This window comes from Bradyrhizobium huanghuaihaiense (genome assembly GCF_025200885.1).
Classification (GTDB): Bacteria; Pseudomonadota; Alphaproteobacteria; order Rhizobiales; family Xanthobacteraceae; genus Bradyrhizobium; species Bradyrhizobium huanghuaihaiense.
The window spans coordinates 6,638,529-6,693,655 of record NZ_CP104172.1 but is presented as its reverse complement, the minus strand read 5'-3'; the positions used below and the strand labels follow the sequence as shown (position 1 = coordinate 6,693,655).

Sequence of the window (55,127 nt, the reverse complement as noted above, 5' to 3'; positions counted from 1 at the left end):
GATAGACGTGCCCGAGATGGGCGTGGGTGGTGCTCTCGTTGAGCGTATAGGGATCGAGCGACTTCAGGTCACCCTGGTTGGCATAACGTAGCGTCTGGCTCGACGCCGGCGAGACCGCCAACGCAAGCGTACCGGCGAGCGTCGCCGCAAACAGACTTCGACCGACTGACATTCTTGACCCTCTCCACATGCCACGCCGGTGATTTTTGATTGTTCGGCGGGGCTGACTGATCCATGTTACCCAGAGTTCACGACCCGTGCAAGCGCCATTCCAGCAAGGAACGCGCCAAGTTGCACCGCTGTGCAGCAATGCTGCCCGGCAATCTAGGGGAGGCCGGTGCGCGAACGACATTCGACTTTCGACCTGTGAAGTCTCCGGAAGCAGGGACATGGGCCTGCCGGCCCCCGGCATTTCAGTCGTCCGCTGCGGTCGCGGCCGGGCGATTTGATTGACCATACCCGTCGATTGCGGAAGCCGGTCCTAGCCGCTTCCCCTCAGGTCGCTTGCGTTGCACACCGTGTCGCGGTGATACTGCCAGCAGGCCGCTCGAATCTCATCCGGAGGGGACATGAAGGTTAACATCGAAATCGACTGCACCCCCCTCGAGGCCCGCCAGTTCTTCGGATTGCCCGACGTGGCGCCGATGCAGACGGCGGTGATGGACAAGCTGCAGCAGCAGGTCCTGAGCAACATCGAGAAGGTCTCCCCGGAATCGCTGATCCAGAGCTGGTTCACCTTCGATCCCAAGATCGCCGAGCGGTTTCAGGACATGTTCGTCACCATGGCCGGTCTCGGCAGCCCGCGCAGCAGCGACAAGAAGAAATAGTGCAGTCCGGGCGGGACGGAGCGCAGGATCCAGGCCGGCTTCGTCCGCCGGCTCTCGGCCTGCTGCTGGCCGAAGCCCGTGGACTGTTCGAGTTCAACGCGAGCCTGCTGCTCTCGCCGCTCCTGATGCGTGCGCCCAAAGGCGACGGCCATCCGGTGCTGGCGCTGCCGGGCTTTCTCGCCAGCGATCTTTCGATGGCGCCGCTGCGGCGCTATCTCAGTGAGCTCGGCTACGAGGCACACGCCTGGAGGATGGGCCGCAATCTCGGCGGGCTGGAGCGGATGCGGGAGGTATTGCGCACGCGTCTCGCCGAAATCCATGCCGCGACCGGGCGCAAGGTCAGCCTGGTCGGATGGAGTCTCGGCGGCGTCTATGCCCGCGATCTCGCGCTTCGGGCGCCCGACATGGTTCGCTACGTCGTCACGCTCGGCAGCCCTTTTGCCAACGACGTGCGCGCGACCAACGCCACGCGACTCTACGAGGCGCTGTCCGGCGAGCGGGTCGAGGATTTCGCGGAAGCGCGCGAAGCGATCGCCGGCGAACTGCCGGTGCCGGCGACGTCGATCTATTCGCGCGCCGACGGTGTCGTGAACTGGCGGACGTGCCTGTTGCATCCCTCCGACCGCGCCGAGAACATCGAGGTGCACCTGGCGAGCCATATCGGGCTCGGCGTGAACCCCGCGGTGCTGTGGGCCGTGGCGGACCGCCTGGCGCAACCGGAGGGAGAGTTCTGGCCATTTGACCGGGCGGGGCCCTTTGCCATTGCATATGCCCCGCCGGAGCGGGCAGTATCGGCCTGACGAGAAGCGCCGCCAAGGCGCCCGTCGAATATTCGGGAGGGAACTATGGCTGACGGTAAGAAGCTGTCGTCGCTGGACGCGTCATTTCTGTATCTGGAAACGCCGGAGATGCCGATGCATGTCGGGAGCATGGCGATCTTCCGCCTGCCCGACGACTACAAGGGCGACTTCTTCGAAGACTTCAAGGCGATGATCGTCTCGCGCCTGCACATCGCTCCGATCCTGAAAGCACGCCTGGAGAAGGCGCCGCTCGACATCGACCATCCCTCCTGGGTCGAGGACGACCAGTTCGATATCGACCGTCACATCTTCCGCGCCAGCCTGCCGCAGCCGCGCGACCGCGCCACGCTGGAGCGCATCGTCGGCTGGATGCATGCCAAGCTCTTGAACCGCGCCCGCCCGCTCTGGGAGTTCTACGTGTTCGAGGGCATGAAGGACAACGAGGTCGGGCTCTATTCCAAGATGCACCATGCCGCGATCGACGGCGGCGCCGGTGCGGCGCTGACCAACATGATCTACGACATCTCGCCGATCCCGCGGAAGGTCGAGCCGCCGACGGGAGGCACCAAGCCCGGCCAGGAGCCGCGCGACATCGCCGCGAACCTGCTCGATTCCTACCAGCAGCTGTTCAGCCAGCCGCTCGATGCTTCGCAAGCGGCGAAGAACCTGCAGTTGCCGCGCACCGGCAAGAGCGATATCGGCTCGATCCTGTTCGACAACGCGATGTACCAGATCGAGAGCGCGGTGCGCTTCGCAGGCAACATCCCGACCGTGCTCAAGAGCGTGTCCGATGTGCTCGGCAAGGTCGCCGATCCGAAGTCGCGCGAGAGCCTCGCCAGCATGGTGTCGCCGCCGACCATGCTCAACAAGACGATCTCGTCGGAACGCAGCTTTGCCGGCGTGTCGATTTCGCTGTCGCGGGCGAAGGCGCTGGCCAAGCAGGCCGGCGGCAAGCTCAACGACGTCGTGCTGGCACTCGCCTCCGGCGTGGTCCGCCGCTATCTGCAGCAATATGGCACGTTGCCGGCGAAATCCCTGACCGCCGCGGTGCCGATCTCGCTGCGCGAGGAGGGCAACACCGAGGCCAACAACCAGGTGTTCGGCATGATCTGCGCGATCGCGACCAACATCGACGATCCCAAGGCGCGGCTGGAGGCGATCATCGCGCAATCGACCAAGTCCAAGGAGATGTCGCATCCGCTGCGCGCGCTGATGCCCCAGGTCTCCAACATCTCGATGCTGGGCGCGCCGATCATGGTGCAGATCCTGGCGCTGCTCTACAGCCGCTCGAATCTCTCCGACGTGCTGCCGCCAGCCGCCAACATCACCGTGTCCAACGTGCCCGGGCCGCGGCAGACGCTCTACGCAGCCGGCGCGGAGTTGCTGCACATCTTCCCGGTGTCGATCTCGACGCACGGGCAGGCGCTCAACATCACCGTGCAGAGCTATCGCGACCAGCTCGATTTCGGCTTCATCGTCGGTGCCAACATCATTCCGCACGTGCAGGTGATGTGCGACATGCTGCCCGAGGAGTTCGCCGCGCTGGAGGCGGCCTACATGCCGCCGTCGGCGGACATCAAGGGTGCTGCCGAGTAGGAGTGTTGCAATGATTGAAATGCCGCCGCTCAAGTTCGCGCAGACGAACGGAATCCGCATGGGCTATTACGAAGCGGGCCCGGCCGACGACAAGCCGCCGGTGGTTCTGTGCCACGGCTGGCCCGAGCTTGCCTTCTCCTGGCGTCATCAGATCAAGGCGCTCGGCGAAGCCGGTATCCGCGTGATCGCGCCCGACCAGCGCGGCTATGGCGCGAGCGACCGGCCCGAGCCGGTCGAGGACTACGACATGGAGCATCTGACCGGCGACCTCGTCGGGCTGCTCGATCACCTCGGAATCGACAAGGCGATCTTCGTCGGCCACGACTGGGGCGGCTTCGTGGTCTGGCAGATGCCGCTGCGGCATCCCACGCGCGTCGCCGGCGTCGTCGGCGTCAACACCCCGCACTGGGATCGCGCGCCGATCGACCCGATCGCGCTGTTCCGCCAGCGTTTTGGCGACCATATGTATATCGTCCAGTTCCAGGATCCCGCGCGCGGACCGGACAAGATCTTCAGCAGCCGTGTCGAGCAGACCTTCGATGCCTTCATGCGCAAGCCGGCCGCGCGCCCTCCGGGTGCGCCCGAGGAGCAGCCGATTGCCGGCATCGGTGCTTCGCCCCGCATCAACCTGGCGTTTCCGCAGATGATCGCGAATTACGACGCCAGACATGATCCGCGCACGCCGATCCTGTCGGCGGAGGAGAAGAAGGTGTTCGTCGACACGTTCTCGGAAACCGGCTTCACGGGCGGCATCAACTGGTATCGCAACTTCAGCCGCAATTGGGAGCGCGCGAAGGGGCTGGATCATCACATCCACGTGCCGTCATTGATGATCATGGCCGAGAACGACGCGGTGCTGCCGCCGTCTGCGGCCGACGGGATGGAAAAGCTGATCGCCGACCTCGAGAAGTACCTGGTGAAGGACAGCGGCCATTGGACGCAGCAGGAGAAGCCGGAAGAGGTCAGCGCCAAGCTGATCGAATGGCGTAGAAGGCGGTTTGGCTAGCTCGTCATTGCGAGCGAAGCGAAGCAATCCAGGAATGCGTCCGCGGAGACACTCTGGATTGCTTCGTCGCAAGGGCTCCTCGCAATGACGACGTTGAATATCGAGGCAGGGGGAAGCGCATTTAATGTCGTCATCCAAGAATCGACTGGACCCGATCCCGCAGCCGCCGACCAAGCCGGTGGTCGGCAATATGCTGTCGCTGGATTCGGCGGCGCCCGTGCAGCACCTGACGCGGCTCGCCAAGGAGCTCGGTCCGATCTTCTGGCTCGACATGATGGGCTCGCCGATCGTCGTCGTCTCCGGCCACGATCTCGTCGACGAGCTCTCTGACGAGAAGCGTTTCGACAAGACGGTGCGCGGCGCGCTCAGGCGCGTGCGTGCGGTCGGCGGCGACGGCCTGTTCACCGCGGATACCAGGGAGCCGAACTGGAGCAAGGCCCACAACATCCTGCTGCAGCCGTTCGGCAACCGCGCCATGCAGTCCTATCACCCGAGCATGGTCGACATCGCCGACCAACTCGTCCAGAAGTGGGAGCGGCTCAACGCCGATGACGAGATCGACGTCGTCCATGACATGACCGCGTTGACGCTGGATACGATCGGCCTGTGCGGCTTCGACTATCGCTTCAATTCGTTCTACCGGCGCGACTACCATCCCTTCGTCGAGTCCCTGGTGCGTTCGCTCGAAACCATCATGATGACGCGGGGCCTGCCGTTCGAGCAGCTCTGGATGCAGAAGCGGCGCAAGACGCTCGCGGAAGACGTCGCCTTCATGAACAAGATGGTCGACGAGATCATCGCCGAGCGCCGCAAGAGCGCGGAGGGGATCGACGACAAGAAGGACATGCTCGCTGCGATGATGACCGGCGTCGACCGCTCGACCGGCGAGCAGCTCGACGACGTCAACATCCGCTACCAGATCAACACCTTCCTGATTGCGGGGCACGAGACCACCAGCGGCCTGTTGTCCTACACGCTCTATGCACTGCTCAAGCATCCGGACATTCTCAAGAAGGCCTATGACGAGGTCGACCGCGTCTTCGGCCCTGACGTCAATGCGAAGCCGACCTACCAGCAGGTGACTCAGCTCACCTACATCACGCAGATCCTCAAAGAGGCGCTGCGGTTGTGGCCGCCCGCGCCGGCCTATGGCATCTCGCCGCTGCAGGACGAGACCATCGGCGGCGGCAAGTACATGCTCAGGAAGGGCACTTTCGTCACCATCCTGGTGACGGCGCTGCATCGTGATCCCAGCGTCTGGGGTCCAAATCCCGATGCCTTCGATCCCGAGAATTTCAGCCGCGAGGCGGAAGCAAAACGGCCGATCAATGCCTGGAAGCCGTTCGGCAACGGCCAGCGCGCCTGCATCGGCCGGGGCTTTGCCATGCACGAGGCCGCGCTTGCGCTCGGCATGATCCTGCAGCGCTTCAAGCTGATCGATCACCAGCGCTACCAGATGCACTTGAAGGAAACGCTGACGATGAAGCCGGAGGGCTTCAAGATCAAGGTGCGTCCGCGTGCCGACCGCGAGCGCGGCGCCTATGGCGGACCTGTCGCAGCGGCTGCGACGCCAAAGACGCAGCGCCAGCCCACCACGCGGCCCGGCCACAACACGCCGATGCTGGTGCTCTACGGCTCCAATCTTGGCACCGCCGAGGAGCTCGCGACGCGCATGGCGGACCTCGCGGAGATCAACGGCTTTGCCGTGCATCTCGGGCCGCTCGACGACTACGTTGGCAAGCTGCCGCAGGAGGGCGGCGTGCTGATCATCTGCGCCTCCTATAACGGCGCGCCGCCCGACAATGCGACGCAGTTCGTCAAATGGCTTGGCGACGACCTGCCGAAGGAGGCCTTTGCCGGCGTGCGCTACGCCGTGTTCGGCTGCGGCAACAGCGACTGGGCGGCGACCTATCAATCGGTGCCGCGCTTCATCGACGAGCAATTGTCGAAGCACGGCGCCCGCGCGGTGTATCCGCGCGGCGAGGGCGATGCGCGCAGCGATCTCGATGGACAGTTTCAGAAATGGTTCCCGGCGGCAGCCCAGGTCGCGACCAAGGAATTCGGCATCGACTGGAATTTCACCCGCACGGCGGAAGACGATCCGCTCTACGCGATCGAGCCGGTCGCGGTGACCGCCGTCAACACCATCGTCGCCCAGGGCGGCGCGGTGGCGATGAAGGTGTTCGTCAACGACGAGCTCCAGAACAAGAGCGGCCCCAATCCGTCGGAGCGTTCGACGCGCCACATCGAGGTGCAGCTGCCGTCCAAGATCACCTACCGCGTCGGCGATCATTTGAGCGTCGTCCCGCGCAACGATCCGACGCTGGTGGATTCGGTCGCCCGCCGTTTCGGCTTCCTGCCGGCCGACCAGATCAGGCTGCAGGTCGCCGAAGGGCGGCGCGCGCAATTGCCGGTGGGGGATGCCGTTTCGGTCGGACGCCTGCTCAGCGAGTTCGTCGAACTGCAGCAGGTCGCGACCCGCAAGCAGATCCAGATCATGGCCGATCACACCCGCTGCCCCGTCACCAAGCCGAAGCTGCTGGGCTTTGTCGGCGAGGAGCCTGAAACGCTCGAGCGGTATCGCACCGAGATTTTGTCCAGGCGCAAATCCGTGTTCGACCTGCTGCTGGAATATCCGGCCTGCGAATTGCCGTTCCACGCTTATCTGGAAATGCTCTCTCTGCTGGCGCCGCGCTATTACTCGATCTCGTCCTCGCCGTCGGTCGACCCGGTGCGATGCAGCGTCACGGTCGGCGTGGTCGCGGGGCCGGCCGCGTCCGGGCGCGGTGTCTACAAAGGCATCTGCTCGAACTATCTCGCCAATCGCCGCGCGGGCGATACGATCTATGCCACCGTGCGCGAGACCAAGGCGGGCTTCCGGCTGCCGGATGATTCCTCCGTGCCGATCATCATGATAGGCCCCGGCACCGGACTTGCGCCGTTCCGCGGCTTCCTCCAGGAGCGCGCGGCGCGCAAAGCGAAGGGGACCACGCTCGGTCCGGCCATGCTGTTCTTCGGCTGCCGCCATCCCGATCAGGATTTTCTCTACGCGGACGAGCTGAAAGCGCTGGCGGCAGCCGGCATTGCCGAGCTGTTCACCGCGTTCTCGCGCGCGGACGGACCGAAGACCTATGTGCAGCATGTGCTCGCCGCACAAAAGGACAAGGTCTGGCCGCTGATCGAGCGGGGCGCGATCATCTATGTCTGCGGCGATGGCGGGAAAATGGAGCCCGACGTGAAGGCCGCGCTGGTCGCGATCCATGGCGAGAAGAGCGGCAGCGATGCCGTCGCCGGCGCCCGGTGGATCGAGGAGATGGGCACGAAGAACCGCTATGTGCTCGACGTCTGGGCGGGTGGGTAGCCCAAGGCGCGTTCTTGTAGCCCGGATGGAGCGTAGCGAAATCCGGGGCGGTCTTTCCTCACGAGAGCGTTTCCCGGATTGCGCTTCGCTCCACCCGGGCTACGAGCCAAATCGTCCTAAAGCTCGCTCATGATTCCCTGGGAAAAGATCGACACCGCCAAGATCCCCGGCTCCGACGAAGAGCTCCGCCTGATGCGGCGGGGCAAGGAGTTCTCGATCAAGCTCGGCAGCAACGAGCTGATGAACAGCCGTTTGTCGGGCTCGGAAGCGGCGCTGGCGACGCTCGCGGCAAAGCAGATCGAGAAGGTCGCTAAGCCCGTCATCCTCATCGGCGGCCTCGGCATGGGCTTTACGCTGCGCGCGGCGCTGGCCGTGCTCGGGCCTAAGGCGAAGATCGTGGTCTCCGAGCTGGTCCCGTCGGTCGTCGCCTGGGCGCGAGGGCCGATGGCGGAAGTCTTCGGCGAGAGCCTCGATGATGCCAGGGTGAGCATCCGCGAAATCGATGTCGGCGAGATCATCCGGGCGCAGCGGTCGGCGTTCGACGCCATTCTGCTCGACGTCGACAACGGACCGGAGGGGCTGACCCGGAAGGGCAATGATACGCTCTATAATGCGAGCGGGTTGACGGCGGCCAAGACTGCGCTGCGGCCGGGCGGCGTGCTCGCTGTCTGGTCGTCAGGACCCAATCCGGCATTCACCAGGCGCCTTCGGACCGCCGGCTTCGATGTGAACGAAGTCAACGTCCGGGCCACCGGAAGGGGCGGCGGCGCGCGCCATGTGATCTGGATGGCAAGGAAGGGTTAGGCGGCTTCTGTAGCCCGGATGGAGCGCAGCGCAATCCGGGACAGTCGATCGGCGGAAGGTGGTCCCGGATTACGCTGCGCTCCATCCGGGCTACGTCTCCCGGCTAGAACATCGTGTTGCCGTTCGCCGAATTTTCAGGAATCTCCTGAACGACGTCCCAGTGCTCGACGATCTTGCCGTTCTCCAGCTTGAAGATGTCGACGATCGCGCGGCCCCTGGCGCCGGGCTCGCGAACGGAGTGGACGTGCAGGATGACGTAGTCGCCGTCCACGAAGCTGCGCTTGATCTCGCTGTGCGAGTTCGGAAACTTTTCACGGAGGAAGCCGATGAACTTGCGGAAGCCGTCCGGGCCATCGGCGGCATTTGGATTGTGCTGCACATAGCGGTTGCCGATATAGGCGATGGCTGCATCGGCGTCCTTCTGGTTGAGGCCCTTCTCGTAGAAGGCGAGCACAGCAGTGCGATTGGCTTCTTCCTGCGCGCTGCCGGCGATTGCGGCGCCGTTGCCGAGGAACAGCATGAGAATGGAAGCCGCAATCATGGCGACCGGGCGGACGATGAGATGCATGTGAGCTCCGAGAGGCCGTAGCCTCTTTTGTGATCGAGGGAGGCCTCTATAGCTTTCGTGCCGGCTTCCGTTAAGACAGTCACCGGCAGCTCACATGGTCACCGCGGAGAGACCGCCCGCGAGTCTACGCCGCCCGCGCCGCTGCGCCACGCGCGTGCTTGTCGATGGCGCCGATGATCTCCGGCCAGAAGCGCATCGGCAGCGCGTGGCCCATGCCCGCGATCATCAACAGCTTTGCGTTCGGAATTGACGCCGCCGTGTCCTTGCCGCCTTCGGGATGGACCAGCGGATCGACGGTGCCGTGAATGACGAGCGTGGGCGCCGTCACGGCGTGCAGCCGCTCCTTGCGGCTGCCGGAGGCAAGCACGGCGCGAAGCTGGCGGCCGACGCCGGCCGGATTGAGCCCGCGCGCGAACACGCGCTCGGCACGGTCAGGGTCGAGCGCTTCCTCTTCCGGAAAGGAGCCTGCGCGCAGCACCTTCCAGGTCTGGCCGAAGCGGACCATGAACTCCTCCTTGCTGCGCGGCGGCGGCGCCATCAGCATCGCCGCGGCTTCGCGGGTCGGCGGCGGTATGCGCGGGTTGCCCGTGGTCGACATGATCGAGGTCAACGAGCGCACGCGCTGCGGAAACGACAGCGTCACCTCCTGCGCGATCATGCCGCCCATGGATGCCCCGACCAGATGCGCCGACTTGATGCCGAGCGCATCCATCAGGCCGACCGTGTCCTTGGCCATGTCGATCAGCTTGTAGGTCGCGGCCACGGGAATCCGCAGGAAGCGCAGCTTCAGCAGCTCGAGCGGCGTCAGGCGCTTGCCGCCGGTGAGATGGCTCGACTTGCCGATGTCGCGATTATCGAAGCGGATCACTCGGAAGCCGTGCGTGGCGAGCTGCTCGCAGAACGCATCGTCCCAATGGATCATCTGCGCGCCCAGACCCATGATGAGCAGCAGCGGCTCGGCGTTGTCGTTCCCGAAGATCTCGTAACAGATGTCGATGCCGTTGGCGCGGACGGTCTGGGGCGGCTGATGGGCGGTCACGGGTCCCTCCTGCTGATCGCTGCTGTATCGCACGGTTTGCCGCCGCAAAGAAGCGCATGCGCGACGACGCGTCCGCCGCTTGCCGGTTGACCGGCCCCGCGCAACGGTGTGGTATGGCGAAAAAGAAGGGCGTCGCAGCTCTCGATACCAGGAGGACGCCGATGACCGACAAGACCAATGACCCCGTCGCCATGTGGCAGAAGATGATGGGTGAGATGGAGAAGGGGTTCAACTCCTTCGCCAACCAGGCCATGTCGTCGCCAGAGTTTTCTCAAGCGCTGAACCGGGCGGGCGGCGTTGCTGCAGGTGCTCAGAAGCAGCTCGGCGAGCTCATGGAGAAATATCTCGTCACGATGAATCTGCCGAGCCGCGAGCAGGTGACGGCGCTCGCGGAACGGCTGCAATCCATTGAAGGCCAGATCGGCGAGATGAAGTCGATGCTGAGCCAGATCGCGGCAAGTTCCGGAATCTCGCAAAGCTTCGATGCTGCGCCGCGGCCGCCGCGGACGAAACGTCCGCCCTCCGAAAACGGAGGACAGACATGAACGCGCCGGCGGCACTTGATTTCGCGTCCATCCCGGAGCGCATCCAGTCCGAGGTGCAGCGCGCAATCCAGCGCAGCATCAAGGGCGTCGAGTATTTCTCGAGCTCGGGCCCTTCGCTCGGCTCGACGCCGAAGGACGTGCTGCATTCGCGCGGCACCATGAGCCTCTACCACTATCGTCCGATGTCGGACGAGATCTACCGCGTGCCGGTGCTGATCGTGATGGCGACCACCAACCGCGGCTACATTCTCGACCTCGTGCCCGGCCAGAGCTTCATCGAGTTTCTGCTGAAGCGCGGCTACGACGTCTACATGCTCGATTGGAGCGCGCCGCGGCCGGAGGAGAAGAGCCTGCGGATGGAGGACTACGTCCTCGACTTCATCCCGGATTGCGTCCGCCGCGTGCAGCAGGATTCGGGCGAGAAGGACGTTTCCGTCATCGGCTATTGCTTCGGCGGCGTGCTGTCGCTGCTCTACGGCTCGATCCACCAGGACGGGCCGATGAAGAACCTGATCTGCTTCACCACGCCGATCGATTTCCGCGAGATGAAGCTGTTCTCGAATTTCTCCGACCGCCGCTATTTCGACGTCGACCACCTCGTCGACAGCGTCGGCAACGTGCCACCGGAGATGATCCTGTCCTCGTTCGAGATGCTGCGGCCGGCCTCGCGCACGGTGAGCCAGATCCAGCTCTGGGAGAACATCTGGAACGACGAATTCGTGAAGTCGTACCGGATGTTCGACCGCTGGGCGACCGACACGCTGCCGCTGGCCGGCGAGTATTTCCGCGCCATCACCAAGGACCTGATGTGGGACAACAAGCTGTTCAACGGCACCATGTCGGTCGGCGGCCGTGCGGCCAGGCTCGAGAACATCAAGGTGCCGATCTTGCACGCGGTCGCCGAGCACGACCACATCGTGCCCTATGACGCCGCAAAGCACCTGATCGCCAAGATCGGGTCGGCGGACAAGGAAGAGGTGATGTTGAAGGGCGGTCACGTCTCGCTTGTCGCCGGCGCCAATGCGGTAAAGCGGCTGTGGCCGAAACTGGATTCCTGGCTGGGGAAGAGATCGACATGAGCGAGCAGCGTTCCTATCCGCGCCACGTCAAGACCGACGCCGGCGATATCGAGATCCGTTTGATGTCGCCCGCGGACGAGGCCGCCGTGCTGGCGTTCGGCAAGGGCCTGCCGACCCATGACTTGTTGTTCCTGCCGCGCAACATCAGCGAGCCCAAGGTGCTGTCGGCCTGGGTCAAGGAGATCGAGCGGGGTGCGATCACGAGCCTGCTCGCGGTCAGGGACGGCAAGGTCGTCGGTTGCGGCACGCTGGTGCGCGATCCGCACTCCTGGTCGCCCCATGTCGGCGAGATCCGGATGGTCATTTCGCCTGAGGTCCGCGGCCAGGGCGTGGGCAAGGCGCTGTCGCAGGAGACCTTTGCCTTCGCGCTCGGGGCGGGCCTGGAAAAGCTCTCGGTTCAGATGACCGTCGACCAGCAGGCGGCCATCGCCCTGTTCGAGAGTCTCGGCTTCAAGGCCGAAGCGCTGCTGCGGGATCATGTCCGGGACGTCGACGGCAAGACCCACGACATCGTCGTGCTCGGCCACAACATCGCGCAGGTCCAGGCCCAGATGGAGGCCTACGGGCTGCCAGGCGCGGTCCAGCACTGAGGCGGCCGCCCAGCGTTAGGTCCAAATCGGGCCGATCGCGGGGCAATTGGCTAGGGAGGCATCACGATGCCTGCCGCTAAGGCTGTTCACGATTTCGTGATATCGCACTGCAATACGAATATTGCGTCGCACAATTAACCGTGCCATATAAGCCGTGCCCCGGGCCAATGCGGACGGGGTGAGCCCATAGCTCAACCCAATGAGGATGGAGAGAACCCCATGACCACTGAAACCAACACCGCTTTCGAGGGCTTCAAGGACGCTTTCAAGAACATCCAGAACCTGGAAGTTCCCGAGGCCGCCCGTGAGTTCGTCAAGAAGACCGCCAACACCGCCAAGGACCGTGCTGCCGAGGTGTTCGCTGGCTCCGAGCGCGTGACCGCCGCCGTCGAGAACGCGGTGACCGAGTCCGTTACCGAGGCCGGCAAGATCAGCCGCAACATCCAGCAGGCGATCTACGAGGACGCCGAGGCGTTCTTCTCGGGCATCGACAAGCTCGCGTCCGCCAAGTCGTTCAGCGAAGCCGTCGAGATCCAGTCGAGCCTGCTCCGCTCCCGCGGCGAAGCGTTCGTCTCGCGCGCCAAGGCGACCACCGACTATCTCGGCAAGCTCGCCGCCAACGGTGCGAAGTCCGCCCAGGACAACTTTGCCAAGGTCTACAACAAGACCGCCTGATTTGGCTGTCTGAGTAGCAACTGAATTTGAGGCCCGCTTCGGCGGGCCTTTTGTTTGGTTTGCGCTGCCGTCATCGTGACTGTCATTCCGGGGCGCCCTTGCGCACCTGAGAATCTCGAGCTTCCGGGTTCGATGCTTCGCATCGCCCCGGAATGACGTAGTCTCCCATTCGCCATGAACGCACCCGCCACCTTCTCCTTCGACACCCCCGGCGATGCCGAACGTGCGGCCGAGCTGCGCCGCGTGAAGGCGCTGGCGACGCTGGTCCTCGCCTCGACGCTTCTGCTCTTCATCGTCGCGAAATGGCTGCTGCCAGTGCATCCCGTGTTCGGCTTCATTGCCGCCTTCGCGGAAGCTGCGACCATCGGTGGCCTCGCCGACTGGTATGCGGTGGTCGCGCTGTTCAAGCGGCCGCTCGGCCTGCCGATCCCACACACCGCGATCATCCAGAGCAACCAGGCCCGCATCGCCGACAAGCTCGGCGAGTTCATCCAGGTGCATTTCCTCGAGGCCGGTCCCGTCGAGGCCAAACTGAATGAGATCGATTTCGGCTCCTTCGTCGCGGACTGGCTACGCGACCGCAAGCGCAGCGATGACCTCGCGCGCTTCGCGCTGCGCCTCTTGCCGGAGGCGGTGTCCGCGACGGAAAGCTCCGGCCTGATGACCTTCATCATCCGCCGCATGTCCTCGCAGCTCCAGGCGATCGACCTCGCCCCGCTCGCGGCCGGCACGCTGCGCGGCTTCGTTGCGGAGGGGCGGCACCAGATCCTGTTCGACGATCTCTTGCGCGTGATGCACGAGACCTTGAACCAGAACGAGACGATGGCGATGATCCGCGAGAAGGTGCGCGCGGAGTTGCCGACCCTGCTCAATCTCTATCGCGCCGACAAGTTTCTGGTGAACAAGATCGTCGCCTCCGCCACGGCTTTCTTCAACGAGGTGCGCAGCGATCCCAAGCATCCGTTCCGCGGCGAGTTCGACCGCATGGTGCTGAACTTCGTCGACCGTCTCGGCACCGATCAGGCTTATATCGACCGCATCGACGGCTTGAAGCGCGACCTGCTGGCGCGGCCGGAGCTTGCCGATCTCGCCCGCACCGTCTGGGCCAATACGCGCGCCTTCATCGAGCGCAGCGCGAGCGGCGAGACGCAGGTGCTGCAGCATCATCTCGCCGGCATGTTCGTCTCGGCAGGCGAGGCGCTCGCCGGCGATGCCGAGCTGCGGGGTGAGATCAACAAGGGCCTGGTGACCGTGCTGCGCAGCTTCGTCGCCGATCAGAAGAGCGGCGTCTCCACCTTCATCTCTGACCAGGTCAAGGCGTGGAATATGACGCAGCTGATTTCGCTGATCGAAATTAACATCGGCCGCGACCTGCAATACATCCGCTTCAACGGTTCGCTGATCGGCGGGCTCGCCGGGCTCGCGCTCTACTCCGTAGAATTCCTGCTCCGATGGCTGTGACTTTTGCGTCACGGCCGTTAGCATTAACGCGCGGGCCTATTGTCGGCCATCGTCTCTCCCGCTTGAATATGCGGAACCGGCCGCCTAGCTGATTCATGTTGCGCTGCGGAACGTTCGCGAAGCCGGCGTATTGGAATTCATGCCCATTTGCCGGCATCGCAGCCGGCGCCTTCTCAGGGGAAATCTTGATGACCGCTACTGCCCAGACGCTGCGTCCGCCGTCCCGTACCCTGATGTTTCTGGAAGGGCGCGCGATCCACGAGTTCGGCGCGTTCCTCGGCGCACTGCCGCTGCTGAGCCTCGCGCCGCGCGGGGACGGGCATCCGGTGCTGGTGCTGCCGGGCCTCGTGGCTTCCGATGCGTCCACGCGCGCGCTGCGCTCGTTCCTGACCAGCAAGGGCTACGCGGTGAGCGGCTGGCGCCAGGGCCGCAATTACGGCCTGCGCCCCGGCGTGCAGCACGCGATGGTCGATCTGGTCGAGGAGCTGAGCGACACGCACGGCCGCAAGATCAGCCTGGTCGGCTGGAGCCTCGGCGGCCTCTACGCGCGCCAGCTCGCCAAGATGATGCCCGAGCGTGTGCGCCAGGTCATCACGCTCGGCAGCCCGTTCGCGGGCGATCACCGTTCGACCAATGCCTGGCGGATCTATGAATGGGCGAGCGGCCGCAAGGCCGACGAGGTCGATCCCCGCTTCGGCGGTGAGCTCGCCGTGCCGCCGCCGGTGCCGACCACCGCCATCTTCAGCCGCACCGACGGCGTCTGCGCCTGGCAGGGCTGTATGGAAAAGTCGGGCGCGCAGACCGAGAGCATCGAAATCGAGAGCAGCCATTGCGGCATGGGCCATCATCCCGCCGCGGTCTACGCAGTCGCCGACCGGCTTGCGCAGAAGGAAGGCCAGTGGCGCCCGTTCGACCGCAGCGGCTGGCGCAGCTTGGCCTATCCCGATCCGCATCGATAGCGCTCCTCTTCACCTCGCCCCGCTTGCGGGGAGAGGTCGGATCGCATCGGAGATGCGATCCGGGTGAGGGGGACTCTCCGCGAGTCCAATTCTCACCGAACGCGCGGAGGCTCCCCCTCATCCCGACCTTCTCCCCGCAAGCGGGGAGAAGGAGAAGAGCGTCGCTCCCGTCCATTGTCGCAGCCGCACCAAACGCGCTATGCCTCGCGCATGGCGCATCCGCTCTCCCGCATCATCGACCAGCTCAAGCGCGAACCCTCGCGCACCGGCTCCATCGTCATCACCGTGTTTGGCGACGCCATCGTGCCGCGCGGTGGCTCCGTGTGGCTGGGGACGCTGCTGGAATTCTTCGAAAGCCTGGACATCGATAGCGGTGTCGTTCGCACCGCGATGTCGCGCCTTGCGGCCGATGGCTGGCTGACGCGCGAAAAGGTCGGTCGCAACAGTTTCTATCGCCTGGCCGACAAGGGCCGGCAGACGTTCGAAGCTGCCACGCGCCACATCTACGATCCGCCGCCATCGGACTGGACCGGGCGCTTCGAGCTGCTGTTGATCGGCAATGGCGAGGACCGCGACGCCTCGCGCGAGGCGCTGCGCAATGCCGGCTTCGGCAGTCCATTGCCGGGGGTCTGGGTCGCACCGTCAGGCGTGCCGGTGCCGGACGAGGCTGCGGGCGCGATCCGTCTCGAAGTCTCCGCGGAGGACGACAGCGGCCGCCGCCTGCTCAGCGCGAGCTGGCCGCTGGAGCGCACCGCAGACGCTTATCTGAAGTTCATGAAGACGTTCGAGCCGCTCCGTGCCGCTCTCGCGCGCGGCACGGATCTGTCCGAAGCCGACGCCTTCACCGCGCGCATCCTGCTGATCCACTACTATCGCCGCGTCGTGCTGCGCGATCCGCTGCTGCCCGAAAGCCTGCTGCCGGCGGATTGGCCGGGCAGGGCGGCCCGCGCGCTCTGCGGCGAAATCTATCGCGCGCTGCTTGCTCCGTCCGAGCAATGGCTTGACGGCCATGGAACCAATGAAAAGGGGGCGCTGCCGCCGGCGCGGAAGCTGTTGGAACGGAGGTTTGGCATCTGATTTTTATGTTACAGAAATATCTTGCATGATGTAATTCTTGTTATATATTGCCTCCCAATAAAACGGGAGGACGCGCATGTATACCCAGGCGCTGAACACGGCCGAGACCGATGATCGCGGTCTGGAGGACGCAGGCAAAGCTGCGCAGTTTCAGGCCCGCGTCGATGCGGAGGAACGCATCGAGCCGAACGACTGGATGCCGGCGGCCTATCGCAAGACACTTACCCGCCAGATCTCCCAGCACGCGCACTCCGAAATCGTCGGCATGCTGCCCGAGGGCAACTGGATCACGCGCGCGCCGACCTTGCGCCGCAAGGCGGCGCTGCTTGCCAAGGTGCAGGACGAGTGCGGCCACGGGCTCTATCTTTACGCCGCCGCCGAGACGCTCGGCTCCTCGCGCGAGGAGCTCGTCGACGCCATGCTCGCGGGGAAAGCAAAGTATTCCTCAATCTTCAACTATCCGACGCTGACCTGGGCCGACATCGGCACGATCGGCTGGCTGGTCGACGGTGCCGCGATCATGAACCAGATCCCGCTGTGCCGCTGTTCCTACGGGCCCTACGCCCGCGCGATGATCCGCGTCTGCAAGGAGGAGTCCTTCCACCAGCGCCAGGGCTACGAGATCATGCTGACGCTGTGCCGCGGCTCGGACGAGCAGAAGGCGATGGCGCAGGACGCGCTGAATCGCTGGTGGTGGCCGGTGCTGATGATGTTCGGCCCACCGGATGCGACGAGCCAGCACAGCGACACCTCGACGAAGTGGAAGATCAAGCGCTTCTCCAATGACGAGCTGCGCCAGAAGTTCGTCGATGCCACCGTGCCGCAGGCGCAATATCTCGGCCTCACCATCCCCGATCCCGGCATGACGCAGGATGCGGATGGCCACTGGCGCTACAGCGAGATCGACTGGAGCGAGTTCAAGCAGGTGCTCGCCGGGAATGGCCCCTGCAACCGCGATCGCATCGCCGCGCGCCGCAAGGCGCACGAGGAGGGGGCATGGGTGCGCGAAGCCGCCGCCGCTTACGCCGCGAAGCGCGCGCGTCGCCAGACCGCGCAGGCAGCCGAGTAGGGAGATCACGATGGCCACGCCGAACACGCCGCTGTGGGAAGTCTTCATTCGCAGCCGTAACGGGCTCGCGCACAAGCATGTGGGATCGCTGCATGCGAACGACGCGACGATGGCGCTGCAGGCGGCCCGCGACATCTACACCCGTCGCGGCGAAGGCCTGTCGATCTGGGTCGTGCCGTCCACCGCGATCACCGCGAGCGATCCCGCCGAGAAGGGCATGATGTTCGAGCCGGCGGAATCGAAGATCTACCGGCACCCGACGTTCTATGAAGTGCCGGAAGAAGTGGGGCACATGTAGCGCTCTCTCTCCTCATGGTGAGGAGCCGCGAAGCGGCGTCATCGGACGATGCTCCGCATCGCCGAACGAACCATGAAGGCCCGTGACTCGTGGCCCATCCTTCGAGACGGCGCTTCGCGCGCCTCCTCAGGATGAGGTCGGAACAAGTGGGAAGATGGATAGGACAGATGCCGGTCGCCAACATTCAGGTCTCCGAAACGCCGCTGGTGCTCTACGCGCTGCGCCGCGCCGACGATGCGCTGATCCTCGGTCACAGGCTGTCCGAATGGTGCGGGCACGCGCCGATGCTGGAAGAGGACATGGCGCTCTCCAACATCGCGCTCGACCTGATCGGCCAGGCGCGCGAGCTCTATAGCTACGCGGCCAAGGCCGAAGGCAAGGACAATGACGAGGACAAGCTCGCTTATCTACGCGATGTCAGACAGTACCGCAATCTGCTGCTGGTCGAGCAGCCCAACGGCGACTTTGCCCAGACCCTGGTGCGCCAGTTCTTCTATTCCGCTTTTGCCGACCTCTACTGGCGCGCGATGATGACATCGCGCGATGCGACGCTGGCGGCCATTGCCGCCAAGTCGGAGAAGGAGAGCGCCTATCACCTGCGTCACGCTTCGGAATGGATCATCCGGCTCGGCGACGGCACGGACGAAAGCCATCGACGCGCCCAGGCCGCGATCGATCATTTCTGGGCCTTTACCGGCGAGATGTTTGCCGTCGACGACGGCGAGCGCGCCCTGATCCATGCCGGCATTGCCATCGATCCCGGCACCTTGCGCGGTCGCTGGCTGACGACGCTCTCGGATGTCACCCGTGAAGCAACGCTCACGTTGCCGCAGAACGACTGGATGCAGCAGGGCGGCCGCTCCGGTCGCCACAGCGAGCATCTCGGTCATCTCCTGTCCGAGCTGCAGTCGATGCAGCGCACATTTCCGGGGCAGGCATGGTGACGGTGCTGGACCACGACAGCGAGCTGCGCCGGCGCGCCTGGGATGCCGCCGCGAGCGTGGTCGATCCGGAAATCCCGGTGTTGAGCATTGCCGATCTCGGAGTGCTCCGTGATGTCGTGCTCGACGGCGAACATGTCGAAGTCGCGATCACGCCGACCTATTCGGGCTGCCCGGCCATGAACATGATCGCGCTCGAAATCGAGATTGCGCTGGAGCGCGCCGGTTTTCGTCAGCCAAAGGTGCGAACCGTGCTGTCACCGGCTTGGACCACGGACTGGATGAGCGAGGAGGGGCGCGAGAAGCTGCGCGCCTACGGCATCGCGCCGCCGCAGGCCTCGGGCTCGCGCCGCGCGCTATTCGGCGAGCAGGCCGTCGTTTGCCCGCAATGCGGCTCGGACAAGACCGAGCTGCTGTCCGAATTCGGCTCGACCTCCTGCAAAGCGCTGTGGCGCTGCCAGACCTGCCGCGAACCTTTTGATTATTTCAAGTGCCATTGAGAGACGCACGATGCCAACCCTGTCGTCATTGCGAGGAGCTCTTGCGACGAAGCAATCCAGACTCTGGATTGCTTCGCGGAGCCTGTCGTCGGGCCGCGCTTTGCGCGGACCCGGTGGCTCGCAATGACGACGGAGAGACCGAACGAGGATGCCTGTAATGTCCGCAGCCGCACCGCGCTTCCACCGTCTGGCCGTCAGTGACCTCCGCCGCGAGGCGTCCGATGCTGTGTCGATGACCTTCGCTATTCCCGGCGAGCTCGCCGGCGATTACGCCTTCACGCCCGGCCAGTACCTGACGCTCCGCACGACGCTCGACGGCGAGGAGGTGCGCCGCTCCTATTCGATCTGCTCCGGCCCTGACGACGGCGAGATCCGCATCGCCGTGAAAAAGGTCGACGGCGGTGCGTTTTCGAATTGGGCGGCGGACGAATTGAAATGCGGCGACGAGCTCGACGTGATGACGCCGACCGGACGCTTCGGCGCGGTCCCGGCGGCGGATCGCGCGCGGATCCACGTCGGCTTCGCCGCCGGCTCCGGTATCACACCGATCCTATCGATCGTGAAGGGCATCCTCGCGCGCGAGCGGGACAGCCGCTTCTTCCTGTTCTACGGCAATCGCACCACCGATAACATCATGTTCCTCGAAGCACTCGAGGAGCTCAAGGATCGCTTCATCGATCGCCTCTCGATCTTCCACGTCATCTCCGGCGAGGAGCAGGACATTCCGATCCTGCATGGCCGGCTCGACGGCGACAAGGTGAGGGTCTTGCTGCGCTCGCTTGTGCCGGCGGGAAGCGTCGATCACGTTTTCGTCTGCGGTCCCCTTGGCATGAGCGAGGAGATCGAGGTGACCTGCCGCGATCTCGGCATTGCTGACGAGCGTATTCACGTCGAGCGCTTCGTCTCCGAATTCGGCGGCAAGCCGCGGCCGAAGAAGGCCGTTGCGCCCGACGCGCCGCCGAAGGCGATCGCCTCGCTGATCATCGACGGCAAACGCCGCGACGTGCCGGTCGCCGAGGACGAGGCCATTCTCGATGCCGCGCTGCGCGCCGGCGTCGATCTGCCCTTCGCCTGCAAGGGCGGCATGTGCTCGACCTGCCGCGCCAAGCTGGTCGAGGGCGAGGCGCCGATGGACATCAACTATTCGCTGGAACCGTGGGAGCTCAAGGCCGGTTTTGTTCTCACCTGTCAGGCCAAGCCGTCCACGGAGCGGGTCGTCGTCGATTACGACCATGTTTGACAGTGTGGGCCAACCAGCAGAACATTGCGTGCAAACAGCCGGGAGAAGCGCGTGAACGTCAAAGCCGCCCTGTCACCTGAGGATGTTGCCCGCGCCTGCGCTCAGGCGATGTGGGCCGAGGACGATGCTTCCAAAGGTCTCGGCATGGAGATCGTCGAGATCGGCCCCGGTTATGCGACGCTTGCGATGACGGTGCGGCCGGACATGGTCAATGGCCAGCGCATCGCCCATGGCGGCTTCATCTTCACCCTCGCCGATTCCGCCTTCGCCTTTGCCTGCAACTCGCACAACGAGCGCGTCGTGGCCGCGCAGGGACAGATCACCTTCATCAAGCCGGGAAAGCTCGGCGACCGGCTCGTCGCGAAGGCGCGTGAGGTGACTCGAGGTGGACGCTCCGGCATCTACGACGTGCGCGTCACCGTTGGCGACACTGTCATCGCCGAATTCCGCGGGCATTCGCGTGTCATTCCCGGCACGTGGCTGCCGGCGCAAGATCAATAAGACCAAATAAGAAAAAACAAACCAATGTGGGGAAACGAGAATGGCTCTGACGAGGCGCAAGGAAGGTGCCAGCAGCTATAGTGCCGAGATGGATGCGCATGAGCGCGCATCGCGCGACGAGCTCATGGCGCTGCAGACGCAGCGGCTGGCCTGGTCGCTGAAGCACGCCTACGACAACGTCGCGCACTACCGCAAGGCGTTCGACAAGGCCGGCGTGCATCCGTCCGATTTTCGCGAGCTCTCCGATCTCGCAAAATTTCCGTTCACGGTGAAGACGGACCTGCGCGACAACTATCCCTTTAACATGTTCGCCGTGCCGCGCGAGAAGCTGGTGCGGGTGCATGCCTCTTCCGGCACGACCGGCAAGCCGATCGTGGTGGGCTACACCCAACGTGACATCGACACCTGGTCGGAGGTGATGGCGCGCTCCATCCGCGCGGCCGGCGGCCGCACCGGCATGATCATCCACAATGCCTACGGCTACGGGCTCTTCACCGGCGGATTAGGGGTGCATTACGGCGCCGAAAAACTCGGTTGCACGGTTGTGCCGATCTCCGGCGGCATGACCGAGCGGCAGGTGCAGCTCATCAACGATTTCCGGCCCGACATCATCACGGTGACGCCGAGCTACATGCTGGCGATCCTCGACGAGTTCAAGCGCCAGAAGCTGGATCCGCGCCAGTGCTCGCTCAAGGTCGGCATTTTTGGTGCCGAGCCCTGGACCAATGCGATGCGCGGCGAGATCGAGGACGCCTTCGACATGGATGCGACCGACATCTATGGCCTCTCCGAGGTGATCGGCCCCGGCGTCGCGCAGGAGTGCATCGAGACCAAGGATGGCTTGCACATCTGGGAGGACCATTTCTACCCCGAAGTGATCGATCCCCAGACGGGTGCGGTGCTTCCGGACGGCGAGAAGGGCGAGCTGGTGTTCACCTCGCTCACCAAGGAAGCTTTCCCCGTGATCCGCTATCGCACCCGCGACCTGACACGGCTGCTGCCGGGTACGGCGCGGCCGGGCATGCGGCGGATGGAGAAGGTGACGGGCCGCTCGGACGACATGATCATCCTGCGCGGCGTCAATCTGTTCCCGACCCAGATCGAGGAGGTGCTGCTCGCCACCGACTGGTGCGGCGGCCATTTCATCCTCGAACTGACCCGCGAAGGCCGGATGGACGAGCTGACCATCATCGCCGAGGCGCGGCCCGAAAGCTGGGACGGCCGCGGGCTCATCGATCATGCGGACCGGATCGCGACCCACATCAAGAATACGATCGGCGTCAGTTCGAGGGTTCAGGTGGTCGCGCCGGCCACGCTGGAGCGCTCGCTCGGCAAGGCCAAGCGGCTCTACGACAAGCGGCCCAAGGACTAGCTCTCAACCCTCATGGTGAGGAGGGGCGTCAGCGCCGTCTCAAACCATGCAGGCCCGGCTCTCGCAGCGGGGCCTTCATCCTTCGAGACGCCTGCTTCGCAGGCTCCTCAGGATGAGGGGAGGCGGTTGACTCGACCGGCCCCAAAGGCGACAAGGCCCGCGAGAAAACGCGGGTCTGTTCATGTCGCCAGCCGATGCCAAAACCGTCGAAGCGCGCTGTGTGCGCCTCAACGCCAAAGCTGAAAACGCCGCGGCGCTTGCACCTGGCGTCGAGCGCCAGATGCTTATGCGCGGGCCGAACGATCTGCTGATCGAGGTGAAGGCCGCCGCCGTCAATCCCTCCGACGTCAAGGCCGCGACCGGGCTGATGCCCTATGCCGTGTTCCCCCGGACCCCTGGCCGCGATTACGCCGGCGTGGTGATCGATGGACCGGCCGGCACGGTCCGCCGCGAGGTGTTCGGTTCCTCCGGCGATCTCGGCATCCGCCGCGACGGCACCCACGCGACCCATCTCGTCGTCGAGGCCGATGCGGTCGTGGAGAAGCCCAAGACGTTGTCTTGGGAAGAGGCCGCCGGCATCGGCGTGCCCTTCGTCACCGCGATGGAAGGCTTTCGCCGTGCCGGGGTGCCGAAGAGTGGCGAGACCGTGCTGGTGTTCGGCGTCAACGGCAAGGTCGGCCAGGCCGCGGTGCAGATCGCGACCTGGCAGGGCGCGCGCGTCATCGGCGTGGTGCGCAAGGCGGAAGCTTATGAAGGTCACGCCAACGCACCCATCGAGGTGATCGACGCCTCCGCCACCGACGTTGCCACGCGCGTGCGCGAATTGACCGGCGGCAAGGGCGCCGACATCGTCTTCAACACGGTCGGCGATCCCTATTTCCAGGCCGCGCACAAGTCGCTTGCCTTGCGCGGCCGCCAGATCCTGATCGCCGCGATCGACCGCATCGTGCAGTTCAACATCCTCGAGTTCTATCGCGGCCAGCACACCTATGTCGGCATCGACACGCTCGGCCTGTCCTCGACCGCGACGGGCGCGGTGCTGCGCGATCTCGGGCCCGGCTTTGCGAGCGGCCATCTGAAGCCGTTTCCGATCAACGCGAATGCGATCTATCCGCTGGAGCGCGCCAAGGAGGCGTACGTCGCCGTCGCCGGCTCGTCGCGCGACCGCGTGATCCTGAAGCCGTAACACACCGTCATTGCGAGCGCAGCGAAGCAATCCAGAAATGCATCCGCGGAGACAGACTGGATTGCTTCGCGGCGCTCGCAATGACGGAGAATGGCGAGAGGTCTGAGAACAACCGATGGAATCCACCCAGCTCGTCATTCTCGCCGGCCTCGTCATTGGCCTCGTCTACGGCGCCGTGGGCCTGCTCAGCGGCTTCTGCCTGATGAGCAGCATGCGCGGCTTTCTGGCGGACGGCGACGGGCGGCTGGTGCGGACCTATGCGCTGGCGATTGCGGTCGCGATTGCCGCGAGCCAGCTCCTCGCCGGCAGCGGCACCGTCGATCTCGGCAAGTCGATCTACTTGCAACAGACCTTCTCGGTGCCGGTGCTGTTCCTCGGCGGCCTGCTGTTCGGCTACGGCATGGTGCTGTCGAATGGCTGCGGTTCGCGCGCCCTGGTGCTGCTGGGGCGCGGCAATCTCCGCTCCTTCGTCGTGGTGATTGTGCTGGCGATTGCTGCGCAGATGACGCTCAAGGGCTTGATCGCACCGGCGCGCATTGCGCTGGTCCAGGCCTCGCAAACCACGGTCAACGCCAATTCGCTCCCGTCCGTGCTGGCGACGCTCGGTCTGACGGAGGCGCTTTCGCGTGCGCTTGCCGCCGCGACGATTGTCGTGGCGCTGATCCTGTTTGCGTTTGCCCATCCGGCGTTCCGCCGCTCGCCCGGCCAGATCGCTGCCGGTGTCCTTGTCGGCCTCCTCGTCGCCGGCGGCTGGTACGTCACCGGCTATGTCGGCGCCGACGACTTCAATCCCGTCCCGGTAACCTCGCTCACCTTCATCGCGCCGATCGCCGATGCCCTGCAATACGCCATGCTCTCGACCGGGCTGACGCTCAACTTCGGCATCGCGACGGTGGCCGGCGTCTTTGCCGGCAGCCTCGCGACGGCGCTCGCGACGGGCCGCTTCAAGCTCGAGGGCTATTCCTCGCCGCGCCACATGCTGCGCTCGGGCAGCGGTGCCGCGCTGATGGGGATCGGCGGCGTGATGGCGTTCGGCTGCTCGATCGGGCAGGGGCTCACCGGCGTGTCGACGCTCGCGCTCGGCTCGTTCGTCGCGCTTGCCGGCATCCTGCTCGGCACGACGGCCGGCCTGCGCGGTGGGTTGCGCGTTCAGCCGCTCGCGGTGGCCTGACCGCGCAACAGCCTGTCGCCTAACGTGGCAAGACCGATGCCGGTGACGATCAGCCCGGCCGCGACAGCGAGGCTCATGTCGATCGGCTCGCCCAGCAGGATCGCCGCGCTGGCGATGCCGACGAGCGGCGTTCCCGTGGTGCCCAGCGCCGAGATGCTCTTGTTGACCATCGACATCGCCCAATAGGCCAGCGCGGTCCCGATCAGACCGGAATACAGGAACAGCAGGATGAGCCTCCACGACCATTCCGCATGCGGCAGGCCGTTCGTGACCATCGCCGACGCTGTCAGCACGATCGTCGCCACGAGCACCTGCCAGATCAGAAGCTGGAGCGGCGAGGCGATCCAGCGATGCGCGCGGATATAGATGATGTTCGCGGCCCAGGAGATCGCGGCCAGGATGACCATGCCGGCGCCGAGCACGACGTTTGCATTGGTCCAGTCGATGGACGCGGGGTTCAGGATCACGGCAAGGCCGATCAATCCGAGCAGGGCGCCGGCGAGCTTTGGCGCGGTCAGCGTATCCTTCCCCAGCAAGGGCGCGGCGATCGCGACCCAGAGCGGCGTGGTGTAGCCGAGCACGATGGCCTTGCTCGCAGGCAGGAAGCGCACACCAGCCGCGACCAGGACCGAAAATATCGTCATGTGCAGCAGCGCCACGCTCAGGACCACGGGAATGTCGCGCCGCTCCGGGATCACCAGATTGTTGCTCAGTCCGAGGATCACGAACAATCCGGCCAACGCGATCCAGCTCCGGATCGCTGAAGTCCACAACGGCGGAAGCAACTGGACGAGCTGCTTCGTCACCGACCAGTTCACGCCCCAGGCCAGCACGACGATGAGGAACAGGCCGACGGCGGCGCGAGGGGACAGGGAATTCATCTCGGTGGTCCTTGAAGCAGTCCAGTGCGGCGGATAGCATCCTGTCTGGCACCAGAAAAAGTGCCAGATTGGAGAAGAACAAGGTGCCAGTTTCAGAAGGCATGATCGCGGGCCTGATCGATCTGAGGCGGGCCGACGAGGAGGGATTGGCAAGGCAGCTGACGGGGCAGCTCCGAAGCCTGATTGCGAGCGGTCGCCTCGGCAGGGGCCGTGCGCTGCCGTCGAGCCGCCGGCTCGCGAGCGATCTCGGTGTGTCCCGCAACACCGTCACCTACGCGTTCGAGCAGCTCGCCGCGGAGGGGTATTTGGCAGCGTCGCACGGGCGGCGCCCGGTCGTGACCGTCGACGGCGCCGAGCGGATCGATGCAGCAGGGGCAGCTGCATCCCGTCCACGCTCCGGTAAGCCGCGGCTCTCGCCCTGGGCCTCAAAGCTCGGGCAGACGGACTGGCCGATGTCTTATCTGGCGCCGTTAAAGCCGTTGCGTCCGGGGCATGGCGACGCAAGGGAGTTTCCGAACGACATCTGGGGACGCTGCCTGCGCCGCAGCGCCATAGGGGCAGCCAGGCGCGAGCTCGGACCGGTCAACCGGCCGCGCCTGCGCGAGGCGCTGGCGCATTACCTCGCGACCAACCGAGGCGTTCGCGCCACGGCGGAACAGATCCTGATCCTGCCGAGCGCGCAGGCGGCGCTCATGTTGATCGCTGCTGTCGTCATCACGCCCGGCGATGAGGTCTGGGTCGAGGATCCCGGCTATCCCGGTGCCGCGGCAGCCTTCCGTGCGTCTGGCGCGCGCGTGACCGGCATCAAGCTGGACGAGCAGGGCATGCAGCGGATGCCGGGGCCCGCAGCGCCAACACTGATCTTCATGACGCCGTCGCACCAGCATCCGACCGGGCGCCTGATGTCGCTGGCCCGCCGCACCGAGTTTCTCAGGGCGAGCAGGCCCGGCAGGACCTGGATCGTGGAAGATGACTACGACGGCGAATTCCACTACGACAGCCGGCCGGTGCCGGCGTTGCAGGGCCTCGATGCACACGGCCGCGTGTTCTATGTCGGCACCTTCTCGAAGGCGATGACGTCGGATATCCGGCTCGGCTATCTCGTCGCGCCGCCGGCACTGGTCAGTACGCTGGAGATCGCGCAGCGACATATCGGGCTGATCGCGTCCAGCCACATCCAGGAGGCGTTGGCCGAGTTCATCGCCGACGGGCATTTCCTCGCGCATCTGCGCCGGATGCGCCGGCTCTATCACGCGCGCCGCGATCATCTCGTCGTGGGGCTGGAGCGCCATCTCGGCGATGTGCTCAGGGCCGAAGTGCCCTCGGGCGGCATCCAACTCGTGGCGCGTCTCAAACGCGGTCGTGCCGACCAGGCGGCGGTCAAACGGCTGGTCGAGGCGGGCGTTGTCACGCGAGCCATATCCAGCCTGGCGCTCGGCAAGCCGCGCGATCACGGCCTGCTGCTCGGCTTTGCGGCGTGGCGCGAGAACGAGATCAGCGCGGCGGTGCGGACGATGGCGTCGTGTTTCTAGAGCATGATCCAGACCCGAAGGGCCGCGTTAGCGCAAAGTGTGGAGCGGTTTTCCGAATAGATCATGCTCAAACAATAACGCTTCACTCCACGGCCTTCGTCACGATGCGGATCTCCGATGTCAGCGTGCGATGCACCGGGCACTTGTCGGCGATCTCCATCAGCTTCTTGCGCTGCTCGGCATCGAGCGCGCCGTCGATTGCGATGTCGCGCTCGATCTGGTCGAGCATCCCCTCGCGCGTCTCGCACTCCGCGCAGTCCTTGGCATAGATCTTGGAGTGCTTCAGCGTGACCGTGACGAGATCGAGCGGCAGCGACTTGCGGTCGGCATAGAGGCGCATGGTCATGGAGGTGCAGGCCCCGAGCCCGGCGAGCAGGAAATCGTACGGGCCGGGGCCGGCATCCTCGCCGCCGGCCGCCTTCGGCTCGTCCGCCACCAGATGGTGCGGGCCAACGGTGATGAGCTGGTTGAACTTGCTCTTGCGGGTCTCCTGCACCACGACCTTTCGCGGTTCCTCGGGGAGATCCATCGCTTTTGCGGGTTTTGCGGTGTCGATGTAGCGGCTCGCCCAGGCCACGACCACGTCGGCCGCGTAGAGCGCGTCGGGCGGCCTGGTCAGGAGATGATCGGCGTGGTCGAGCGAGACGAAGCTCTTGGGATGCTTGGCCGCAACGAAAATCTTTGTCGCGTTGTCGATGCCGACGGTGTCGTCAACGGGCGAATGCATCACCAGCAGCGCCTTGTGCAGGCCGGTGACATCCTTCATCAGCTCGTGCTCGACGATGTCGTCGAGGAATTCGCGCTTGATCCGGAACGGGCGCCCCGCGAGCGAGACTTCGACCTCGCCCTGCGTGCGGATGTTGTCGATGTGCTCTTTGAACAGGCCGGTGACGTGGGCGGGATCGGAGGGCGCCGCGATGGTGACGACCGCTCTTGCCTCGGGAATCTTTCCGGCAGCGGCAAGGATAGCGGCACCACCGAGGCTGTGACCGATCAGGAGCGACGGTGCCTTGCGGACACTGCGCAGGTGATCGGCGGCGCGCACGAGATCGGCGACGTTGGAGGAAAAGGTCGAATTGGCGAAATCGCCCTCGCTGGAGCCGAGCCCGGTGAAGTCGAAGCGCAGCACGGCGATGCCCCTGGCCGCGAGGGCGACCGAGATGCGCTTGGCCGCCAGCGTGTCCTTGCCGCAAGTGAAGCAGTGCGCGAACAGCGCGTAGGCGGCGGGCTCGCCGTCGGGCAGCTCAAGCGCGGCAGCAAGCTGATGGCCGCCTTCGCTGGTGAACTGAAAGCGTTCCGTAGGCATGGGCTTCCCCCGTTGCTGTTCGAACCTAATCGTCTGAATAGCGCTGCTCGGCCCAGGGATCGCCGCGGTTATGATAGCCGCGGACTTCCCAGAAGCCCGGCGCGTCCTCGGTCAGGAATTCGATCGCCTGGAGCCATTTCGCGCTCTTCCAGAAATAGAGATGCGGCACCACCAGCCGCACCGGGCCGCCATGCTCCTCGGTCAGCGGCTGGCCGGACCAGCTATGGGCGAGCAGGGCATCCTCGGCGGCAAAGTCCTCCAGCGCGAGGTTGGTGGTGTAGCCGTCGTAGGAATGCAGCACGACGAAGCGGGCATCCTCGCGCGGCCGGCAGGCGGCGAGCAGCTCGCGCGTGGCGAGGCCTTCCCATTCATTGTCGTAGCGCGACCAGGTCGTCACGCAGTGGATGTCGGAGGTGAACTGCTCCTGCTTCTGCGCGGTGAATTCGGCAAAGGTCCAGAACAGGGGATTGTCGACCGCCCCGTAGACGTCGAGCCGCCAGCGCTCGCGTGAGACCGGCGGCATGACCCCGAGATCGAGCACCGGCCAGTCCTTGGTCAGGTGCTGACCGGGCGGCAGGCGCTGGTCTTCCGGCCGCGTGACCTTGCCGGTGAGGAAGCGGCCCTCGCGCGCCCATTTCTCCTTGGTGCGCGTCAGCTTGCTGTCGGGCGGCTCGTTGTCGTCGGCCATGGGTTACTCGTGGCGGTGCATTGCGGAAGCGTGCTTGGTGTCGCGCATGGTGGAATAGATGATCAGCGACAGGCAGATGATGCCGGCGAGATAGTAGTAGAACCAGTCCTCATGCCCGATGCTCTTGAAGTAGAGCGCGATCGCCGGCGCGGTGCCGCCGAAGATCGAGACCGTGATGGCGTAGGGCAGGCCGACGCCGAGTGCGCGGACATTGGTCGGGAACAGCTCGGCCTTCACCACGGCGTTGATGGAGGTGTAGCCGGCGACGAACAGCCAGGCGCAGCAGATCAGGATGAAGGCCATGAAGGGCGACTTGGTCTCCTTCAGGGTCATCAGCAGCGGAACGGTCGCGAGCGTGCCGGCGACACCGAAGAAGATCAGCAGCGGCTTGCGGCCGATCCTGTCGGAGATGGCGCCGTAGATCGGTTGCAGGATGGTGGCGAAGATCAGCGTGCCGAAGATCACGAAGGTGGTTTGATCCTCGGTCAGCCCGACCGAGAGCTTGACGAAGGTCTGCATGTAGGTGGTGAAGGTGTAGAACGCCGCGGTGCCGCCGGCGGTGAGGCCGACCACCAGAAGCAGCTCGCGCGGATAGCGCAGCAGATTGGTGATCGAGCCGGTCGGCTTCACCACCTTCTTGGCTTCCTCGAAGGCCTCGGTCTCGTGCAGGCCGCGCCGCATGACTGCCGCAAAGATCGCGAGCGCCGCGCCGATCGCGAAGGGGATGCGCCAGCCCCAGGCCTTCAGCTCTTCCGGCGTCAGGAAGACCTTCTGCAGGAGCAGCAGCACAATGATCGCGGTGAGCTGGCCGCCGATCAGCGTGACGTACTGGAAGCTCGAATAGAAGCCGCGATGCCTGGGATCGGCAACTTCACTCAAGTAGGTGGCGCTGGCGCCGTATTCGCCGCCAAGACTTAAGCCCTCGATCACGCGCGCGACCGCCAGGATGGCCGGGGCGGCAAGACCGATCGAGGCATAGGTCGGCGTCACCGCGATGATCAGCGAGCCGAAGCACATGAAGACGACGGAGAGCGTCAGCGAGATCCGGCGCCCGAAATGATCGGCGAGATAGCCGAAGAACCAGCCACCCAGGGGGCGCATCAGGAAGGTCGCCGCGAACACGACGGCGACGTTCAGTTGCTGGACGACGGGATCGTTGCCGGGGAAGAAGGCGGGGGCGAAATACAGCGCGAACGCGGTGTAGGCGTAGAAGTCATACCATTCGACGAGATTGCCGATCGAGCCGATGAAGATCGCCTTGATGCGGCGTTCGGCGTCGGCAATGTCGAAGTGCTCGGAGGCCGGCTTGATTGCTTGGTCTGTCATCGCCGGCCTCCCAGGACATTTGCTGTCTCGAGGCTAGATGGCCTTTCCAAGCAGAAATGGCAACTGGCGGGGGCCGCGCACGGTCCCTTGCGACCAGGTCACGGTGCCCGCCGGGTCGAGCCGGAAGTCCGGGATTCGCTTCAACCATTCCTCGATTGCGACCTGCATCTCCATGCGCGCAAGGTTGGAACCGACGCAGCGATGGATGCCGAGGCCGAAGGCGGCGTGGCGGTTCTCCCGGCGGTCGATCACGACTTTGTCAGCGTCGGGAAACATCTTTGGGTCGCGGTTGGCGGCCGGGAAGGACAGCAGCACCATGTTGCCCGCCTTGACCGGGCAGCCCGAGATCGTGGTTTCCTTGACTACCTCGCGGGCCATGGTCACCGGCGAATAGGCGCGCAGTAGCTCCTCCACGGCGGTCGGGATCAGGGCGGGCTCTGCGATCAATCGCTCGCGGTCGGCCGGTGTCCGGGCGAGATGCCACAGCGAAGAACCGATCGCGCTCCAGGTGGTGTCGATGCCGGCGATCAGAAGCAGCCGCAGCGAGCCCAGCACGTGCGAATCCTCGAGCGGGTTGCCCTCCTTGTCCTTGGCGTTCATCAGATAGGAGATGAGATCGTCGGTCGGCCTCGATCTGCGCGCCTCGATATGCGTCCTGAAATAGTCGCTCATCTCGTGCACGGCCTGGAGCAGCATGTTCTCGTCTTTGATGCCGAGCTCCAGGATCATGTGGATCCAATTGATGAAGAGGTCGCTGTCGCTCTCGGGGATGCCGAGCATGTGCGCGATAGCCTGAACCGGGATGTATTTGCTGTAACGTGCGGCAGCATCCACCTTGCCGTCCGCGATGAACCCGTCGATCAGCTCGTTGCAGATCGCGCGCATCCGTGGTTCCAGCTTCTTCATCGCGTCCGGCGTGAACGGCGGCAGCAGCAACTGCTTGGCCGGCTTGTGCACGGGCGGATCGGACGTGATCGGAGGGGCGGCGTTCCTGGAAATTTCCGGCCGCACGTCGCGGACGATGATCCGGCGCGAGGAGAAATGCTCGGTGTCGTTGGCGATCTCGCGCACCGCCTCGTAAGTCGTCGGCATGTAGCAGCCGAGGAACCGCTCGGTGCGCACGACCGGGCTTGCGGCGCGCAGCTCATCCCAGATCGGGAAGGGATCGTCCGTCCATTGCGGATCGGTGTGGTCGAAGTCGTTGACCCAGTCGGTGACGGGCGGATGGGCGACAGGCTGGCTGACGTCGGACATCTCGAAAGATCCCTTGGGGCTCGTGTGCGCTGAAAGCATGCGGGACGGCCGGAGACCGCGCTATTCCTCGATCACATCGATGGCGATTTCCGGGCAGTTGGATTTGGCAAGCCACGCCTTGTCTTCGAGTCCCGGCGGGACCGCGCCATCGCCGGCTTCATGCGCGTTGCCGTATTCGTCGAGCTCGAACAGCTCCGGCGCCAGCGCCTTGCAGCGCGCGTGGCCCTGGCATTTGTCGGGATCGACGTGAACCTTCAGTCGCTCTGCCATGGCGGCGTCCTCGGTCGTTTTGCGTGCGCGCGAAAGGCGGCCCGCGTTCCTCGTGTCAATTTTGTCGGCGGCATTTGCCGCTCGCTTTAAGTTATATGCTATTACATTCGCGGCGGGCTTCCCCTGTCAAGCGCAAACTTATAGGCTTCGCCGTAACATGCGTTCACAACTCGCTCGCAAGCCCGAGAACACCTACCATCACGGCGACCTCCGGGACGCCCTGATCAAGGCGGCGTTGCGCGAGGCGGAGCGGGGCGGCGTCGAGGCGATCAGCATCAAGGCGCTGGCAAAACAGCTCGGCGTCTCGCAGCCGGCGCCGTATCGGCACTTCGCCGACCGTGATGCGCTGCTAACGGCGGTGACGGCGGAAGCATTCCGGCAGCTCAGTGCAACCTTTCGGGCGGCGATGGCGAAACCGTCAAAGCAGTCGAAGCTGTCGTTGCTGGCGCAGGCGATGCTGGACTTCGGATTGCGCCGTAACGGCATCTATCGCCTGATGTTTGCGTCCCGCACAGTGTCCTGCGCCGCCAAGGGCAGCGAGCTGCATGAGGCCACGCGCGAGACGTTCGGGCTCGTGATCGAGGCCCTGGAAGTGCCGGCCGTCGGCTATTTACGCGAGCGGCAGGCCCTCAAGATCTGGGCGGCGCTGCATGGCGTGGTGATGCTGGCCGAGCAGGGGCTTTTCACCGGCGAAGCTGCGCATACCACGCGTGAGGAGCTGGTCGAGGATTTTGTCAATGAGACGAAGGCCGCGCTGACGACCGCGATCAAGGACGCGCGGCGTCGGAAAAAGGCTGGAGCTTAGGCCTTCACCTTCAGCAGCCTCATCAGCTTCTCGACCGCGCTGTCCGGCGTCGTCACGACCGGGCGATCGGTGGCCTCCGCGACCAGCGGCGCCGTCGCCGCGATGCTGAACTGCGCCAGCGCGATGACATCGCAATCGCGCAAGTCGCGCGAGGCTTCCGCGATCAGCCGGTCGTGGGTGGCGCGATCGCCGCGGTCGAGCGCGGCCAGCGCGCCCTCGGCGAGCTTTGGCACGACCTGGACCGCGGCGGGGAATTCCGGCGGCATCGAGACCAGCGTTGGCGGGAAGGTGGAGAGCAGGCCGATCCGCTTGCCCATCGTCACCGCGCGCTCGATCATCGCTTCGTTCGGCTTCAGCACCGGCATCGGCGCATGCGCTTGTGCGACGGCCTCGATGCAGGGGCCGAAGGCCGAGCATGTGAACAGGATCGCGTTCACCCCGGTTGCCACAGCGTAGCCGCCGAGCGCGAGGAAGCGCTCGGTCATGGCGTCGGTGAGCTCACCGTCGCGCGCCAGATCCGCAGACAGGCTGTCGTCGAGCAGGTTCATCAGCCGCGCCTCGGGCCACGTCTTCGCGAACGCCGCTTCGATCGGGGCGATGGAATGCTTGAGGGCGTGGATGAGTGCGATGCGAGGGGGCGTCGTCATTGAACGTGACTACCTGGTAGGTCTCGCGCCCCGGACGCAGCGCAATGCGAAGTATTGCGTTGCAGAGCCGGGGCCCATTGTGGCCGCTGGGTTCCGGCCCTGCGCAGCGCCGTTGCACGGCGCAGCGCGTCCGGGACACGCGTGCTGTTTACTTGAACGGCACGGCGTACATCACGCCGCCCTTGCTCCAGAGGCCGTTGAGGCCGCGGTCGAGCTTGAGCGGGCTCGCCTTGCCGACGTTGCGCTCATAGATCTCGCCGTAATTCCCGGTGGCCTTGATCGCCGTGACCAGCCATTTGTTGTCCAGCCCGAGCCGCGAGCCGAGATCGCCGGAGGCGCCCAGCAGGCGCTGGATCGCGGGGGTCTGCGACTTCGTCATCTCCTCGACATTGGCTTGCGTCACGCCGAGCTCCTCGGCCTCGATCAGGCCGTAATGCAGCCAGGTGATGATGTCGCTCCACACCTCGTCACCGTTGCGGGTGAAGGGCCCGAGCGGCTCCTTGCTGATGGTCTGCGGCAGCACGACGTAGTCGGCCGGGTTCGGCGCCGCGGTCGTCACCGCGCCGGCGAGTGCGGAGGCATCCTGGGTCATGGCATCGCAGCGGCCGCCGAAGAAGGTCTGGTACATGGTATCGACGCGGTCGAACACCAGCGGCTTCCAGTCGATGCCGTTGGCGCGGCCGTAATCGCCGAGCGTGACCTCATGCGTCGTGCCCTGCGCGACGCAGACGGTGGCGCCCTTGAGGTCCTTCAGCTCCTTCACGCCGAGGTCCTTCTTCACCACAAAGCCCTGGCCGTCGTAGAAGTTGATCGGACCCTGGCGCAGGCCGAGCGTCACGCCGCGCAAATAGGTCTGCGTCGAGTTGCGGTAGAGCACGTCGATCTCGCCCGATTGCAGCGCGGTGAAGCGGTTTTGCGCCGTCAGCGAGACGTAACGTACCTTGCTGGCATCGCCGAGCACGCCGGCGGCGAGCGCACGGCAATAGTCGACGTCGAGGCCCTTGTAATTGCCTTGCGAGTCCGGCGCCGAGAAGCCGGCAAACCCGGCGCTGACGCCGCACACCAGCGTGCCGCGGCTCTTCACCGTATCCAGCGTCGCCGCCGACGCAACGACCGTCGATGCCGCGAGCACGCCCGCTGCGATAACCACGTTCCTCATATTACTCTCCCCTCAGTGATTGACACTACGCAATACGTTGTCGACGGCCGTGCCGAGCTTGTCGACGATCTGATCGATCTCATCTGCCGATGCGATATAGGGCGGCGCCAGCAGCACATGATCGCCGCGCACACCGTCGACGGTGCCGCCACCGGGATAACAGCCGAGCCCGTTCGCGAAGGCTTCGGCCTTGATCTTCTGATGCAGCTTGAGCGCCGGATCGAACGAAGCGCGCGTCGCGCGATCGGCGACCAGCTCGATCGCCCAGAACAGCCCGCGGCCCCTGATGTCGCCGACATGGCGGTGATTGCCGAAGCGCTCGGTCAGGCGCTGCTCGAGCTGCTTGCCGCGTTCCTTGACGCGGTCGAGCAGGCCGTCCTCGCGGATCACATCCTGCACCGCGAGCGCGGCCGCGCAGGCGAGGGGATGTGCGAGGTAGGTATGGCCGTGCTGGAACGCGCCCGACCCCGCGCGGATCGTGTCGATGATCTTGCCGCTCGCAAGCATCGCGCCGATCGGCTGGTAGCCACCGCCGAGGCCCTTCGCGATCGCCTGGATATCCGGGGCGACGCCTTCCTGTTCCCAGGCGTGCGTCGTGCCGGTGCGGCCCATGCCGCTCATGACCTCATCGAGGATCAGCAGCGCGCCGTGCCGGTCGCAGATTTCGCGCACCGCCTTGAAGTAGCCGTCCGGCGCGGTCACCGCGCCGGCGGTGGCTCCGAGGACGGGCTCGGCCAGGAACGCCGCCACAGTGTCAGGGCCAAGCCGCTGGAATTCGGCTTCGAGCTCCGCGGCCAGTCGCGCCACGAACTGTGCGTCGGATTCCTCCTCGCGCTTCTCGTGATAGGCAAAGGCCGGCGTGACGTGGCTGAATGCAGAGGAAAGCAGCGGTGCATAGGGTGCGCGCCGCCAGGCATTACCGCCGGCGGCGAGCGCGCCGAGCGTGTTGCCGTGATAGCTCTGCCGTCGCGCGATGAAGTGCTGCCGCTGCGGCTCGCCGCGCTCGATGAAATATTGCCGCGCCAGCTTGATGCTGGCCTCGATCGCCTCCGACCCGCCGCTGACGAAATAGGCGTAGGCGAGGCCCCCCGGCTCGTGCCCGACCAGCCTCTCGGCCAGCGCCTCCGCCGGCTCGGAGGAGAAGAAGGCGGTGTGGGCATAGGCCAGCGTCGAGGCCTGTTTCGCCATTGCGGCGATCACGCGCGGGTGCTGGTGGCCGAGGCAGGAGACGGCCGCGCCGCCGGAGGCGTCGATCACACGGCGTCCGTCCTCGGCAAACAGATAGACGCCTTCGCCGCCGATCGCCTTTGGCGGTGTTTCGCGCAGCGAGCGATGCAGCACGCGGCTGGTGCGAGTGCTCATGGATCAACCTTTCTCTGAGACGTAAGTCGAGGCCGCGGCAAGCCGCGCTTCGGTGTTTTCCAGACGCTTCTTCGCGGCGACGCCGCCAAGCGAGAACGTGACCGCAGCGAGCGATTGCGCGATGGCGATCGCGCCGGTGAGGCTGGGAAAGAAACCGGGGGAGGAGGCCGCTTCGAACAGCAGCACATGGTCGGCGCCCTCGGCCATCGGCGCCGCGGGGCTGTCGGCGATCGCGATCAGCGTTGCGCCGCTGCGATGAGCGGCCTGCGCGACGCGGACGCTCGCATGCGTGTAAGGCAGGAAGCCCACGACGATGACGGCTTCGCCGGGACGGAACGCACCGAGATCGAGATCGTCGGGGCCGGATGCGCCTACGAGTTGCGCCTGCTCGGGCCGGAACAACCGCAGCTCGTAATTCAAGAGCTCCGCCACGCTGCGGCAGCTCCGATAGCCCGCGATCCATATCCGCTTCGCATCGTGCAGCGCGCGGGCCGCGTCCGCAATGGGGTGTGCCGGAATGCGCGGCAGGCCGGCGGCCTCGGCCTCGAGCTTGTCGATGACGAGCGCGACATCGGCGTTGGGGCCATGACGCCGGCTTTTTGCGCGGCCGGAAAAGGGCGAGGTCTGCGACGGCCGCCGCGCCTCGGTCAGCGCCGCGCGCAGCTCGTCCCAGCCGGAATAGCCGATCGCCTTGGCGAGCCGGGTGAACGCCGCGGGATCGGCGCCGGCAACGGCTGCAAGGTCGCGCATCGAACGGGTGGTGGCGTCGTAATCATTAGCGGCGACGAAACGGCCGACCTCCTGCAGGCGCAGGGGGAGCGATGGCAATGCGATGCGCAGTTCGCTCAGGGGCGAGGATTTCGCGGGCTCGGCCATGAAACATTTGTTGCATGAAACGAGGTTTGGTGCAACAGTTGACGTGCGCCGCCGGAAATCGCTGCATTTGAGAAGGATTTTTGTGCTGTGACCGCCGATCATCCCAGACCGCCGCCGCGCCGCCGCTTCCTCGCGCTCGGGCGCAACGAATTGAAGGGCCTGTTCTGGCAGGTGCTGGTGGTCGGGATCGCGGTCGGAGTGATCGCCTTCCTCTGGTCCAACACAGTCACCAACCTGTCGGCCCGTCGCATCACCACCGGCTTCGCCTTCCTCGGCCGCGAGGCCGGCATGCCGATTGCCGACAGCCTGCTCGCCTACAATCCGAGGGATACGTATCTCTGGGCCTTCGTCGTCGGCATCGCCAACACGCTGCGTGTCGCAGTGATCGGCATCGTTCTGGCGACCGTCCTCGGCACGCTGATCGGTATCTCCAGGCTGTCGGCCAACTGGCTGCTGTCGCGGCTCGCCGCGGTCTATGTCGAAACGCTCCGCGATATCCCGCTGCTGCTCCAGCTCCTGTTCTGGTACGTGCTGATGCAGGCGCTGCCCGCCGCGCGCGCCGCGTGGCGGCCCGTCGAGGGCGTGTTCCTCTCCAATCGCGGCCTGATCCTGCCGGCGATCCCATTCGGGCCGCCACAGCTTTGGGTGCTCGGCACGGGGGTGCTGGGTCTGGCTGTGTTCTATATCATCCGGCGGCGGCTGATCGCCCAGCAGATGCGCGACGGCAAGCCGCGGCCGGCCTGGCCCTTTGCGCTCGGTCTCATCGTTGCGGCGCCGGCGGCCGTCTCGCTGGTGCTCGGTGTCTCCTGGACGATCGAATGGCCGCAGCTGCGCGGGTTCAATTTCGTCGGCGGGCTGACGCTCGCGCCGGAATATTTCGCGCTGCTGATCGCGCTCGTGACCTACACCTCGGCCTTCATCGCCGAGATCGTCCGCAGCGGCATTCAGTCGGTGCCGCGCGGCCAGTGGGATGCCGCCAATGCGCTCGGCCTGCGCCGCAGCTTCATGCTGCGGCAGATCATCCTGCCGCAGGCGCTGCGTGTGATCGTGCCGCCGATGACGAGCCAGTATCTCAACCTGACCAAGAACTCCTCGCTGGCGGTCGCGATCGGTTACCAGGACGTGGTCTCGGTCGCCAACACCACGCTGAACCAGACCGGGCAGGCGATCGAGGCTATCGCGCTGATCATGGCGGTGTTCCTGACCATCAGCCTTTCCATCAGCTTCTTCATGAACTGGTACAACGCGCGCATCGCGCTGGTGGAGCGCTGAGCATGACTGCGATCACCGACATCCCCGATGCACCCCGCGCCGCCCGCCGGCCGCAGACGGGTAATCCGGTGCTGCGCTGGCTGCGCAAGAACCTGTTCTCGTCGATTCCCAACGGCATTCTTTCAATCGTGCTGTTGGCGATTCTCGCCAAGGGCATTTTCAGCTTCGTGCAATGGGGCCTGGCGAACGCGGTCTGGCTGACGCCGGCGAACGATTCCAGCGCTTGCCGCGCCGTGCGTGGCGTCGGTGCTTGCTGGGCCATCATTCCCGAAAAGTACCGCTTTATCTTGTTCGGCACCTATCCGTTCGACGAGCAGTGGCGACCGGCGCTGGCAGTGCTGCTGTTCATCGCGCTGTACTATCTCTCGACCCGCCGCGCGCTGTGGCGGCGCGAGCTGATCTATCTCTGGATCGGCGCGCTGGCGCTGATCAGCGTGCTGATGTGGGGCGGCGTGTTCGGCCTGTCCTTCGTCTCGCAGGACCGTTGGGGCGGCCTTCCGGTGACGCTGATCCTGGCGACGTTCGGTCTCGCCTTCGGCTTCCCGCTCGGCATCCTTGTCGCGCTCGGCCGGCGCTCGAAGCTGCCGGCGATCCGCTCGCTCAGCGTGCTCTATGTCGAGCTGATCCGTGGCGTGCCGCTGGTCAGCCTGCTGTTCATGGCGAGCGTGATGTTTCCGCTGTTCATGCCCAGCGGATTCAACATCGACAAGCTCTTGCGCGCCCAGATCGCGATCATCCTGTTCGCCGGTGCCTATCTTGCCGAGGTCATCCGCGGCGGGCTCCAGGCCGTGCCGCGCGGGCAATATGAAGCCGCCGACGCGCTGGGACTGTCCTACTGGCGCAAGCACCGGCTGATCGTCCTGCCGCAGGCGATCCGCCATGTCATCCCGCCGCTGGTCAACACCTTCATCGCCTTCTTCAAGGATACCAGTCTCGTCCTGATTATCGGCATCTTCGACCTGCTGACGACGGCCAAGACCGCGATCATCGATCCTGCCTGGCAGCAGTTTTCGGTCGAGGTCTACATCTTCGTGGCGGCGATCTACTTCGTGTTTTGCTTCGCGATGTCGCGCTACAGCCGCAGCCTGGAGACGCATACGGCATCGAGGTAACGCTGGACCACGAAATGCCTATGCGACGCCTATGACGCGAGCCCGGATTCAGACTGGAATTCCTACGTTGCCAAAGCCATCTCCAGTTTGCTGGTGGCATTCAACAAGAGGCACGTTGAATCATGATGAAGTCTGTTCTTGCCGCGTCGGCCGTTCTGGTCGCGCTTTGCTCCGCCGCCGCCGCGCGCGAGGTGGTGCACCATCCCTATGCGAACTCGGAAGCCGCCGTCCAGGTGTCGCAAGTCCATCCGGGCTCCATGGGCTATTCAGCCATGGCCGAGGACGCCGGCTATGATGCGCACCAGTACCACGGCGGTCCCAAAATGAACGACTAGGACTGACCTTGGCGGCCACGCGGTGGTGACTGGCGGCCTACCAATGGTTTGATGGCGGAGATGCCGGCACCGGGGGACAGTCAAGGTCCCGCCGGTGCGGCGTATCTTATGCCTTCACCTTCGGGGCGATCGGCGTCGTTCCGCGCAGGCCGAGAATGTCCTCCAGCACCTTTGCGCCGGCGATCACCTGCGCGTCGGCGCGCGGGGCGCCCACCACTTGCACGCCGACCGGCAGACCCGACGCCGTGAAGCCGCAGGGCAGCGACAGCGAGGGGCAGCAGGCGAGCGTGATGGCGTAGACGATGCCGAGCCATTCGATGTAGTTCTCGAACCTCTTGCCGTCGCATTCGGCGACGTAGCGGTTTTCGATCGGGAAGGGCGGCACGATCGTCGTCGGTGTCAGCAACAGATCATAGGTCTTGAAGAACTCGACCGCGCGGGCGGTCATGCCGACGCGCTGCGCCTCGGCGCGCGCGAGCTGCTCGACCGTGAGCTTGAGGCCCTCCTCGATGTTCCAGATCACCTCGGGCTTGAGCAGGTCGCGCTTGGTGCGCAGCAGATTGGCCTTGGTGATCGCGAAATCGAAAGCGCGCAGCACGTGGAAGCATTCATGCGCCTCGCGCCAGTCCGGATGCGCCTCCTCGACGATGGCGCCGGCTTCCGCGAAACGTTCGGCGGCCTTGCGCGTGATCGCCTTCACTTCGGGATCAACAGGGGTGATGCCGAGATCGGGCGAATACGCGATGCGCTTCGGTCTCTTGCCCGCCTGGGCCGCCGACAGGAACGAGGTTGCGGGCGCCGGCAGCGATAGCGGATCGTCCGCATAGTCGCCGCTCATGGCATCCAGCAGCAGCGCGAGATCCTCGACGTTGCGTGCCATCGGGCCAACCACGCCGAGATTGCGATCGATGCCCGATTTGGGGGTATGCGCGACGCGCCCGATGCTCGGCCGCATGCCGACGACGCCGCAGAATGCTGCCGGGCTGCGCAAAGATCCGCCCATGTCGGAGCCCTGCGCCAGCCAGGCCATGCCGGTCGCAAGGGCCACGGCCGCGCCGCCGGAGGAGCCGGCTGCCGATTTCGTCGTATCCCAGGGATTGAGCGTCGCGCCAAACACCTCGTTGAAGGTGTTGGCGCCGGCGCCGAACTCCGGCGTGTTGGATTTGGCGTAGACCAGCGCGCCGTTGGCTTCGAGGTTCTCGACCATGAGGTCGGACTTCGCGGGAATGTTGTCCTTGAAGATCGGCGAGCCCTGCGTGTTCAGCACGCCGGCGACGTCGGTCAGGTCCTTGATCGGCACCGGCAGGCCCGCGAGCAGTCCGCGCGCACCGGCCGGTTTCTGCATCATGGCTTTCGCATTGGTCCGCGCGCGATCGAAGCACAGGATCGGCAGGGCGTTCACCTTGCCGTCGACCTCACCGATGCGCTTCTCCAGCACATCCAGCAGCTCGAGTGGCGAGACGTCGCCGGAGCGCAGCTTGTCAACGACGGTGCTGGCGGTTTCACGGGTCAGGTCTTGAGACAACTATCTTACTCCTGTGCTTATTTTAGTTCGTCATTGCGAGCGTAGCGAAGCAATCCAGACTGCTACCCGCGGATACAATCCTGGATTGCTTCGCTGCGCTCGCAATGACGAGGATAGGGCTAGCCCCAGCCTGCGCTGATGCCGCCGTCGACCGTGTAGATCACGCCCGAGGTATAGCCGGCGCGATCCGAGGCCAGGAACGCCATGAGGTCGCCGATCTCGCGCGCGTGCGCGGGGCGGCCGAGCGGCAGGCTCTTCTGGAATTCCTTGTAGCGGCTCTCGTCGCCGAACTGGTGCTTTGCGCGCGTCTTGAGCAGGGTGACGTGGCGGTCGGTGCCGACAGGACCGGGATTGATGCCGACCACGCGGATGTTGTCGGCAAGGCTCTTGCCGCCGAGCGCACGGGTGAAGGCCATCAGCGCCGCATTGCCGGCGCTGCCGCAGATGTAATTGGCGTCGAATTTCTCGCCGGCCGCGCCGATGTCGTTGACGATGACGCCGCCGCCCTTGGCCTTCATCTGCGCGTAGATATACCGCGTGAGGTTGATGTAGCCGAACACCTTCAATTCCCAGGCGTGCCGCCAGGTTGCCTCGTCGATCTTGTCGATCGAGCCGCCGGGGATATCGCCGGCGTTGTTGACGAGGACGTCGATGTCGGCGGCTTCCTTGGCCAGCCGCGCCACGTCCTCTTCCTTGCGCAAGTCGACAATGCTCGTCGTGGCGTCGATCTGGTGCGCGGCGCGCAGGCGGTCGGCCAGCGCTTTCAGCGCCTCGCCGCTGCGGGCTGCCAGCAGGAGATGCGCGCCTTCCTCGGCAAACGCCTCGGCGGCGGCTGCGCCAATGCCCTTGGATGCGCCGGTGATCAGGACGCGCTTGCCACGCAGATGCAGATCCATGGGGAGTACTCGCAGGATGGGAACAGGATAAAATCAGTAGGCGCCCGGCTGCGCCATGGTCAACATTGCAGTGCAGCGTTGCACTGCCGCCGACTTTGGTTCATTGCAGTGCGGTCAAAAAAGACGGCGCTGCCGGACCAACCAAGGACGTTCTCGATGAGCAAGAAACAATACCGGATCGCGGTCATTCCCGGCGACGGCATCGGCAAGGAAGTGATGCCGGAAGGCCTGCGCGTTCTGGAGGCGGCCGCGAAGAAGCATGGAGTTTCCGTGCATTTCGACCATTTCGACTTCTCGTCCTACGATTATTACGAGAAGCACGGCCAGATGATGCCCGATGACTGGAAGGAGAAGATCGGCAAGCACGACGCGATCTATTTCGGCGCGGTCGGCTGGCCGGCGAAGATTCCCGATCACGTCTCGCTGTGGGGCTCGCTGATCAAGTTCCGCCGCGAGTTCGACCAGTACGTAAATTTGCGTCCGGTGCGGCTGATGCCCGGCGTGCCGTCGCCGCTGGCGGGCCGCAAGCCCGGCGACATCGATTTCTGGGTGGTGCGCGAGAACACCGAAGGCGAGTATTCCTCGGTCGGCGGCCGCATGTTCCCGGACACCGACCGCGAGTTCGTCACCCAGCAGACGGTGATGACCCGCACCGGCGTGGATCGCATTCTCAAGTTCGCCTTCGAGCTCGCGCAGTCACGGCCGAAGAAGCACCTGACCTCGGCGACCAAGTCCAACGGCATCTCCATCACCATGCCCTATTGGGACGAGCGTGTGGAGGCGATGGCCAAGAAGTTCCCGGGCGTGAAGTGGGACAAGTACCACATCGACATTCTCACCGCGAACTTCGTGCTGCATCCGGACTGGTTCGACGTCGTGGTCGGCTCGAACCTGTTCGGTGACATCCTGTCCGATCTCGGCCCCGCCTGCACCGGCACGATCGGCATCGCGCCGTCCGGCAACATCAATCCCGAGGGCGATTTCCCCTCGGTGTTCGAGCCGGTGCACGGTTCGGCGCCTGACATCGCAGGGCAGGGCATTGCCAACCCGATCGGTGCGATCTGGTCAGGCGCAATGATGTTCGAGCATCTCGGCGAGAAGGAAGCCGGCAAGTCGATCGTCGAGGCGATCGAGCGCACGCTCGCCGAACGCACGCTCCGCACCAAGGACCTCGGCGGCAATGCCGACACCACGGCCTGCGGCAAGGCGGTCGCGGATATGGTGGATTGAGGCGGGGCGACACTGCGTAGGGTGGGTTAGCCCCGCGGCCGCGCGAAGCGTGGTCCGCTGGGCGTAACCCACCTCTTGTGTTTCCGCGGATACGAACAGTGGTGGGTTACGCCGCGCAGATGCGCTTCGCGCGTCCGCACGACTAACCCACCCTACGCTTCAAACATAAGTCTTCCGCGCCGGATCGAAGATCGGCGGATAATCATTCTCGTCGAGCAGATCGAGAAACGGGTCGAGACCCCTGGTCTTGATGAGCCCGAGCTCCTGATGCGAGATCAGGTTCACGGTCAAAATCTCCACGGGATCGCCCGCGATCTCCAGCGCCTCGGCTATCTGCTTATCAGGGCCGATGATCGGTGTGAGAAACAGGAACGTCTGGAAGTCCGTTCCTGCAACCGGCGGCCACGGCAGCGCGACGCGATGGCCGAAGCCGAACCAGGTCGTGTCGACGAACGGCAGATTGGCCAGCCAGCGAAGATTTGCGCAAACCTCCTCTGTCGGTTCGCGGACATACCACATCAGCTCGGCACGCGGCTTTGCGTCCCCAGGTACCCCCGGCATCCGTTGCTCGCTCATGCCGTTGGTCAGAAGCACGTAGCCTTCGTCAGATCCCTCCTGGCACACCGGCACGAAATCACGGCCAAAGGCGTGGATGTCGATGCGGCGCTCCGCGCTTTCCTTGAAGCTGTGTTCGGGCTCGCCCAGCTCGTTTTCATAGATGGCGAGCCGATGCCGGTAGAGGTCGGCTGCGGGTAACGGCTCGCTCGAGCCGGACATGAGCTTTGCAAGACGGGAGAACATGTGAACCTCGGGGCGGATGTGGACCGGGATATCCGCGTTGTCGCGAGACGACGCGGGCCGGTTCAAATCCGCTCCACGAGGGCGGCGATGCTGCGCTTTAGTCCAGACCTACTTGCGCGATAGTGCAGTCGGCCGGGCTATTCTCAGCGATGCGCTTCATTCGGTCAGCCCACAATCTTCTCGATCGCCGCCTGATCCAACCCGAACTTCTTCCCGGCCTCCAGAATCTCCTGCCAGGTGGTCGGATCGACCGGAATGCCCTGGGCGAGGCGCTTCTTCTTGGTCTCGCGCTCGGGATCGCCGGCGATCAGTACCTTGTCGACGCCGGGGCCGGGCGGTGAGCCGGTGTGCCAGGCAACAAAACTCTCGACTTCGCGCGCGAGATTTTCGCCGGTGCCGAGCTTGCCCGGGTCGATGATGATCGAGAGCATGCCGTTGAGGACGTTGTACTTGCCGTCGGACGGGCCCTTGACCACTTGCCCGCCGGAGAGCGCGCCGCCGAGGATTTCGCACACGAGCGCGAGCCCCGAACCCTTGTGCTCGCCGAACGGCAGGATCGCACCGTATGGCGGGATCACGGTGTAGCGCGGATTGGTGGTCGGCTTGCCTTCATTGTCGATGATGGTGCCGGGCTCGAGCTCGACGCCCTTGTTGTGGGCGACGCGGGTCTTGCCTTGCGCGATCCTGCTGGTGGCGAAGTCGAGCACGATGGGGTCCTTGCCCCTGCGCGGGATGCCGACGCAGAACGGGTTGGTGCCGTGACGGGCATCGCTGCCGCCCCAGGGCGCCACGATCGGGCGCGAGATCACGTTGACGAAGTGGATCGAGACCAGCCCGTGGTCGATGCACTGCTCGGCCCAGTGGCCGATGCGGCCGATATGGTGCGAGTTGGAGAGGCCGACGAGACACACGCCGTTGCGCTTGGCGCGCTCGGCCGCCAGCTCCATCGCTTCATGGCCGATCACCTGGCCGTAGCCGGTGAGACCGTCGAGGGTGAGAAGCGGACCCGTGTCGAGCACGATCTTGACGTGCTGGTTCACGGCGAGGCCGCCGTTGGTGACGCTCTGGACATAGCGCGGGATCATGCCGACGCCGTGCGAGTCGTGTCCTTTAAGATTGGCCTCGACGAGGTTGCTGGAGACGAGATCGGCTTCGCGGTCCGAGGAGCCGCCCGCCTTGACGATGGCGCGGATGGCGTTGGTGAGAGGCTCTGCCTTGATGGTGCGATAGTCGGCCATTGTTGTTGCTCTTATCCTTTCACGATTTGATGGCGGCGTAGGGTGGGTTAGGCGGAGCCGTAACCCACCTCTTCCGTCTCCGCGGAAGTAGAAGTGGTGGGTTAGGCCGAGCAGATGCGCTTGCGCATCTGCAGGAGCTAACCCACCCTACGAATTTACGATCCGGCGGCAGTGAACCCACGCCGCTTCAATCAGGTTTTCGCTCGCCTCCGGCGTGCGGAACGCCGAATGCGCCGACAGCGTCACGTTCGGAATCTTCGTCAGCGGATGATCGCCGGGCAGCGGCTCGATGTTGAAGACGTCGAGGCCGGCATGGCGGATATGGCCGGACTTCAGCGCGTCGATCATCGCGGCTTCGTCGACGATCGCGGCGCGGGCGGTGTTGACGAGGATGACGCCGGGCTTCATCGCAAAAATCTTCTCGCGGGTGATCATGCCGCGCGTCTCGTCGTTGAGCAGCAGATGCAGCGACACGACGTCGCTCTTGGCGAGTACAGTATCGAGATCGGTGAAAGTGACGCCGGGATAGCTCTTCGGCGAGCGGTTCCAGGCGATCACCTTCATACCGCTGCCGATGGCAATGCGCGCGACCTCTGCGGCGATGCCGCCGAAGCCGATCAGGCCGAGCGTCTTGCCGGTGAGCTGCATGCCGTCCTCGCGCAGCCAGCTGCCGGCGCGCATCTCGCGGTCCATCATCGCGATGACGCGGGCCGAGGCCCACATCAGCGCGATCGCGGATTCCGCCACGGCGGTGTCGCCATAGCCTTTGATCAGATGCACGGAGATGCCGAGCTCGGCGAGTTCCTCCGGGTTCATGTAGCTGCGCGCGCCGGTGCCGAGGAATACGACGTGCCTCAGGCGGGTGCATTGCTTCGCCACCTCGGTCGGCAGCGCAGTGTGGTCGACGATCGCGATCTCGGCTCCGTCGAGGATCTCAGGATATTGCTCGGGCTTGATATCGGGATCCCGGTGGATCCGCACCTTGGGGTCACCGGGCTTCTCCAGCCGCTCCATGATCACGGCGAGGGCTTCGTTGGCGTCGACGAAAACTCCGCGCATGACTGTCTCCAATCAGGAAGCGACGCCGGCGATCGCCAGCACGGTGTGCATGAGGACGTTGGTGCCCGCAGCGCAGTCCGGCTGCGTAGCATCTTCCAGCTCGTTGTGGCTGATGCCGTCCTTGCAGGGCACGAACACCATCGCTGCCGGCATGACGGTGTTGAGATTGCAGGCGTCGTGGCCGGCGCCGGAGGTAATGCGGCGGGAGGAATAGCCGAGCGTCTTCGCCGCGTTCTCGACGGCCGCGATCAGCTTCGGATCGAAATGCGTCGGCGGCTTGCGCCAGACGAGATCGATCTTGACCTCGACCTTCCGGCGCGCGGCGATCTCGGCGATGGCGGCGCGCAGGTCGCGGTCGAGCGCATCCATGATGGCGCCATCCGCGCTGCGGCAGTCCATGGTGAAGGCGATCTCGCCGGGAATGACGTTGCGCGAGGGGTTTGCGATCACGGCCTCGCCGATGGTGCCGACTGCGTTCGGGCCGTGCTTCTTCGCAATCGCCTCCATCGCCAGCACGATCTCCGACAGCGTTGCCAGAGCATCGCGACGCAGCGGCATCGGCGTCGAGCCCGCATGGCTCTCGAAGCCGGAGATCTTGCCGTCGTACCAGAGCACGCCCTGGCCGGAATCGACGACGCCGATGGTCTTGCCTTCGGCTTCCAGGATCGGGCCCTGCTCGATATGCAGCTCGACGAAGCAGCCGAGCTTCTGGAAGCCGACCGGCTTGTCGCCGCGATAACCGATGCTATCGAGCGCCTGGCCGACGGTGGTGCCGTCGATGTCCTTGCGCGACAAAATGTCGTCGGTGGTGAAATCGCCGACATAGGCGGCGGAGGCCATCATCGCCGGCGCGAAGCGCGAGCCTTCCTCGTTGGTCCAGTTGACGACGCAGATCGGCGCCTCGGTCTCGATGCCGGCATCGTTCAGCGTGCGGATCACTTCCAGCGCGCCGAGCGTTCCCAAAATGCCGTCATACTTGCCGCCGGTCGGCTGGGTGTCGAGGTGCGAGCCGATGCCGACGGGCAGCTTCGACATGTCGCGGCCCTTGCGCAGGCCGAACTGCGAGCCGAGCGCGTCGACATGCACCTCGAGGCCGGCATCCTCGCAGGCCTTGCGGAACCAATCGCGCACCTGCTTGTCTTCGCCGCTCAGCGTCAGCCGCCGCACGCCGCCCTTGGCCGTCGCGCCGAACTGCGCGGTCTCGTGAATGGAGCCCCAGAGGCGGGCGGAATCGATTTGCAGGTTGGTGGCGGCTCGGCTCATGCGGTCAGTCTCTCAGTTGTCATTCCGGGACGGCTCGAAGAGCCGAACCCGGAATCTCGAGATTCCGGGTTCGATGCTGTCGCATCGCCCCGGAATGACGTTGAAGGTTGCCCGGCTCTTTTTCAATGACGCGCCAGCGCGGGCGCGTCAACCGCGAGGCTGCTCTGCGCAATCTGACATGCAAGCTCGGCGACGCGCTCCACGGCGACGACGTCGGGTGAGGCGAGCCAGCTTGCCGTGAACGTCAGCGGTGCGATCGCAAGATCGGTGTCGAGCAGCTGCAACCGCCCGTCGGCGAGCTCGTTCTCGACGATGGCATCGGGGATCACGGCGATGCCGAGCCCCTCGACCGCCATGTGGATGACGGTCGCCAGCGAAGCGGACGCATGCAGCCGGATCGGCGGCAGCTCCGGCCGGTCGAACACCTCGCGCACGACCTCATAAGGCTTGGTCTTGCGCGGGAAGGTGATGATCGGAAACCGCGCGAGCTCCGCCGGCGTGACCGGGCCCTTGCCGAGCCCGAGCGAGGGGCTTGCTAGGAATCCGATCGGGTAGTCGGCGAGCACGCGGTTGTGCACGCCGGAGGCCGACAGCGGCCCGACCACGAAGGCGAGTTCGATCTCCTGCGCGAGCAGGCGCGCGGTGAGGTTCGGCGTGATGTCGACCTCGATCTCCAGCGAAAGGTTCGGATAGATCTCGTTCACGCTCTTCACGAGGCGCGGCAGCCAAGTGTGCACGATGGTTTCGGCGACGCCGAGCCGCATCACGCCGCGCATCGCCGAGCGGTCGCCGATCTCTGCCATCATCTGCGCGCGCAGGCCGATCAGCTTCTCGGCATAGACCATCATCTGCCGGCCGCTTGGCGTTGGCGAAGCGACGCGATGATCGCGGTTCAGCAGCTTCACGCCCATCTCGCGCTCGAGCTGGGCGATGCGCTGGGAGATCGCCGGCTGGGTGGTGTTGAGCCGTGCGGCGGCGCCGCGAAAGCTGCCGAGCTTCACAACCCAGAGGAATGTCTCGATCGACCTGAAGTCCAGCATTGGAAGGATTTTCCCAGTCGATAAATTGGATTTATCGAGATTGATTAGAAAGGAAGATTAGACTTTATAGCACGCTTGGTGTTGGCTTGTCTTTGTCGAGTTTATAGGCAGGTCAATCGCATGACTGTTTTGGTGGCAGCGCAGCAAACTGAAACACCTGACGCCCTCCCGAGCCGCCAGGCGCGGCTCGCCTATCGCGCCGGCGAGGTGGGGTCGACCGCCGGGGTCGCCCCCGGCTTCGTCCAAGGCAATCTGGCGATCCTGCCTGCCGAATATGCCAGCGCCTTTCACCGTTTCTGCCAGCTCAATCCGAAACCGTGCCCGATCATCGGCATGTCCGACGCCGGCAGCCCGCATATTCCGGCGCTCGGCGCCGATCTCGACATCCGCACCGATGTTCCCCGCTACCGCGTCTGGCGCGACGGCGAAGTCGTCGACGAGCCGACCAATGTGAAGAGCTACTGGCGCGACGATCTCGTGACCTTCGTGCTCGGCTGCTCGTTCTCGTTCGAGGAGGCTTTGCTCGACGAGGGTATGCCGATCCGCCACATCGAGCAGAACGTGCGCGTGCCGATGTACCGCACCAACATCGCCTGCGGCGAGGCCGGCCCGTTCGCGGGCCCCATGGTGGTGTCGATGCGCCCGTTCAAGCCGGCCGATGCGATCCGCGCGGTGCAGATCACCTCGCGCTATCCCGCAGTGCATGGTGCCCCCGTGCATCTCGGCCATCCACACCTGATCGGCATCAAGGACATCGCCAAGCCCGACTACGGCGACCCCGTACCTGTCGCCGATGACGAGATTCCGGTATTCTGGGCCTGCGGCGTGACGCCGCAATCGGTGATCAACGCGGCGAAGGTACCCTTCGCGATCACGCATTCGCCCGGCCTGATGCTGGTGACGGATCTGAAGAACAGGACCATGGCCGTGATTTAATGGGCAGCGTTTGCTGCTTCTTCAGGCTTTACGCTATCTGCCAATCGCTTCATTCGATACGCGCAAAATTCGGATAACAGGGGACTTTGCCAATGACGATCACTCGCCGCGACGTTCTGCTCGGAGCCACCGCCGCCGCTGCGCTGCTGCCGCTAGCTGCGCGTGCGCAAACCTCTGAAGTGGTGATCGGCGCAACCTATCCGCTGTCGGGCTCCGGTGCCCAGGTGGGCGTCGATGCGCAGCGTGCGTTCGAGACCGCGATCGACATCATCAACAACGACCAGGACTTCGAGCTTCCGCTGGCAAAGGGCGTCGGCTTGCCGGGCCTCGGCGGCGCCAAGATCCGTATCGTCTATGCCGACACCCAGGGCGACCCCCAAAAGGGACGCGCCGAAGCCGAGCGCCTGATCACGCAGGAGAAGGTCTCCGCCATCCTCGGTTCCTACCAAAGCGCGGTCGCAGTCACGATCAGCCAGATCTGCGAACGCTACCAGATTCCGTTCATGTCGGCGGACAACTCCTCCCCGAGCCTTCATCGCCGCGGTCTGAAGTATTACTTCCGCGCCTCGCCGCATGACGAGATGTTCTCGGCCGGGATGTTCGACTTCCTCGATGCGATGAAGAAGAAGGGCGACAAGGCCCAGACGCTGGCGCTGTTCCACGAAGACACCATCTTCGGCACCGACTCCGCCAACGCCCAGACCAAGCTCGCGACCGAGCGCGGCTACAAGATCGTCGCCGACATCAAGTACCGCGCCAACTCGCCGTCGCTGTCGGCTGAGGTGCAGCAGCTCAAGGCTGCCAATGCCGACGTGCTGATGCCGTCGAGCTACACCACGGACGGCATCCTGCTGGTCAAGACCATGGCCGAGCTCGGTTACAAGCCGAACGCGATCGTGGCCCAGGCGGCCGGCTTCTCCGAAAAGGCTCTCTACGACGCCGTCGGCGACAAGCTCGAGGGGGCGATCACCCGCGGCAGCTTCTCGCTCGATCTCGCCGCCAAGCGGCCGATGGTCGGCAAGATCAACGATCTGTTCAAGGCGAAGTCGGGCAAGGACCTCAACGACAACACGTCGCGGCAGTTCATGGCCATGATCATCATGGCGGACGCCATCAACCGCGCCAAATCGACCGACGGCGAGAAGATCCGCGATGCACTCGCCGCGACCGAGATGCCGGGCGAGCAGACCATCATGCCCTGGAAGCGCGTCAAGTTCGACGAGTCGGGCCAGAACAACGATGCCGATCCGGTCCTGCTGCAATATGTCGGCGGCAAGTTCGTCACCATCTTCCCGTCGCAGGCGGCGGTGGCCGACGCAATCTGGCCGATGAAGTAAGCGATCAGATTGCGGGCGGGGGACGAAGCGACGTGACAGCTGAAACGATTATCCAGAGTCTTGCGAGCGGCCTACTGATGGGGCTGCTTTACGGACTGATTGCCGTCGGCCTGGCGTTGATCTTTGGCCTGATGGACGTCGTCAACTTCGCCCATGGCGAATTCCTGATGCTGGCGATGTACGTGACATTCTTCCTGTTCACGTTCTTCGCGATCGATCCACTGCTGTCGGCGCCGCTGGCCGCTGCCGCCCTGTTCGTTCTGGGGGCGGCGGTCTATCTCGTCATCGTGAGGTTTGCGATGCGGGCCAAGGCCAATGTCGGCATGGTGCAGATCTTCGCGACCTTCGGCCTCGCGATCGTGATGCGCGGCCTGGCGCAGCTGTTCTTCACGGCCGATTATCGCAGCGTCCCCAACTCATGGCTCGGCGGCAAGACGGTATCGGTCGCCGGAATCTACCTGCCGCAGCCGCAGCTGTTCGGCGCGCTGGTCGCGATCGCCGCGTTCGGCGGGCTCTACCTCTTCATCAACCGCACCGACTTCGGCCGCGCGCTGGAAGCGACCCGCGAGGATCCCGGCGCGGTGGCCCTCGTCGGCATCGACAAGAACCGCGTATTCGCGCTTGGCTGGGGCCTCGGCGGTGCGCTGGTCGGGCTTGCCGGCGCCATCATGGCGACGTTCTTCTACATCTATCCCGACGTCGGCGCGTCCTTTGCGCTGATCGCTTATGTCACGGTGGCGCTCGGCGGCTTCGGCAGCGTGTTCGGCGCCTTTGCCGGCGGCATCGTCGTAGGCCTGGTCGAAGCCACCACTGCGTTGATCCTGCCGCCATCGCTGAAGTCGGTCGGCATCTACGCGGTCTATCTGCTCGTCGTGTTCATTCGGCCGCGTGGCCTGTTCGGGTCGATGTGATGGACAAGCAATTCGTCGAGCGGCGCCGCCGCGACCTCATCACCGCCGCCGGTCTCGCCGCCGTCGCCGCGATCGTGCCGCTGTTCGTCAAGGACGTCTACGTCCAGAACATCATGGTGCTGACGCTGATGTACGCGGCGTTGTCGCAGAGCTGGAACATCCTGTCCGGCTATTGCGGACAGATATCGCTCGGACATGCGCTGTATTTCGGGCTCGGTGCCTACACCACCGCGCTGCTGTTCACCAAGTTCGGCGTGCTGCCTTGGTTCGGCATGATCGCCGGCGGGCTGATCTCGGCCGCAATCGCGATGGCGCTGGGCTATCCCTGCTTCCGCCTCGGCGGCCACTACTTTGCGATCGCCACCATCGTGATCGCCGAGATCGGATTGCTGCTGATCCAGAACTGGGATTGGGCGGGCGCGGCCCTCGGCATCGACATTCCCGTGCGCGGAGACAGCTGGCTGAAATTCCAGTTCACGCGCTCGAAACTGCCATACTTCTACTTCGCGCTGGTGCTCGCCTGCGTCGCCTGGTTCGTCACCTGGTGGCTGGAAGATTCCAAATGGGGCTATTGGTGGCGCGCGGTGAAGGACAATCCGCAGGCGGCCGAGAGCCTCGGCGTCGTCGTGTTCAACTCGAAGATGGGCGCGGCGGCGGTCTCCGCCTTCCTGGTCGCGGTCGGCGGCAGCTTCTATGCGCAGTTCGTTTCCTACATCGATCCCGGAAGCGTCATGGGCTTCCAGTTCTCGCTCTTGATGGCGTTGCCGGCAGTGCTGGGCGGCATCGGCACGCTGTGGGGGCCGATGCTCGGCGCCGTCATCCTGATCCCGATCACCGAGCTGACGCGGTCCTATATCGGCGGCTCCGGCCGCGGCGTCGACTTGATCGTCTATGGCGCGCTGATTGTCCTGATCGCACTCGCGCGGCCGGAGGGTCTGGTCGGCCTGTTCTCGCGCCGGCGCAAGGAGGCCACGCGATGACGGCGCTCCTGGAAACCCGCGGCGTCTGGCAGCGCTTCGGCGGCCTGATCGCCAACAGCGACGTCTCGATCTCGGTCGGGCGCGGCGAGATCGTCGGCCTGATCGGCCCGAACGGCGCCGGAAAGTCGACGCTGTTCAACCTGATCGCCGGCGTGTTGCCGCCAACCCAGGGCTCGATCATCTTCGACGGCGAGGATGTCACCAATCTGCCGGCGGCCGCGCGCTGTCAGCGCGGAATCGGGCGCACCTTCCAGGTGGTCAAGAGCTTCGAGACCATGACTGTCATCGACAACGTCATCGTCGGCGCTCTCGTGCGCAACACCGTGATGCGCGAGGCCCGCCGCAAGGCGCATGAGGTGCTGGAATTCACCGGCCTGGCCGCGCGCGCCGACGTGCTCGCGAGCGACCTCGTGCCGGCCGAGAAGCGCCGCCTCGAAGTCGCGCGTGCGCTCGCGACCGAACCGAAGCTGTTGCTGCTCGACGAGGTCCTCACCGGCCTGACGCCCACCGAGGCGCAGACCGGCGTGGCCCTGGTGCGCAAGGTGCGCGAGACCGGCGTCACCGTGCTGATGGTCGAACACGTCATGGAAATCGTGATGCCGCTGGTCGATCGTGCCATCGTGCTCGACCTCGGCAAGGTGCTGGCCGAGGGCAAGCCTTCCGACGTCGTCCGCGATCCCAACGTGATCAAGGCATATCTGGGAGATCGTCATGCTGTCGGTGCATGAAGTCACGACCGCCTATCAGGGCCTGGTCGCGATCTCCGCGGTCTCGATCAATGTCGAGAAGGGCGAGATCGTCTGCGTTGCCGGCGCCAATGGCGCGGGCAAGTCGACGCTGCTGAAATCCATCGCCGGCGCCGAGCGTCCGCGCTCGGGCACGGTGACCTTCGACGGCAAGCGCCTCGACGGCATGGCGCAGCATCTCATCACCGCAACTGGCATCGCCTATGTGCCGGAGAACCGCCGCCTGTTCCCGCGTCTGTCCGTGCGCGACAATCTTCGTCTCGGCAGCTACCTCTACCGCGGCGATGCGAATCGCGAAGGTCCGCTCGATCTGGTCTTCACGCTGTTCCCGCGTCTCCAGGAACGTTTGGAGCAGCGCGCCGAGACGCTCTCCGGCGGCGAGCAGCAGATGCTCGCGATCGGTCGCGCGCTGATGACGCGCCCGCGGCTGTTGATGCTGGACGAGCCCTCGCAAGGAATCATGCCGAAGCTGGTGGACGAGATCTTCCAGGCGGTGAAGCGCATCCGCGACGCCGGCATGACCGTGCTGATCGTCGAGCAGCGCATGGCCGAGTGCCTGGAGATCGCCGACCGCGCCTACATCCTGCAGACCGGCCGCGTGCTGATGCAGGGCCCATCCGCGGAGATCAAGGGCAATCCGGACGTCAGGAAGGCGTATCTCGGATTGTAGCCGCTCGCTACGATCCCTATCCCGATTGCTTCTTGTTCCGGTTCTTGCTTGCGCCGCGCAGCGTTGACGCGGGCGCCGAGGGTTGCCCGAAGCCATTCATCTGGATGCAAGAGAGCAGGTCGACATAGCTTTCGATGCCACCGGCGGAGGCCTCGGCGTAACATTGGGTGCGAATTGTCTCGGGCGTTGTCGTCCAGATGGACCCGAGCTGCTGCTGGGCGGTTTGCTCGTCGTTCATGCAGGCCTCGTAGGACTGCGGCTCGGTCAGCGACTTGTCGATCTCCTGAGTTGCCTTGCAGTTGGCCTCGACCTTGAGATCGGGGACGCCGCCGCGCGCGGACGTCTGGGCGTTTGCGGAAAGTGACAGGGCAATAAAGCAGGCGGCAGACAGGACGGTGCAGGATACTTTGAAATCCATGACAATTCTCCTGGCGATCGATGAAACAACTCCTTCAGTCAATTACAGGGGGATCATGTGCTCGCGATCCCGCTGATGCAAATCAATTCCGGCAGTGTCAGACGGTGTCGTAGCCCGGATGAGCAAAGCGATATCCGGGGCCGCTGGTCCCGCATATCGCTTTGCTCATGCGGGCTACGATCGTCTCGTTCCACAATCTCTGCCGTCATCCTGAGGTGCGCGCTCTTCGCGCGCCTCGAAGGATGGGCCGTGAGCGCCTGTAGCCCCATCCTTCGAGGCTTCACCTTGCGATGCGTTTGCATCGCAAGGCTCGCACCGCAGGATGACGGCGGAGTATGCGGCTAATGGCCGTGCCCGTGCTCCGGCAACGTCACCCCGAACACGTTCGCCAGATCCTTCACCTGCTCCGGCGACAGATACCGCGGGTTCATCCCGCGCAGCAGCAGGTACAGCTTCGCCGTCTCCTCCAGCTCTTCCGTGGCGAACACCGCGGCCTCCAGCGTGTCGCCGGCGACGACCGGGCCGTGATTGGCGAGCAGCACGGATGAATACTTCCCCGCCAGGCCCTTGATCGCATCCGCCACCGC

The 55,127-nt window shown here is 64.9% G+C and carries 56 protein-coding genes (2 of these 56 cut by a window edge); 34 read left to right on the top strand and 22 right to left on the bottom strand.

Translation table 11 applies throughout. The annotated features are described in order from the left end of the window. Positions 1-172: the 5' end (the start) of an ABC transporter substrate-binding protein gene (locus N2603_RS31610; RefSeq protein WP_260385213.1), read on the bottom strand. The gene continues 1,424 nt to the left of window position 1, outside the view; only the first 172 of its 1,596 coding nucleotides appear in the window; the start codon lies at positions 170-172; its stop codon lies off the left edge, out of view. A gap of 397 nt (positions 173-569) precedes the next feature. On the opposite strand from N2603_RS31610, the gene N2603_RS31605 reads away from it, so the two are divergent. The 6 genes from N2603_RS31605 to N2603_RS31580 all read left to right on the top strand — a co-directional run bounded on the left by N2603_RS31605 (position 570) and on the right by N2603_RS31580 (position 8,394). Continuing rightward, entirely contained in the window at positions 570-827 is a 258-nt protein-coding gene (locus N2603_RS31605; protein ID WP_018648137.1) for a DUF6489 family protein, read from the top strand. Then, entirely contained in the window at positions 827-1,627 is an 801-nt protein-coding gene (locus N2603_RS31600; RefSeq protein ID WP_260385212.1) for an esterase/lipase family protein, read from the top strand. Before N2603_RS31605 ends, N2603_RS31600 begins: the two co-directional genes overlap by 1 nt. A 45-nt stretch (positions 1,628-1,672) precedes the next feature. Continuing rightward, a complete protein-coding gene (locus tag N2603_RS31595; protein WP_260385211.1) occupies positions 1,673-3,223 on the top strand; it encodes a WS/DGAT/MGAT family O-acyltransferase in 1,551 nt (516 codons plus the stop codon). Between the two features lie 10 nt (positions 3,224-3,233). Next, complete coding sequence (locus N2603_RS31590) at positions 3,234-4,229, top strand: alpha/beta fold hydrolase (protein WP_260385210.1); 996 nt, start codon at positions 3,234-3,236, stop codon at positions 4,227-4,229. 124 nt (positions 4,230-4,353) lie between these two features. Then, entirely contained in the window at positions 4,354-7,590 is a 3,237-nt protein-coding gene (locus N2603_RS31585; protein WP_260385209.1) for a bifunctional cytochrome P450/NADPH--P450 reductase, read from the top strand. 129 nt (positions 7,591-7,719) lie between these two features. Then, the gene (locus N2603_RS31580; RefSeq protein WP_260385208.1) at positions 7,720-8,394 is read left to right on the top strand and encodes a polyamine aminopropyltransferase; all 675 of its coding nucleotides are present in this window, start codon (positions 7,720-7,722) and stop codon (positions 8,392-8,394) included. Positions 8,395-8,497: 103 nt separating this feature from the next. Here N2603_RS31580 and N2603_RS31575 read toward each other — a convergent pair whose 3' ends face one another. Together N2603_RS31575 and N2603_RS31570 are read right to left on the bottom strand one after the other, a co-directional pair. After that, positions 8,498-8,962, bottom strand: a complete 465-nt coding sequence (locus N2603_RS31575) for a nuclear transport factor 2 family protein (protein ID WP_260385207.1) — start codon at positions 8,960-8,962, stop codon at positions 8,498-8,500. Positions 8,963-9,086: 124 nt separating this feature from the next. Further along, positions 9,087-10,001, bottom strand: a complete 915-nt coding sequence (locus N2603_RS31570; RefSeq protein ID WP_260385206.1) for an alpha/beta fold hydrolase — start codon at positions 9,999-10,001, stop codon at positions 9,087-9,089. Positions 10,002-10,162: 161 nt separating this feature from the next. Between N2603_RS31570 and N2603_RS31565 the strand changes: the two genes are divergently transcribed. The 16 genes from N2603_RS31565 (at position 10,163) to N2603_RS31490 (ending at position 24,665) form a co-directional block, all read left to right on the top strand. Further along, positions 10,163-10,546: a hypothetical protein gene (locus N2603_RS31565; RefSeq protein ID WP_026312832.1), complete on the top strand. Its 384-nt coding sequence runs from the start codon at positions 10,163-10,165 to the stop codon at positions 10,544-10,546. Next, positions 10,543-11,625 (top strand): PHA/PHB synthase family protein, encoded by a 1,083-nt coding sequence (locus N2603_RS31560; protein ID WP_260385205.1) that lies wholly within the window; start codon positions 10,543-10,545, stop codon positions 11,623-11,625. The genes N2603_RS31565 and N2603_RS31560 overlap by 4 nt, the downstream gene beginning before the upstream one ends. Further along, positions 11,622-12,215 carry a GNAT family N-acetyltransferase gene (locus tag N2603_RS31555; RefSeq protein ID WP_260385204.1) on the top strand — a complete coding sequence of 198 codons (594 nt, stop codon included), beginning with the start codon at positions 11,622-11,624 and terminating at the stop codon, positions 12,213-12,215. Before N2603_RS31560 ends, N2603_RS31555 begins: the two co-directional genes overlap by 4 nt. A gap of 219 nt (positions 12,216-12,434) precedes the next feature. Further along, the gene (locus tag N2603_RS31550; RefSeq protein ID WP_011085671.1) at positions 12,435-12,890 is read left to right on the top strand and encodes a phasin; all 456 of its coding nucleotides are present in this window, start codon (positions 12,435-12,437) and stop codon (positions 12,888-12,890) included. Positions 12,891-13,064: 174 nt separating this feature from the next. After that, positions 13,065-14,351, top strand: a complete 1,287-nt coding sequence (locus N2603_RS31545; protein ID WP_260385203.1) for a DUF445 domain-containing protein — start codon at positions 13,065-13,067, stop codon at positions 14,349-14,351. A gap of 188 nt (positions 14,352-14,539) precedes the next feature. Next, complete coding sequence (locus N2603_RS31540; RefSeq protein ID WP_260385202.1) at positions 14,540-15,310, top strand: alpha/beta hydrolase; 771 nt, start codon at positions 14,540-14,542, stop codon at positions 15,308-15,310. Between the two features lie 210 nt (positions 15,311-15,520). Continuing rightward, positions 15,521-16,387, top strand: a complete 867-nt coding sequence (paaX, locus tag N2603_RS31535; RefSeq protein WP_260424306.1) for a phenylacetic acid degradation operon negative regulatory protein PaaX — start codon at positions 15,521-15,523, stop codon at positions 16,385-16,387. Positions 16,388-16,463: 76 nt separating this feature from the next. Beyond that, positions 16,464-17,456, top strand: a complete 993-nt coding sequence (gene paaA / locus N2603_RS31530; RefSeq protein WP_018648122.1) for a 1,2-phenylacetyl-CoA epoxidase subunit PaaA — start codon at positions 16,464-16,466, stop codon at positions 17,454-17,456. 10 nt (positions 17,457-17,466) lie between these two features. Next, the gene (gene paaB / locus N2603_RS31525) at positions 17,467-17,754 is read left to right on the top strand and encodes a 1,2-phenylacetyl-CoA epoxidase subunit PaaB (RefSeq protein WP_014496929.1); all 288 of its coding nucleotides are present in this window, start codon (positions 17,467-17,469) and stop codon (positions 17,752-17,754) included. A 167-nt stretch (positions 17,755-17,921) separates the two neighbouring features. Further along, positions 17,922-18,698, top strand: coding sequence for a 1,2-phenylacetyl-CoA epoxidase subunit PaaC (gene paaC, locus N2603_RS31520; RefSeq protein WP_260385201.1), 777 nt, complete (start codon positions 17,922-17,924; stop codon positions 18,696-18,698). Then, positions 18,692-19,195, top strand: a complete 504-nt coding sequence (gene paaD / locus N2603_RS31515; protein ID WP_018648120.1) for a 1,2-phenylacetyl-CoA epoxidase subunit PaaD — start codon at positions 18,692-18,694, stop codon at positions 19,193-19,195. The genes paaC and paaD overlap by 7 nt, the downstream gene beginning before the upstream one ends. A 157-nt stretch (positions 19,196-19,352) precedes the next feature. Then, positions 19,353-20,435: a 1,2-phenylacetyl-CoA epoxidase subunit PaaE gene (gene paaE, locus N2603_RS31510; RefSeq protein WP_260385200.1), complete on the top strand. Its 1,083-nt coding sequence runs from the start codon at positions 19,353-19,355 to the stop codon at positions 20,433-20,435. 51 nt (positions 20,436-20,486) lie between these two features. Then, positions 20,487-20,936, top strand: coding sequence for a hydroxyphenylacetyl-CoA thioesterase PaaI (gene paaI / locus N2603_RS31505; protein ID WP_260385199.1), 450 nt, complete (start codon positions 20,487-20,489; stop codon positions 20,934-20,936). A 40-nt stretch (positions 20,937-20,976) separates the two neighbouring features. Next, positions 20,977-22,308, top strand: coding sequence for a phenylacetate--CoA ligase PaaK (paaK, locus tag N2603_RS31500; RefSeq protein ID WP_260385198.1), 1,332 nt, complete (start codon positions 20,977-20,979; stop codon positions 22,306-22,308). A gap of 181 nt (positions 22,309-22,489) precedes the next feature. Further along, entirely contained in the window at positions 22,490-23,494 is a 1,005-nt protein-coding gene (locus N2603_RS31495; RefSeq protein WP_260385197.1) for a quinone oxidoreductase family protein, read from the top strand. A gap of 115 nt (positions 23,495-23,609) precedes the next feature. Next, positions 23,610-24,665, top strand: a complete 1,056-nt coding sequence (locus tag N2603_RS31490) for a YeeE/YedE family protein (protein WP_260385196.1) — start codon at positions 23,610-23,612, stop codon at positions 24,663-24,665. On the opposite strand, the gene N2603_RS31485 is transcribed toward N2603_RS31490, so the two are convergent. Next, the gene (locus N2603_RS31485) at positions 24,644-25,546 is read right to left on the bottom strand and encodes a DMT family transporter (RefSeq protein WP_260385195.1); all 903 of its coding nucleotides are present in this window, start codon (positions 25,544-25,546) and stop codon (positions 24,644-24,646) included. The two genes, N2603_RS31490 and N2603_RS31485, sit on opposite strands and share 22 nt — an antisense overlap. A 101-nt stretch (positions 25,547-25,647) precedes the next feature. Between N2603_RS31485 and pdxR the strand changes: the two genes are divergently transcribed. Further along, positions 25,648-27,078 carry a MocR-like pyridoxine biosynthesis transcription factor PdxR gene (gene pdxR, locus N2603_RS31480; RefSeq protein ID WP_260424305.1) on the top strand — a complete coding sequence of 477 codons (1,431 nt, stop codon included), beginning with the start codon at positions 25,648-25,650 and terminating at the stop codon, positions 27,076-27,078. A gap of 82 nt (positions 27,079-27,160) precedes the next feature. On the opposite strand, the gene N2603_RS31475 is transcribed toward pdxR, so the two are convergent. Genes N2603_RS31475 through N2603_RS31455 form a run of 5 tightly spaced genes read right to left on the bottom strand, consistent with a single transcriptional unit; the run spans position 27,161 to position 31,922 of the window. After that, positions 27,161-28,384: a bifunctional alpha/beta hydrolase/OsmC family protein gene (locus N2603_RS31475; protein ID WP_260385194.1), complete on the bottom strand. Its 1,224-nt coding sequence runs from the start codon at positions 28,382-28,384 to the stop codon at positions 27,161-27,163. 25 nt (positions 28,385-28,409) lie between these two features. Then, positions 28,410-29,072 (bottom strand): sulfite oxidase-like oxidoreductase, encoded by a 663-nt coding sequence (locus N2603_RS31470; RefSeq protein WP_260385193.1) that lies wholly within the window; start codon positions 29,070-29,072, stop codon positions 28,410-28,412. Between the two features lie 3 nt (positions 29,073-29,075). After that, a complete protein-coding gene (locus tag N2603_RS31465; RefSeq protein ID WP_018648110.1) occupies positions 29,076-30,398 on the bottom strand; it encodes an MFS transporter in 1,323 nt (440 codons plus the stop codon). Positions 30,399-30,431: 33 nt separating this feature from the next. After that, a complete protein-coding gene (locus N2603_RS31460; RefSeq protein WP_018648109.1) occupies positions 30,432-31,652 on the bottom strand; it encodes a cytochrome P450 in 1,221 nt (406 codons plus the stop codon). Between the two features lie 60 nt (positions 31,653-31,712). Continuing rightward, positions 31,713-31,922, bottom strand: coding sequence for a ferredoxin (locus N2603_RS31455; protein ID WP_260385192.1), 210 nt, complete (start codon positions 31,920-31,922; stop codon positions 31,713-31,715). A 157-nt stretch (positions 31,923-32,079) separates the two neighbouring features. Between N2603_RS31455 and N2603_RS31450 the strand changes: the two genes are divergently transcribed. Then, the gene (locus N2603_RS31450; protein WP_260424304.1) at positions 32,080-32,727 is read left to right on the top strand and encodes a TetR/AcrR family transcriptional regulator; all 648 of its coding nucleotides are present in this window, start codon (positions 32,080-32,082) and stop codon (positions 32,725-32,727) included. On the opposite strand, the gene N2603_RS31445 is transcribed toward N2603_RS31450, so the two are convergent. The 4 genes from N2603_RS31445 to N2603_RS31430 form a co-directional block, all read right to left on the bottom strand. Beyond that, on the bottom strand, positions 32,724-33,374 hold the full coding sequence (locus N2603_RS31445; RefSeq protein ID WP_260385191.1) for an aspartate/glutamate racemase family protein: 651 nt from the start codon (positions 33,372-33,374) through the stop codon (positions 32,724-32,726). The genes N2603_RS31450 and N2603_RS31445 overlap by 4 nt on opposite strands. Positions 33,375-33,522: 148 nt before the next feature. Further along, complete coding sequence (locus N2603_RS31440; protein ID WP_260385190.1) at positions 33,523-34,533, bottom strand: amino acid ABC transporter substrate-binding protein; 1,011 nt, start codon at positions 34,531-34,533, stop codon at positions 33,523-33,525. A 12-nt stretch (positions 34,534-34,545) separates the two neighbouring features. Further along, positions 34,546-35,895: an aspartate aminotransferase family protein gene (locus N2603_RS31435; protein ID WP_260385189.1), complete on the bottom strand. Its 1,350-nt coding sequence runs from the start codon at positions 35,893-35,895 to the stop codon at positions 34,546-34,548. Positions 35,896-35,898: 3 nt separating this feature from the next. Then, positions 35,899-36,771: a MurR/RpiR family transcriptional regulator gene (locus N2603_RS31430; protein ID WP_260385188.1), complete on the bottom strand. Its 873-nt coding sequence runs from the start codon at positions 36,769-36,771 to the stop codon at positions 35,899-35,901. Between the two features lie 87 nt (positions 36,772-36,858). Between N2603_RS31430 and N2603_RS31425 the strand changes: the two genes are divergently transcribed. From N2603_RS31425 to N2603_RS31415, 3 genes are all read left to right on the top strand, one after another. Then, the gene (locus N2603_RS31425; protein WP_260385187.1) at positions 36,859-38,043 is read left to right on the top strand and encodes an amino acid ABC transporter permease; all 1,185 of its coding nucleotides are present in this window, start codon (positions 36,859-36,861) and stop codon (positions 38,041-38,043) included. Between the two features lie 2 nt (positions 38,044-38,045). Continuing rightward, on the top strand, positions 38,046-39,155 hold the full coding sequence (locus N2603_RS31420) for an amino acid ABC transporter permease (RefSeq protein WP_260385186.1): 1,110 nt from the start codon (positions 38,046-38,048) through the stop codon (positions 39,153-39,155). A gap of 122 nt (positions 39,156-39,277) precedes the next feature. After that, on the top strand, positions 39,278-39,490 hold the full coding sequence (locus tag N2603_RS31415; RefSeq protein ID WP_260385185.1) for a hypothetical protein: 213 nt from the start codon (positions 39,278-39,280) through the stop codon (positions 39,488-39,490). A 106-nt stretch (positions 39,491-39,596) separates the two neighbouring features. Here N2603_RS31415 and N2603_RS31410 read toward each other — a convergent pair whose 3' ends face one another. Together N2603_RS31410 and N2603_RS31405 are read right to left on the bottom strand one after the other, a co-directional pair. Beyond that, entirely contained in the window at positions 39,597-41,015 is a 1,419-nt protein-coding gene (locus tag N2603_RS31410) for an amidase (protein ID WP_260385184.1), read from the bottom strand. Positions 41,016-41,134: 119 nt separating this feature from the next. After that, positions 41,135-41,911 (bottom strand): SDR family oxidoreductase, encoded by a 777-nt coding sequence (locus N2603_RS31405; RefSeq protein WP_260385183.1) that lies wholly within the window; start codon positions 41,909-41,911, stop codon positions 41,135-41,137. Positions 41,912-42,067: 156 nt separating this feature from the next. Between N2603_RS31405 and N2603_RS31400 the strand changes: the two genes are divergently transcribed. After that, the gene (locus N2603_RS31400; protein ID WP_018648097.1) at positions 42,068-43,141 is read left to right on the top strand and encodes a tartrate dehydrogenase; all 1,074 of its coding nucleotides are present in this window, start codon (positions 42,068-42,070) and stop codon (positions 43,139-43,141) included. Positions 43,142-43,300: 159 nt separating this feature from the next. Here N2603_RS31400 and N2603_RS31395 read toward each other — a convergent pair whose 3' ends face one another. The 5 genes from N2603_RS31395 to N2603_RS31375 all read right to left on the bottom strand — a co-directional run bounded on the left by N2603_RS31395 (position 43,301) and on the right by N2603_RS31375 (position 48,542). Then, positions 43,301-43,942, bottom strand: a complete 642-nt coding sequence (locus N2603_RS31395; RefSeq protein WP_260385182.1) for a suppressor of fused domain protein — start codon at positions 43,940-43,942, stop codon at positions 43,301-43,303. A gap of 164 nt (positions 43,943-44,106) precedes the next feature. Then, positions 44,107-45,180: a malate/lactate/ureidoglycolate dehydrogenase gene (locus tag N2603_RS31390; RefSeq protein ID WP_260385181.1), complete on the bottom strand. Its 1,074-nt coding sequence runs from the start codon at positions 45,178-45,180 to the stop codon at positions 44,107-44,109. A 147-nt stretch (positions 45,181-45,327) separates the two neighbouring features. Next, positions 45,328-46,239, bottom strand: a complete 912-nt coding sequence (locus tag N2603_RS31385) for an NAD(P)-dependent oxidoreductase (protein ID WP_260385180.1) — start codon at positions 46,237-46,239, stop codon at positions 45,328-45,330. A 12-nt stretch (positions 46,240-46,251) separates the two neighbouring features. Further along, the gene (locus N2603_RS31380; RefSeq protein WP_260385179.1) at positions 46,252-47,502 is read right to left on the bottom strand and encodes a Zn-dependent hydrolase; all 1,251 of its coding nucleotides are present in this window, start codon (positions 47,500-47,502) and stop codon (positions 46,252-46,254) included. 122 nt (positions 47,503-47,624) lie between these two features. Then, the gene (locus tag N2603_RS31375) at positions 47,625-48,542 is read right to left on the bottom strand and encodes a LysR family transcriptional regulator (RefSeq protein ID WP_018648092.1); all 918 of its coding nucleotides are present in this window, start codon (positions 48,540-48,542) and stop codon (positions 47,625-47,627) included. Between the two features lie 120 nt (positions 48,543-48,662). On the opposite strand from N2603_RS31375, the gene N2603_RS31370 reads away from it, so the two are divergent. The 6 genes from N2603_RS31370 to N2603_RS31345 all read left to right on the top strand — a co-directional run bounded on the left by N2603_RS31370 (position 48,663) and on the right by N2603_RS31345 (position 54,122). Next, positions 48,663-49,478 (top strand): putative hydro-lyase, encoded by an 816-nt coding sequence (locus tag N2603_RS31370; RefSeq protein WP_260385178.1) that lies wholly within the window; start codon positions 48,663-48,665, stop codon positions 49,476-49,478. 92 nt (positions 49,479-49,570) lie between these two features. After that, positions 49,571-50,815 (top strand): ABC transporter substrate-binding protein, encoded by a 1,245-nt coding sequence (locus tag N2603_RS31365; RefSeq protein WP_260385177.1) that lies wholly within the window; start codon positions 49,571-49,573, stop codon positions 50,813-50,815. Between the two features lie 77 nt (positions 50,816-50,892). Next, positions 50,893-51,726, top strand: coding sequence for a branched-chain amino acid ABC transporter permease (locus N2603_RS31360; protein WP_246583944.1), 834 nt, complete (start codon positions 50,893-50,895; stop codon positions 51,724-51,726). After that, entirely contained in the window at positions 51,726-52,706 is a 981-nt protein-coding gene (locus tag N2603_RS31355; RefSeq protein ID WP_018648088.1) for a branched-chain amino acid ABC transporter permease, read from the top strand. Before N2603_RS31360 ends, N2603_RS31355 begins: the two co-directional genes overlap by 1 nt. Next, on the top strand, positions 52,703-53,434 hold the full coding sequence (locus N2603_RS31350; protein WP_018648087.1) for an ABC transporter ATP-binding protein: 732 nt from the start codon (positions 52,703-52,705) through the stop codon (positions 53,432-53,434). The genes N2603_RS31355 and N2603_RS31350 overlap by 4 nt, the downstream gene beginning before the upstream one ends. Then, positions 53,418-54,122 (top strand): ABC transporter ATP-binding protein, encoded by a 705-nt coding sequence (locus N2603_RS31345; RefSeq protein ID WP_260385176.1) that lies wholly within the window; start codon positions 53,418-53,420, stop codon positions 54,120-54,122. Before N2603_RS31350 ends, N2603_RS31345 begins: the two co-directional genes overlap by 17 nt. Positions 54,123-54,138: 16 nt before the next feature. Here N2603_RS31345 and N2603_RS31340 read toward each other — a convergent pair whose 3' ends face one another. Both N2603_RS31340 and otnC read right to left on the bottom strand, forming a co-directional pair. Then, positions 54,139-54,540, bottom strand: a complete 402-nt coding sequence (locus tag N2603_RS31340; RefSeq protein ID WP_260385175.1) for a hypothetical protein — start codon at positions 54,538-54,540, stop codon at positions 54,139-54,141. Between the two features lie 341 nt (positions 54,541-54,881). After that, positions 54,882-55,127, bottom strand: the 3' end of a protein-coding gene (gene otnC / locus N2603_RS31335; RefSeq protein ID WP_260385174.1) for a 3-oxo-tetronate 4-phosphate decarboxylase. 441 nt of this gene lie beyond the right edge of the window; the window shows 246 of its 687 coding nt (coding positions 442-687); the start codon falls outside the window, past its right edge; the stop codon is at positions 54,882-54,884.

What these genes read in the sequence shown, in the direction of transcription:
- N2603_RS31605 (WP_018648137.1), top strand. Translation starts at nt 570, where the DNA reads ATGAAGGTTAACATCGAAATCGACTGCACCCCCCTCGAGGCCCGCCAG.
- N2603_RS31595 (WP_260385211.1), top strand. Translation starts at nt 1,673, where the DNA reads ATGGCTGACGGTAAGAAGCTGTCGTCGCTGGACGCGTCATTTCTGTAT.
- N2603_RS31590 (WP_260385210.1), top strand. Translation starts at nt 3,234, where the DNA reads ATGATTGAAATGCCGCCGCTCAAGTTCGCGCAGACGAACGGAATCCGC.
- N2603_RS31585 (WP_260385209.1), top strand. Translation starts at nt 4,354, where the DNA reads ATGTCGTCATCCAAGAATCGACTGGACCCGATCCCGCAGCCGCCGACC.
- N2603_RS31580 (WP_260385208.1), top strand. Translation starts at nt 7,720, where the DNA reads ATGATTCCCTGGGAAAAGATCGACACCGCCAAGATCCCCGGCTCCGAC.
- N2603_RS31575 (WP_260385207.1), bottom strand. Translation starts at nt 8,962, where the DNA reads ATGCATCTCATCGTCCGCCCGGTCGCCATGATTGCGGCTTCCATTCTC.
- N2603_RS31565 (WP_026312832.1), top strand. Translation starts at nt 10,163, where the DNA reads ATGACCGACAAGACCAATGACCCCGTCGCCATGTGGCAGAAGATGATG.
- N2603_RS31560 (WP_260385205.1), top strand. Translation starts at nt 10,543, where the DNA reads ATGAACGCGCCGGCGGCACTTGATTTCGCGTCCATCCCGGAGCGCATC.
- N2603_RS31555 (WP_260385204.1), top strand. Translation starts at nt 11,622, where the DNA reads ATGAGCGAGCAGCGTTCCTATCCGCGCCACGTCAAGACCGACGCCGGC.
- N2603_RS31550 (WP_011085671.1), top strand. Translation starts at nt 12,435, where the DNA reads ATGACCACTGAAACCAACACCGCTTTCGAGGGCTTCAAGGACGCTTTC.
- N2603_RS31545 (WP_260385203.1), top strand. Translation starts at nt 13,065, where the DNA reads ATGAACGCACCCGCCACCTTCTCCTTCGACACCCCCGGCGATGCCGAA.
- N2603_RS31540 (WP_260385202.1), top strand. Translation starts at nt 14,540, where the DNA reads ATGACCGCTACTGCCCAGACGCTGCGTCCGCCGTCCCGTACCCTGATG.
- paaX (WP_260424306.1), top strand. Translation starts at nt 15,521, where the DNA reads ATGGCGCATCCGCTCTCCCGCATCATCGACCAGCTCAAGCGCGAACCC.
- paaA (WP_018648122.1), top strand. Translation starts at nt 16,464, where the DNA reads ATGTATACCCAGGCGCTGAACACGGCCGAGACCGATGATCGCGGTCTG.
- paaB (WP_014496929.1), top strand. Translation starts at nt 17,467, where the DNA reads ATGGCCACGCCGAACACGCCGCTGTGGGAAGTCTTCATTCGCAGCCGT.
- paaC (WP_260385201.1), top strand. Translation starts at nt 17,922, where the DNA reads ATGCCGGTCGCCAACATTCAGGTCTCCGAAACGCCGCTGGTGCTCTAC.
- paaD (WP_018648120.1), top strand. Translation starts at nt 18,692, where the DNA reads ATGGTGACGGTGCTGGACCACGACAGCGAGCTGCGCCGGCGCGCCTGG.
- paaE (WP_260385200.1), top strand. Translation starts at nt 19,353, where the DNA reads ATGTCCGCAGCCGCACCGCGCTTCCACCGTCTGGCCGTCAGTGACCTC.
- paaK (WP_260385198.1), top strand. Translation starts at nt 20,977, where the DNA reads ATGGCTCTGACGAGGCGCAAGGAAGGTGCCAGCAGCTATAGTGCCGAG.
- N2603_RS31495 (WP_260385197.1), top strand. Translation starts at nt 22,490, where the DNA reads ATGTCGCCAGCCGATGCCAAAACCGTCGAAGCGCGCTGTGTGCGCCTC.
- N2603_RS31490 (WP_260385196.1), top strand. Translation starts at nt 23,610, where the DNA reads ATGGAATCCACCCAGCTCGTCATTCTCGCCGGCCTCGTCATTGGCCTC.
- N2603_RS31485 (WP_260385195.1), bottom strand. Translation starts at nt 25,546, where the DNA reads ATGAATTCCCTGTCCCCTCGCGCCGCCGTCGGCCTGTTCCTCATCGTC.
- pdxR (WP_260424305.1), top strand. Translation starts at nt 25,648, where the DNA reads ATGATCGCGGGCCTGATCGATCTGAGGCGGGCCGACGAGGAGGGATTG.
- N2603_RS31475 (WP_260385194.1), bottom strand. Translation starts at nt 28,384, where the DNA reads ATGCCTACGGAACGCTTTCAGTTCACCAGCGAAGGCGGCCATCAGCTT.
- N2603_RS31470 (WP_260385193.1), bottom strand. Translation starts at nt 29,072, where the DNA reads ATGGCCGACGACAACGAGCCGCCCGACAGCAAGCTGACGCGCACCAAG.
- N2603_RS31465 (WP_018648110.1), bottom strand. Translation starts at nt 30,398, where the DNA reads ATGACAGACCAAGCAATCAAGCCGGCCTCCGAGCACTTCGACATTGCC.
- N2603_RS31460 (WP_018648109.1), bottom strand. Translation starts at nt 31,652, where the DNA reads ATGTCCGACGTCAGCCAGCCTGTCGCCCATCCGCCCGTCACCGACTGG.
- N2603_RS31455 (WP_260385192.1), bottom strand. Translation starts at nt 31,922, where the DNA reads ATGGCAGAGCGACTGAAGGTTCACGTCGATCCCGACAAATGCCAGGGC.
- N2603_RS31450 (WP_260424304.1), top strand. Translation starts at nt 32,080, where the DNA reads ATGCGTTCACAACTCGCTCGCAAGCCCGAGAACACCTACCATCACGGC.
- N2603_RS31445 (WP_260385191.1), bottom strand. Translation starts at nt 33,374, where the DNA reads ATGACGACGCCCCCTCGCATCGCACTCATCCACGCCCTCAAGCATTCC.
- N2603_RS31440 (WP_260385190.1), bottom strand. Translation starts at nt 34,533, where the DNA reads ATGAGGAACGTGGTTATCGCAGCGGGCGTGCTCGCGGCATCGACGGTC.
- N2603_RS31435 (WP_260385189.1), bottom strand. Translation starts at nt 35,895, where the DNA reads ATGAGCACTCGCACCAGCCGCGTGCTGCATCGCTCGCTGCGCGAAACA.
- N2603_RS31430 (WP_260385188.1), bottom strand. Translation starts at nt 36,771, where the DNA reads ATGGCCGAGCCCGCGAAATCCTCGCCCCTGAGCGAACTGCGCATCGCA.
- N2603_RS31420 (WP_260385186.1), top strand. Translation starts at nt 38,046, where the DNA reads ATGACTGCGATCACCGACATCCCCGATGCACCCCGCGCCGCCCGCCGG.
- N2603_RS31415 (WP_260385185.1), top strand. Translation starts at nt 39,278, where the DNA reads ATGATGAAGTCTGTTCTTGCCGCGTCGGCCGTTCTGGTCGCGCTTTGC.
- N2603_RS31405 (WP_260385183.1), bottom strand. Translation starts at nt 41,911, where the DNA reads ATGGATCTGCATCTGCGTGGCAAGCGCGTCCTGATCACCGGCGCATCC.
- N2603_RS31400 (WP_018648097.1), top strand. Translation starts at nt 42,068, where the DNA reads ATGAGCAAGAAACAATACCGGATCGCGGTCATTCCCGGCGACGGCATC.
- N2603_RS31395 (WP_260385182.1), bottom strand. Translation starts at nt 43,942, where the DNA reads ATGTTCTCCCGTCTTGCAAAGCTCATGTCCGGCTCGAGCGAGCCGTTA.
- N2603_RS31390 (WP_260385181.1), bottom strand. Translation starts at nt 45,180, where the DNA reads ATGGCCGACTATCGCACCATCAAGGCAGAGCCTCTCACCAACGCCATC.
- N2603_RS31385 (WP_260385180.1), bottom strand. Translation starts at nt 46,239, where the DNA reads ATGCGCGGAGTTTTCGTCGACGCCAACGAAGCCCTCGCCGTGATCATG.
- N2603_RS31380 (WP_260385179.1), bottom strand. Translation starts at nt 47,502, where the DNA reads ATGAGCCGAGCCGCCACCAACCTGCAAATCGATTCCGCCCGCCTCTGG.
- N2603_RS31375 (WP_018648092.1), bottom strand. Translation starts at nt 48,542, where the DNA reads ATGCTGGACTTCAGGTCGATCGAGACATTCCTCTGGGTTGTGAAGCTC.
- N2603_RS31370 (WP_260385178.1), top strand. Translation starts at nt 48,663, where the DNA reads ATGACTGTTTTGGTGGCAGCGCAGCAAACTGAAACACCTGACGCCCTC.
- N2603_RS31365 (WP_260385177.1), top strand. Translation starts at nt 49,571, where the DNA reads ATGACGATCACTCGCCGCGACGTTCTGCTCGGAGCCACCGCCGCCGCT.
- N2603_RS31360 (WP_246583944.1), top strand. Translation starts at nt 50,893, where the DNA reads ATGGGGCTGCTTTACGGACTGATTGCCGTCGGCCTGGCGTTGATCTTT.
- N2603_RS31355 (WP_018648088.1), top strand. Translation starts at nt 51,726, where the DNA reads ATGGACAAGCAATTCGTCGAGCGGCGCCGCCGCGACCTCATCACCGCC.
- N2603_RS31350 (WP_018648087.1), top strand. Translation starts at nt 52,703, where the DNA reads ATGACGGCGCTCCTGGAAACCCGCGGCGTCTGGCAGCGCTTCGGCGGC.
- N2603_RS31345 (WP_260385176.1), top strand. Translation starts at nt 53,418, where the DNA reads ATGCTGTCGGTGCATGAAGTCACGACCGCCTATCAGGGCCTGGTCGCG.
- N2603_RS31340 (WP_260385175.1), bottom strand. Translation starts at nt 54,540, where the DNA reads ATGGATTTCAAAGTATCCTGCACCGTCCTGTCTGCCGCCTGCTTTATT.